The sequence below is a fragment of the Brevibacillus ruminantium genome (assembly GCF_023746555.1).
Lineage (GTDB): Bacteria > Bacillota > Bacilli > Brevibacillales > Brevibacillaceae > Brevibacillus > Brevibacillus ruminantium.
This window is the reverse complement of sequence record NZ_CP098755.1, coordinates 3,480,172-3,537,842: the sequence shown is the minus strand read 5'-3', so window position 1 is coordinate 3,537,842 and position 57,671 is coordinate 3,480,172. Positions and strand designations below refer to the sequence as shown.

Annotated in this window: 55 protein-coding genes, 1 tRNA gene and 1 other annotated feature (1 of these 57 running past the window's edge); of the genes, 39 read left to right on the top strand and 17 right to left on the bottom strand. The window is 50.9% G+C overall.

The genetic code is table 11. The features are described from left to right. Window positions 1–309: 309 nt before the first annotated feature. From NDK47_RS17500 to NDK47_RS17485, 4 genes are all read right to left on the bottom strand, one after another. Entirely contained in the window at window positions 310–753 is a 444-nt protein-coding gene (locus tag NDK47_RS17500; protein ID WP_251871032.1) for a GreA/GreB family elongation factor, read from the bottom strand. Window positions 754–1,027: 274 nt separating this feature from the next. Beyond that, window positions 1,028–1,834: a FixH family protein gene (locus tag NDK47_RS17495; RefSeq protein WP_251871031.1), complete on the bottom strand. Its 807-nt coding sequence runs from the start codon at window positions 1,832–1,834 to the stop codon at window positions 1,028–1,030. 195 nt (window positions 1,835–2,029) lie between these two features. Next, window positions 2,030–2,497 carry a thioredoxin family protein gene (locus tag NDK47_RS17490; RefSeq protein WP_251871030.1) on the bottom strand — a complete coding sequence of 156 codons (468 nt, stop codon included), beginning with the start codon at window positions 2,495–2,497 and terminating at the stop codon, window positions 2,030–2,032. A gap of 3 nt (window positions 2,498–2,500) precedes the next feature. Continuing rightward, window positions 2,501–2,929 carry a disulfide oxidoreductase gene (locus NDK47_RS17485; RefSeq protein ID WP_251871029.1) on the bottom strand — a complete coding sequence of 143 codons (429 nt, stop codon included), beginning with the start codon at window positions 2,927–2,929 and terminating at the stop codon, window positions 2,501–2,503. A gap of 220 nt (window positions 2,930–3,149) precedes the next feature. Between NDK47_RS17485 and NDK47_RS17480 the strand changes: the two genes are divergently transcribed. Continuing rightward, window positions 3,150–4,208, top strand: coding sequence for a DUF4198 domain-containing protein (locus NDK47_RS17480; protein ID WP_251871028.1), 1,059 nt, complete (start codon window positions 3,150–3,152; stop codon window positions 4,206–4,208). A 129-nt stretch (window positions 4,209–4,337) separates the two neighbouring features. Then, window positions 4,338–6,131, top strand: coding sequence for a copper resistance protein CopC (locus tag NDK47_RS17475; RefSeq protein WP_251871027.1), 1,794 nt, complete (start codon window positions 4,338–4,340; stop codon window positions 6,129–6,131). Here the strand turns inward: NDK47_RS17475 and NDK47_RS17470 are convergent. Then, window positions 6,128–6,916 carry a metallophosphoesterase family protein gene (locus NDK47_RS17470; RefSeq protein WP_251871026.1) on the bottom strand — a complete coding sequence of 263 codons (789 nt, stop codon included), beginning with the start codon at window positions 6,914–6,916 and terminating at the stop codon, window positions 6,128–6,130. The genes NDK47_RS17475 and NDK47_RS17470 overlap by 4 nt on opposite strands. Window positions 6,917–7,001: 85 nt before the next feature. Here NDK47_RS17470 and NDK47_RS17465 point away from each other — a divergent pair, with 85 nt between their 5' ends. Then, window positions 7,002–7,727, top strand: coding sequence for an NAD-dependent deacylase (locus NDK47_RS17465; protein ID WP_251871024.1), 726 nt, complete (start codon window positions 7,002–7,004; stop codon window positions 7,725–7,727). A gap of 93 nt (window positions 7,728–7,820) precedes the next feature. Next, window positions 7,821–7,891 (top strand) — tRNA-Thr (locus NDK47_RS17460). Window positions 7,892–8,083: 192 nt separating this feature from the next. Here the strand turns inward: NDK47_RS17460 and NDK47_RS17455 are convergent. Then, window positions 8,084–9,616, bottom strand: a complete 1,533-nt coding sequence (locus NDK47_RS17455) for a hypothetical protein (RefSeq protein ID WP_251871023.1) — start codon at window positions 9,614–9,616, stop codon at window positions 8,084–8,086. Window positions 9,617–10,008: 392 nt separating this feature from the next. Here NDK47_RS17455 and NDK47_RS17450 point away from each other — a divergent pair, with 392 nt between their 5' ends. Together NDK47_RS17450 and NDK47_RS17445 are read left to right on the top strand one after the other, a co-directional pair. Next, window positions 10,009–10,722, top strand: a complete 714-nt coding sequence (locus tag NDK47_RS17450; RefSeq protein ID WP_251871022.1) for a FadR/GntR family transcriptional regulator — start codon at window positions 10,009–10,011, stop codon at window positions 10,720–10,722. Then, window positions 10,715–11,941, top strand: a complete 1,227-nt coding sequence (locus NDK47_RS17445; protein WP_251871021.1) for a CynX/NimT family MFS transporter — start codon at window positions 10,715–10,717, stop codon at window positions 11,939–11,941. Before NDK47_RS17450 ends, NDK47_RS17445 begins: the two co-directional genes overlap by 8 nt. Before the next feature lie 193 nt (window positions 11,942–12,134). Here NDK47_RS17445 and NDK47_RS17440 read toward each other — a convergent pair whose 3' ends face one another. From NDK47_RS17440 to NDK47_RS17430, 3 genes are all read right to left on the bottom strand, one after another. Beyond that, complete coding sequence (locus NDK47_RS17440) at window positions 12,135–12,659, bottom strand: Gmad2 immunoglobulin-like domain-containing protein (RefSeq protein WP_251871020.1); 525 nt, start codon at window positions 12,657–12,659, stop codon at window positions 12,135–12,137. A 260-nt stretch (window positions 12,660–12,919) separates the two neighbouring features. Beyond that, on the bottom strand, window positions 12,920–13,078 hold the full coding sequence (locus NDK47_RS17435; protein WP_251871019.1) for a hypothetical protein: 159 nt from the start codon (window positions 13,076–13,078) through the stop codon (window positions 12,920–12,922). Between the two features lie 224 nt (window positions 13,079–13,302). Next, window positions 13,303–13,524: a hypothetical protein gene (locus NDK47_RS17430; protein WP_251876227.1), complete on the bottom strand. Its 222-nt coding sequence runs from the start codon at window positions 13,522–13,524 to the stop codon at window positions 13,303–13,305. Window positions 13,525–13,639: 115 nt separating this feature from the next. On the opposite strand from NDK47_RS17430, the gene NDK47_RS17425 reads away from it, so the two are divergent. The 3 genes from NDK47_RS17425 (at window position 13,640) to NDK47_RS17415 (ending at window position 16,575) form a co-directional block, all read left to right on the top strand. After that, on the top strand, window positions 13,640–14,398 hold the full coding sequence (locus NDK47_RS17425) for a DUF4931 domain-containing protein (protein WP_251871018.1): 759 nt from the start codon (window positions 13,640–13,642) through the stop codon (window positions 14,396–14,398). 20 nt (window positions 14,399–14,418) lie between these two features. Beyond that, the gene (locus tag NDK47_RS17420) at window positions 14,419–15,366 is read left to right on the top strand and encodes a GNAT family N-acetyltransferase (protein WP_251871016.1); all 948 of its coding nucleotides are present in this window, start codon (window positions 14,419–14,421) and stop codon (window positions 15,364–15,366) included. Window positions 15,367–15,441: 75 nt separating this feature from the next. Then, window positions 15,442–16,575 carry a virulence factor gene (locus NDK47_RS17415; RefSeq protein ID WP_251871015.1) on the top strand — a complete coding sequence of 378 codons (1,134 nt, stop codon included), beginning with the start codon at window positions 15,442–15,444 and terminating at the stop codon, window positions 16,573–16,575. Window positions 16,576–16,644: 69 nt separating this feature from the next. Here the strand turns inward: NDK47_RS17415 and NDK47_RS17410 are convergent, their stop codons facing one another. Together NDK47_RS17410 and NDK47_RS17405 are read right to left on the bottom strand one after the other, a co-directional pair. Continuing rightward, window positions 16,645–17,547, bottom strand: a complete 903-nt coding sequence (locus NDK47_RS17410; RefSeq protein WP_251871013.1) for an ABC transporter ATP-binding protein — start codon at window positions 17,545–17,547, stop codon at window positions 16,645–16,647. Then, window positions 17,547–18,257: an ABC transporter permease gene (locus tag NDK47_RS17405; protein WP_251871012.1), complete on the bottom strand. Its 711-nt coding sequence runs from the start codon at window positions 18,255–18,257 to the stop codon at window positions 17,547–17,549. Before NDK47_RS17405 ends, NDK47_RS17410 begins: the two co-directional genes overlap by 1 nt. A 269-nt stretch (window positions 18,258–18,526) precedes the next feature. Between NDK47_RS17405 and NDK47_RS17400 the strand changes: the two genes are divergently transcribed. Further along, window positions 18,527–19,819, top strand: a complete 1,293-nt coding sequence (locus NDK47_RS17400; RefSeq protein ID WP_251871011.1) for a phytoene desaturase family protein — start codon at window positions 18,527–18,529, stop codon at window positions 19,817–19,819. Between the two features lie 129 nt (window positions 19,820–19,948). On the opposite strand, the gene NDK47_RS17395 is transcribed toward NDK47_RS17400, so the two are convergent. Continuing rightward, window positions 19,949–20,755, bottom strand: a complete 807-nt coding sequence (locus tag NDK47_RS17395; protein WP_251871010.1) for a serine hydrolase — start codon at window positions 20,753–20,755, stop codon at window positions 19,949–19,951. 111 nt (window positions 20,756–20,866) lie between these two features. Here NDK47_RS17395 and NDK47_RS17390 point away from each other — a divergent pair, with 111 nt between their 5' ends. The 15 genes from NDK47_RS17390 to leuS all read left to right on the top strand — a co-directional run bounded on the left by NDK47_RS17390 (window position 20,867) and on the right by leuS (window position 33,744). Further along, window positions 20,867–22,513 carry a peptide ABC transporter substrate-binding protein gene (locus tag NDK47_RS17390; protein ID WP_251871009.1) on the top strand — a complete coding sequence of 549 codons (1,647 nt, stop codon included), beginning with the start codon at window positions 20,867–20,869 and terminating at the stop codon, window positions 22,511–22,513. A gap of 19 nt (window positions 22,514–22,532) precedes the next feature. Next, window positions 22,533–23,267, top strand: a complete 735-nt coding sequence (locus tag NDK47_RS17385; RefSeq protein WP_251871008.1) for a gamma-glutamyl-gamma-aminobutyrate hydrolase family protein — start codon at window positions 22,533–22,535, stop codon at window positions 23,265–23,267. 205 nt (window positions 23,268–23,472) lie between these two features. Then, window positions 23,473–23,919, top strand: coding sequence for a peroxiredoxin (locus NDK47_RS17380; RefSeq protein WP_251871007.1), 447 nt, complete (start codon window positions 23,473–23,475; stop codon window positions 23,917–23,919). An 80-nt stretch (window positions 23,920–23,999) separates the two neighbouring features. Continuing rightward, the gene (dinB, locus tag NDK47_RS17375) at window positions 24,000–25,052 is read left to right on the top strand and encodes a DNA polymerase IV (protein ID WP_251871006.1); all 1,053 of its coding nucleotides are present in this window, start codon (window positions 24,000–24,002) and stop codon (window positions 25,050–25,052) included. Between the two features lie 20 nt (window positions 25,053–25,072). Beyond that, window positions 25,073–25,264 (top strand): hypothetical protein, encoded by a 192-nt coding sequence (locus NDK47_RS17370; RefSeq protein ID WP_251871005.1) that lies wholly within the window; start codon window positions 25,073–25,075, stop codon window positions 25,262–25,264. A gap of 103 nt (window positions 25,265–25,367) precedes the next feature. Then, complete coding sequence (locus NDK47_RS17365; RefSeq protein ID WP_251871004.1) at window positions 25,368–25,523, top strand: hypothetical protein; 156 nt, start codon at window positions 25,368–25,370, stop codon at window positions 25,521–25,523. Between the two features lie 131 nt (window positions 25,524–25,654). Continuing rightward, complete coding sequence (locus tag NDK47_RS17360) at window positions 25,655–26,179, top strand: YqeG family HAD IIIA-type phosphatase (RefSeq protein WP_251871003.1); 525 nt, start codon at window positions 25,655–25,657, stop codon at window positions 26,177–26,179. Continuing rightward, window positions 26,176–27,294 (top strand): ribosome biogenesis GTPase YqeH, encoded by a 1,119-nt coding sequence (gene yqeH, locus NDK47_RS17355; protein WP_251876225.1) that lies wholly within the window; start codon window positions 26,176–26,178, stop codon window positions 27,292–27,294. Before NDK47_RS17360 ends, yqeH begins: the two co-directional genes overlap by 4 nt. 60 nt (window positions 27,295–27,354) lie before the next feature. Next, entirely contained in the window at window positions 27,355–28,200 is an 846-nt protein-coding gene (locus NDK47_RS17350) for a shikimate dehydrogenase (RefSeq protein ID WP_251871002.1), read from the top strand. Window positions 28,201–28,338: 138 nt separating this feature from the next. Further along, complete coding sequence (yhbY, locus tag NDK47_RS17345) at window positions 28,339–28,629, top strand: ribosome assembly RNA-binding protein YhbY (protein WP_251871001.1); 291 nt, start codon at window positions 28,339–28,341, stop codon at window positions 28,627–28,629. Between the two features lie 3 nt (window positions 28,630–28,632). Further along, entirely contained in the window at window positions 28,633–29,229 is a 597-nt protein-coding gene (locus NDK47_RS17340) for a nicotinate-nucleotide adenylyltransferase (protein WP_251871000.1), read from the top strand. After that, the gene (gene yqeK, locus NDK47_RS17335) at window positions 29,213–29,791 is read left to right on the top strand and encodes a bis(5'-nucleosyl)-tetraphosphatase (symmetrical) YqeK (protein WP_251870999.1); all 579 of its coding nucleotides are present in this window, start codon (window positions 29,213–29,215) and stop codon (window positions 29,789–29,791) included. The genes NDK47_RS17340 and yqeK overlap by 17 nt, the downstream gene beginning before the upstream one ends. Window positions 29,792–29,802: 11 nt before the next feature. Continuing rightward, a complete protein-coding gene (rsfS, locus tag NDK47_RS17330) occupies window positions 29,803–30,159 on the top strand; it encodes a ribosome silencing factor (RefSeq protein ID WP_251870998.1) in 357 nt (118 codons plus the stop codon). Between the two features lie 5 nt (window positions 30,160–30,164). Further along, window positions 30,165–30,902: a class I SAM-dependent DNA methyltransferase gene (locus NDK47_RS17325; protein WP_251870996.1), complete on the top strand. Its 738-nt coding sequence runs from the start codon at window positions 30,165–30,167 to the stop codon at window positions 30,900–30,902. A 51-nt stretch (window positions 30,903–30,953) separates the two neighbouring features. Further along, window positions 30,954–31,253, top strand: a binding site (T-box leader). 73 nt (window positions 31,254–31,326) lie between these two features. Then, window positions 31,327–33,744, top strand: coding sequence for a leucine--tRNA ligase (gene leuS / locus NDK47_RS17320; protein WP_251870995.1), 2,418 nt, complete (start codon window positions 31,327–31,329; stop codon window positions 33,742–33,744). A gap of 121 nt (window positions 33,745–33,865) precedes the next feature. Here leuS and comER read toward each other — a convergent pair whose 3' ends face one another. The 3 genes from comER to asnB all read right to left on the bottom strand — a co-directional run bounded on the left by comER (window position 33,866) and on the right by asnB (window position 37,784). Beyond that, a complete protein-coding gene (gene comER / locus NDK47_RS17315) occupies window positions 33,866–34,723 on the bottom strand; it encodes a late competence protein ComER (protein ID WP_251870994.1) in 858 nt (285 codons plus the stop codon). 64 nt (window positions 34,724–34,787) lie between these two features. Then, entirely contained in the window at window positions 34,788–35,567 is a 780-nt protein-coding gene (locus NDK47_RS17310) for a ComEA family DNA-binding protein (RefSeq protein WP_251870993.1), read from the bottom strand. Between the two features lie 291 nt (window positions 35,568–35,858). Next, a complete protein-coding gene (asnB, locus tag NDK47_RS17305) occupies window positions 35,859–37,784 on the bottom strand; it encodes an asparagine synthase (glutamine-hydrolyzing) (RefSeq protein WP_251870992.1) in 1,926 nt (641 codons plus the stop codon). Window positions 37,785–38,000: 216 nt separating this feature from the next. On the opposite strand from asnB, the gene NDK47_RS17300 reads away from it, so the two are divergent. The 4 genes from NDK47_RS17300 (at window position 38,001) to holA (ending at window position 43,241) form a co-directional block, all read left to right on the top strand. Next, window positions 38,001–40,385, top strand: coding sequence for a DNA internalization-related competence protein ComEC/Rec2 (locus tag NDK47_RS17300; protein WP_251870990.1), 2,385 nt, complete (start codon window positions 38,001–38,003; stop codon window positions 40,383–40,385). 52 nt (window positions 40,386–40,437) lie between these two features. Next, window positions 40,438–40,983 carry an RNA polymerase sigma factor gene (locus tag NDK47_RS17295; RefSeq protein ID WP_251870989.1) on the top strand — a complete coding sequence of 182 codons (546 nt, stop codon included), beginning with the start codon at window positions 40,438–40,440 and terminating at the stop codon, window positions 40,981–40,983. Then, window positions 40,984–41,904 carry an anti-sigma factor gene (locus tag NDK47_RS17290; protein WP_251870988.1) on the top strand — a complete coding sequence of 307 codons (921 nt, stop codon included), beginning with the start codon at window positions 40,984–40,986 and terminating at the stop codon, window positions 41,902–41,904. A gap of 290 nt (window positions 41,905–42,194) precedes the next feature. Further along, window positions 42,195–43,241, top strand: a complete 1,047-nt coding sequence (gene holA / locus NDK47_RS17285; RefSeq protein WP_251870987.1) for a DNA polymerase III subunit delta — start codon at window positions 42,195–42,197, stop codon at window positions 43,239–43,241. 58 nt (window positions 43,242–43,299) lie between these two features. Here holA and rpsT read toward each other — a convergent pair whose 3' ends face one another. Beyond that, window positions 43,300–43,575, bottom strand: coding sequence for a 30S ribosomal protein S20 (gene rpsT / locus NDK47_RS17280; RefSeq protein ID WP_251870986.1), 276 nt, complete (start codon window positions 43,573–43,575; stop codon window positions 43,300–43,302). Between the two features lie 159 nt (window positions 43,576–43,734). Here rpsT and gpr point away from each other — a divergent pair, with 159 nt between their 5' ends. The 9 genes from gpr to nikC all read left to right on the top strand — a co-directional run bounded on the left by gpr (window position 43,735) and on the right by nikC (window position 54,330). Next, window positions 43,735–44,841 (top strand): GPR endopeptidase, encoded by a 1,107-nt coding sequence (gpr, locus tag NDK47_RS17275; RefSeq protein WP_251876223.1) that lies wholly within the window; start codon window positions 43,735–43,737, stop codon window positions 44,839–44,841. Between the two features lie 136 nt (window positions 44,842–44,977). After that, window positions 44,978–46,171, top strand: coding sequence for a stage II sporulation protein P (gene spoIIP, locus NDK47_RS17270; protein WP_251870985.1), 1,194 nt, complete (start codon window positions 44,978–44,980; stop codon window positions 46,169–46,171). Window positions 46,172–46,177: 6 nt separating this feature from the next. Beyond that, window positions 46,178–46,486, top strand: a complete 309-nt coding sequence (locus NDK47_RS17265) for a DUF3679 domain-containing protein (RefSeq protein WP_251870984.1) — start codon at window positions 46,178–46,180, stop codon at window positions 46,484–46,486. A gap of 180 nt (window positions 46,487–46,666) precedes the next feature. Then, window positions 46,667–48,436 carry an IS1182 family transposase gene (locus tag NDK47_RS17260; RefSeq protein ID WP_251870983.1) on the top strand — a complete coding sequence of 590 codons (1,770 nt, stop codon included), beginning with the start codon at window positions 46,667–46,669 and terminating at the stop codon, window positions 48,434–48,436. Window positions 48,437–48,615: 179 nt separating this feature from the next. Beyond that, window positions 48,616–49,581 (top strand): ABC transporter ATP-binding protein, encoded by a 966-nt coding sequence (locus tag NDK47_RS17255; RefSeq protein ID WP_251870982.1) that lies wholly within the window; start codon window positions 48,616–48,618, stop codon window positions 49,579–49,581. 24 nt (window positions 49,582–49,605) lie between these two features. Further along, complete coding sequence (locus NDK47_RS17250; protein WP_305883340.1) at window positions 49,606–50,577, top strand: ABC transporter ATP-binding protein; 972 nt, start codon at window positions 49,606–49,608, stop codon at window positions 50,575–50,577. Between the two features lie 103 nt (window positions 50,578–50,680). Continuing rightward, a complete protein-coding gene (locus NDK47_RS17245) occupies window positions 50,681–52,330 on the top strand; it encodes an ABC transporter substrate-binding protein (RefSeq protein WP_251870979.1) in 1,650 nt (549 codons plus the stop codon). Between the two features lie 82 nt (window positions 52,331–52,412). Continuing rightward, window positions 52,413–53,423 (top strand): ABC transporter permease, encoded by a 1,011-nt coding sequence (locus tag NDK47_RS17240; protein ID WP_251870977.1) that lies wholly within the window; start codon window positions 52,413–52,415, stop codon window positions 53,421–53,423. A 13-nt stretch (window positions 53,424–53,436) separates the two neighbouring features. Further along, window positions 53,437–54,330: a nickel transporter permease gene (gene nikC, locus NDK47_RS17235; protein WP_251870976.1), complete on the top strand. Its 894-nt coding sequence runs from the start codon at window positions 53,437–53,439 to the stop codon at window positions 54,328–54,330. Window positions 54,331–54,430: 100 nt separating this feature from the next. Here the strand turns inward: nikC and NDK47_RS17230 are convergent, their stop codons facing one another. After that, window positions 54,431–54,565: an FDLD family class I lanthipeptide gene (locus NDK47_RS17230; protein WP_251870975.1), complete on the bottom strand. Its 135-nt coding sequence runs from the start codon at window positions 54,563–54,565 to the stop codon at window positions 54,431–54,433. A 116-nt stretch (window positions 54,566–54,681) separates the two neighbouring features. Between NDK47_RS17230 and NDK47_RS17225 the strand changes: the two genes are divergently transcribed. Next, on the top strand, window positions 54,682–57,671 hold the 5' portion of the coding sequence (locus tag NDK47_RS17225) for a lantibiotic dehydratase (protein WP_251870974.1). It continues 241 nt past the right edge of the window; only the first 2,990 of its 3,231 coding nucleotides appear in the window; it begins with the start codon at window positions 54,682–54,684; its stop codon lies off the right edge, out of view.

Sequence of the window (57,671 nt, the reverse complement as noted above, 5' to 3'; positions counted from 1 at the left end):
GATTCAGCTGGCAATATTACGGAATGGATCTAAACAGAATCGCGTATTTTACCTGCTGATGGAGAAGGCCGCCTACGCGGCCTTTTTTGTACTTTCAGAAAGTATAATTTCGCTAACGCGAAAGAGGGTGAAAGTATAAGTGCAACTAAGGCCACGCCAAAAGCTTGGCGTAGCCAAGTTTTCTAATATGGCACAAAGCGCTCCAAATAAAAAACCGCACCCACATAATCTCGGTGTGGCCACGGTTTCTTTGTGACGTGTATTGTAAATGCAATCGACTGCGTCCAGGGATTGCTGTTGTTTTCCACGTTACCAGTCGACAAAACGAATCGAACGAACAACCACTTCTTGAGCTCCCATCGGCATTTCCAGACGAATGGGCTCATTAATGGAATTCATGAGCAACTGCCGACCTATTGGGGAAAGGAAGGAGATGCGGCCCAAATCAGGGTCAGTCTGTTCTGGGAAGCATATCGTCAGGCTTTCTTCCAGTCCATCATCTACATATTGCAGGTTAACTTCACATCCGATCACCACTTTCGGCAGAACCGATGTATCGGAGGCGGAAGTTTCTTTGAGCAGGGATTCTACCGTGCTCACATACTGGTCCAGCCATTGATTGGCTTTTTGGCGTTCATTAGGCTGCTTGCCGGCGAAATGAAGATCGAGAAAGGGAATGCGCTGTTCATCAAAATAAACTAATTGCTCCACCAAACGGCGGTGCATAGAATTCGGCAAAGTATTACGGTTCACCGTAATCAACTCCTGTTCGTATTGGAATGAACCACCGGTCAGCAAAATCTGCGAGTCGCCATGGAGTTCGCCTCATTTTCATGTAAATATGCCCCCCGAATAAAAGAATGTGGCCCCTTGCTCCAGTATGCAGGGGACCATACTACCATTTTACCTAAATCCTAGAAAAAAACAATATCATTTCCAATAGGCACACATACCCTGTGCGTGCTGAAAGGAAAAAGCCCCAGTATCTTTGCGGGATACCGAGGCTTTGGGAACAGGTGCAGATATTCTATTTCACATCTACGGTGAACACATTGTGGTCGTGGATTTCACCTTTTTCTACGTGAACCTTGACGGAATACGAGCCAGCGGCGGGGAAGGTAGCGTTTGTGGACGTGTATTCGCCTGGCTTTGCTTCGGCTGTGTCGATAAAGGCATGCTTTTCTTCACCCTCGCGCCAGATTTCGAATCGGACAGTAGCTTCCGTCAGCGCTTGGTTTTCTTGAAGCAGATGGACGGTCAAGGTAGTAGCCTGGTTTGGCTGAATGGAATCAGCCGGCTGGAAATGCATTTCAACACCCTGTCCGTGCTCGTGCTCGCCGCCTTCATGCGTGCTGCCGTCCCCATGGGCCGTGCTTTGGCCATCCGGCTGAGTAGCATGCTCATGTGAATGATTCTCTTCGTGAGCGCCGTCCGCTTGTTCGCCGGCAGCCTTCACGGTAAAGGTGTGCTTCTGCATATTGTGAAAATCGCGTGCGGTGACATGGTACATCACGTTGTACGTACCCGGTTCAGCAAACGATTTTTGCGCCGTGTAAACACCGTCACTCTGATGAGCGGCCGAAATCTTCTCGTGCTGCTCCTGACCCTCTTTCCAGATTTCAAAATCGGTTTCCTTGGCGTCGTCCACAGCCGCACCGTCCTGTGTAACTTTGATGGAGAAAGTGGCCGCCTCATTGACCAGAACCTCCTGCGGCTCAATCGTCAAGGCCACTTCAATCGGGGCCCCGGAAGAAAGAGCTGCCTGCTGTTGGCTGCAGCCAGCGCCGAGGAGCAGGGCCAAGGAACCCAATACTGTCAACATATATCTTTTCACTGATTCTACCTACCTTCGTTTCGGGATTCATTGCATTTACTTCCTTGCTTCCTTCAACATTATAGGCAAAAAGACGGGGAAAATGATGACTCAAACGGGCTATTTCTTTGACCAGACCAGCCCAAGTTCACATAACTGCCACCTTTATTGGCTGAAAAAAGGAAAGCCTCCCAATCAGGAGGCTGGCCTAACGTTTTATTTTTTCTGTTCCTCAAACCACTTCTTCAAGGCTGCTGCATCCTGCTCGCCTACCAAGCGGGATACCTCTTGTCCGTCTTTGTAGTGCACCAGAGTCGGAGTATACTCGATGTGGTACTCGTCCCAACTCGGAGAAAACTCAAGCAAATTGTGCTTTTTTACATCCACTTGGAACTCGTCTGCGACAGGCACCAGAACCGGAGTGGTCCGCTGGCAATGCTCGCAGGTTGGACTGTAGAAGTAGATAAACAGTTCTTCTTTTGTTTCCATCTTGGCCTTCAGGTCTGCGGGAAGAATCTGATTGCCGTAGTTGGGATCGCTGAGCTGCTCAATCGTGGCTGGGTGTAGAGTAGATTTGCCAAACGGGTTGCCCGCGGCTGCTTCCTTGTTCGCCATGTCGGAATAGACGACAGCTCCAATTAAGAAAACAGCGGCAATAATCGAGAGGATAATGATTTTTTTCATCTTTTATTTCTCCTTCCCAGTAGAACGAATGAAAATCAGCAATACGGTAATCAACACGAACGCGATCAATGCGAGAAAGGGAATCGTGATAAAGCCCAGCCAGTTGATATAATCCGTATTGCAAGGAACGATCCCACACGCGTTGCCCAGCTCATGCAGAGAGGGAACCTTTTGAATGGCGTAGTGATAAAGAGAAATCATCCCTCCGATGACAGAGAGAGGCAAGGTATAGCGTATAATCCCGTAATCTTTTTTGGCTGAGGCAATTCCAAGCAAAATAACCAGCGGGTACATGAAGATTCGTTGATACCAGCATAATTCGCAAGGAATATACTTCAGTACTTCCGAGAAGAACAGACTGCCCCCGGTAGCGATCAGCGCGATCACCCAGGATGCAAACAGTGCCTGCTCCGCAACACGTTCTCGTTTCATATCAACACCTCGTCCACTATCTTATCACAATAACAATATGCAAGTAACTTATTTTTAGTAACAACTTGTGAACGTTTTCCATTGTTCATTCTGTTCACATAACGTTCAATACCCGATTGGAAAGATAGCCCTGTTGAGTCATACTCATTTGACCGGACGGGCCATATACTGAGACTGGATATCAACCGTATGAAAGAAATGGAAGCGGAGGAAACGAACCATGAAAAAAGGCCTGACACTGATTCCTGCACTTGCTCTGGCCTGCCTGTTGGCAGTACCTGCATCGGCCCATGACGGCTGGTCGCAAACCAATATGCCGATTATCTCATCCGGAGAGGTATCTTACGTAGAACTTCTGCTCGGAAACCACTCCAATAACCATGCGAGCTACCGTATCGACGGGACATGGAGCAAGGATACAACCAAAGTATACGTTACCCAGCCGAGCGGAAGCAAAGCAGATATTTCTGCGACCCTGTTTTACACCGGAGAAGAAAAAGACGTAACCGACCCTGGGAAAAATAACTATTATGTCGCTTCCTTCTCTTCCTCAGCTCCAGGCGCCTATATTATTTCGGTCGAAGGGGACAGCATCTTCAAAAACGGAGATGTCGCCAGCCGTACGTTGCGCAGCGCCAAATCCTTCGTGGCCATCAGTGACATCCCGACGATGCAGCGTGTAAAAGATCTGCAGGGCTTTTCCCAGCCGGTCAGTGCAGATCGGGCGGAGTTGGTTCCACTGTTCAACCCTGCTGCTGTGACTCCTGACCAGGAAGTAAAGGTTCAGCTGCTGCTGAAAGGCAAACCGTTGAAGGATACGGAGATTAGCGTAATTCGCCGCAGCAACAGCGATGCGGCCAACTACAAGACGGATGCCAATGGCGTGATCACGTTCACCACAGGAGCGGCAGACTACTACCTTCTTCGCGCGAAGCCAGCTACGGATGAAAAGCTGGCAGGAGAATACGATGCGACCAACTACGAAGCGACCATGACATTTACGGTGCAAAACGGCAAGGCGGCCATTCCTGCTGCAGTTTCCAGCCAAGCCCAGCCGCTTGTCTACCTCAACGGAAAGCTGACTGAAGTGGCAGGATTGCAGGTAAAAGACGGGAAAACAACCGTGCCCGCTGCATTTGTGAAATCTGCCCTGAATCCGGCGTATCAAGGAACCGGTCAAGTCGATTTGACACAGGCGGCCAAAGAAGCGGGAGCATCACTTGAAGTTCTGGCACCAATCGGGGCCATGCCGGAAGCGTTTGTCATCACGAAAAAATAAGCCCTCGGGGAAGTGAGATCCAGCAAAGGCCGTCGAATTTTTTTCGGCGGCTTTCTTTGGTCGGCTGCACCCGTGTAAACATCATAAGCCAACAACACCGAAGGCATGTTGCCAGAAAGGAGAATACGGATGAAAAGATGGCTTATCCTCTTCTGCCTGTGTCTCGTGGCAGCATCATCCCTGCCGTCTTTCGCAAGTGCTCACGCTTACGTGGATCGCGCTTCGCCCCAGCAGGAGGCCGAGCTGCAGGAGTCGCCAAAAGAGATACGCCTCACCTTTACCGAGGAGATCAACGGCAAGGTAAGTTCACTCGTCTTAAAGACAGAAGCAGGCAAGAGCATCCCGGGCACACTGCGTGCTGAGGACAACAGGACACTGGTGCTGCCGGTTGAATCCCTGCAAAAGGGCATTTATCGGGTAGAATGGCAGGTATTGTCCGTAGATACGCATGTGACCGAAGGCTCCTATCGGTTCGCGGTCGGCGTTCCTTTACCCAAAATTCGTCCGGCAGAGACGGTCTCGCTGGATGATGACGACCCGTCTGTGGCGGATAACGGACCCTTTGGAGCAGTCCCGGACCAGGGGCAAAGCGAAGCGCAAGGAAACAAACAAGCCGAATCATCACCCAATTCCATCGTTGGGGGGGTGGGCAGTACAGAGAAGAAGCAGTCCCCGACCACGGGAGCGAATCAAGCTCTGCCAACCAACCCTTCGGAATCATCCACAGATGGAAAGTCGCAGTCCCAAGAAAGCGCAGCGGCAGAGCAAACAAAGCCTGAGCAGGGGACGGGAGAGGCTGTCGCGAGGGAAGGATCAGCTTCTTTGGAAAAAGCAGACGATCCCGCGAAGAGCGCAAATGAATCTGCTGAAGGCGAAGATGATGCTGCCGCAGGAGAAGGGAGCCCCAATGAAACCCTTTTGCAAGCTGGCGAAAATGTTGCGACACCGTCGTTTGCAGGAGATGCTGAGGTAGAAATCGTGGCCGAATCCTTTCTCCCATCCGCTGTCCATGACCACGAGCGCCATGAGATGTGGAACAGATGGCTTCGCATGATCGATGTCCTGGTAGCAGCGATCATTGGCTCCCTTGTCTTCCTCAAAGCATGGGGACGCTTCGTCGACGCGTATCGTGTAACCCAGCGCCTACGCTCCGGCATCAAATGGTTTTTCTGGGGGTGTTTCGTATACTTCTCGCTAAGCGGAGCTGCGCGGATCTATTTGCTTGCCGACATGCTTAGGTTGCCGGGAGGGAACGGGGAGAGCATGCTGTTGCTCTATTTAAACACCATGACCGGTGCGATGGGCATATTGCGCCCCTTGCTGTGCATCCTGCTCTTGGTAGCGCTCACGACGAAAAAATCTCGACTCGGAAGTATTGTGTTAACACTCGGTCTGTTTATCACGTATCCGCTGACCGGACACGCCATGGCGGGACAGGAAAGATTCGCGTCTTTTCTCTCTGACATTTTGCATATGACAGCAGCCGTCGTATGGCTTGGGGGCTTGTCCGGCCTGACCCTGCTAGCTTTTCGTCAGAGGGCAACTCCGGACGGGCTGCTCCGCTTGCATCATCTGATGGGGCAGTTTGCCCAACTGGCGTTGTATGCGGTCAGCCTGATCTCGGGAACGGGTTTGGTACTGGGATTGCTCCGTTTCTCTCAGTTGCTGGAACTGATCTCGACCTCCTATGGTCTGATTCTCCTCGTAAAGCTCGGGGCTTTTGCAGTCGCCTTGATTGTCGCCGGTTTTCACCGTTCGAAAGTGATGCCCAGATTGGTCGTTCTCTCCGTTTTACAGGAGAGGGATGCCATCCGTTTGGTAAAGAAATTGTCCTGGACGCTGCGCTCCGAGCTGCTAATCGTGCTTGCCGCCTTGCTGCTGGCTGGCCTGCTGTCGGCCACCCCACCCCCCATCATCCGCTAGTTGACGCGAATCCGGGGAGCAGAGCGAATGTCTCGAATCGGAACGTAGGTGAACTGCAGGGAAGGTACATTTACGAGAAGAATCCCGCCTTGAGAGGATGCTGCACCGCCGTCAATGCCGATTAGATTGCCGCGCTGCCAGGGGCCTTGGCCTGCGTACTGAGGAAGACGGGTAACCGGCGTATGGCCGAAGAAAATCGTGGTCTCCCCTTGGTAATGATCGTAGAAGGGTTCCCTGATCCAGAGCAGATCGAATGGGCGTTGCTCGGCGAGCGGAACACCCGGAACAATACCGGCATGGACCAATAAGGCCGGATTGCCGGAAGGGGAGGCACTGGCAGGAAGCTCCATGGTCAGTGGCAGCGCCTCAAGAGCGGGCAGCAAGTAGGGATGGCGTGATACTATCTCCTGGCGTGCTGCATCCTGTGCCTCGGGGGAGGGAACCTGCCCGAGAAAAGCACGTCGCAAGGCTTGGCGCCCCAAGAAAGAACGAACCGTCGCATCGCCGCCGTTTAAACGCAGATACAAATCAGGATCAATCGCGCTGTTCAGCCAATCCTGAAACATTTGCTCGTGGTTTCCTTTTAGCAAAAAGATTTGGCTTGGGTGCCTGCTTTGCAGTTGGAACAGGTATTCCAAAACCTCTTTGGACTCTGGGCCGCGATCAACCATGTCCCCGATGACGTACAGACGATCTTGATTCTGGGGGGAAAAGGAAACACGGTTCAAAGCGGTTCGCAAGGCCTGATATTGCCCATGAATATCGGAAACCAAATAAGTGTTCATCTTGTTTTCTCCTCCCCGTTTCTCATTTGCATCCATTCCTATAAAATATGAGGAAAGAAGATGATGCGTGAGAGGAAGGTAAGCGGTGGATCAACTATGTACATGGCTGAAAGCGTCAAAATTCACAGTCGTTTTTACAGGAGCAGGTATGTCAACGGAGAGCGGGCTGCCCGATTTCCGCTCGGCTCAAGCAGGGCTTTGGCGAAGCAAAGATCCTGCACGCCTGGCCAGCACCCACGCGTTGCAGCATAATCGCGAGGAGTTTCTGGACTTTTACCGGATGAGAATTGAAGCGCTTCTCTCCTGCAAGCCGCACGCGGGGCATGTTCTTTTGGCTGAGTGGGAGCGGCGCGGTCTAATCCAGGGGATCATTACGCAAAACGTCGATGGCTATCATCAGCAAGCAGGAAGCCAGCACATCGCAGAGCTGCACGGTTCACTGACGACGCTGAGCTGTCTTGTCTGCGAGAAAACCTACACGGCTGCCCGTTATCAGGAAGAGAACGGGTGGGTATGTCCTTGCGGAGGCTTCTTGCGCCCAGACGTAGTCTTGTTTGGAGAAGCACTTCCTGCCTCGGCCTTTGAGCAAGCACTGAATTGGACAGAGCAGGCCGACTTGTTTCTTGTGTTGGGTTCTTCCTTGTCTGTGAGTCCGGCAAACTGGTTCCCGCAGCAGGCGAAGGAGAGGGGAGCCAGACTGGTTATTGTCAACCGGGAGCCGACAATCCTGGACGATTTGGCAGATGCAGTGATTCATGAGCGATCCATCGGGGAAGTGCTAAAAGAAATGGACTTGGCCATGAAAAAATAAAAAATTACCTCTTGATTTCAAGTGGATTTTTTACTAGAATATTTTCTGTGAACGGGCCGGTACACGAACTGGCCCTATCCATTCCTTATACACGCCCCTATAGTTAAACGGTATAACAGATCACTCGTAATGATCAGTTCGTGGTTCGATTCCGCGTGGGGGCATACCTTGAAAACCTTGAGAAATCAAGGTTTTTTCTTTTGCATCAAAAAGGGCGGTCCGATGCCGAGGAATCACTCCATTTCCAGATTTTTATATTTCACTACCATATGACGTACAACAATTGGAAAAGTTACCAAAAAATAAAAATAAAAAACCCCACGAACGAATATCCCGTGGGGTTCACTGCCATGTCCTTATTTCTTCCCAACTTTGCCCGTCACGGCATCTACATACCAACCGTCTGTGAAATAAGAAGGCTCATACATCAGTTTGGGGACGAGCGACAATCGCCCGGATTCGGGCACATAGACGTAATAGAGATCAACCTGCAGTGACTCAAGCAGCGACTTTTTGGCATCCTCCTGGGTGATGATTTTACCAACTGTCGTTTCTTCCCTTTTTAACGCTATCGCTTCCATTTCTGCAATGGTCCCTTGACTCAGGTCGATCCAGACACGCATGACAGGGTCTTTGAAAGGAACCTGATCCTGCAAGGGATGGATGCTCAACTGCTCATACGCGGCCCGATCCACTTTTTCCATCCAAGCGGGAAGGTCGCCCAAAATGGTTCGGATTTTTACAAGATACTCCCCGGATGGAAGGCCCAGTTCATTTTGGATAAATTGCAATCCGAGCTCTTTCCCTTTATCACTCGTGATCTTAAGATGATTGGTGACTTTGTCAGACTTTAACTTCAGGATGCTGCCCGTTTCTTTGTCGGTGGTGATTTCAATCTCTCCGTCGGCATCATCTGTCAGGGTGTAAACCGTTTTAGGTGTTTCACCAGGATGAACCTCCTGATGCTGCCGTGCTGCTGCTGTTTTGGGGTTCAGGCCAAAATACTCAATCCCCATTTGCTTGAAATGATCAGGGGTGGATGTTACCGATGATTTGTCAGAGCCTGCATGGACCAGCTTCTCGTTGTTCGTGAGATAGGGCCACTTGACGGGATCGCCTTTATAGGCATCGAAATAGCCGAGGGGACTTGGTACATAGACAAACTGTTTGAGCTTGGCGTCATAGACGAGCTCAACCTCCAGTTCCTTTTCGACGAACGGCTTGATCTTTTCTGCGGTCAGGATTTTATTCGGATCGGGAAGATCACTCTTGCTGACTTTTTCGCGATTGGTTTCCATTTTGAGGATTTTCCCATTGCTGTCGAGATAGATGTAGAAGGCAGGGAGCTTTACGGGAATGTGATTAATGATGGGGTAAAAAGGGACGATCACATCTGTGGTACGAATTTGTACCAGTTCATCCGCTCTGGTATAGCTGCCCGAGACTACCTGATCAACAAAATCATCCGCTGCGTGAAGAGCGGTCGTTTCTGACGGTGCTCGATTGGAGGAAGTTCGATGGCCGCTGATCGTGAGGTAGACCAGCTTTCCATCTGCCTCAGAGACATGCATGCTCAGCACCACTTGATCCGCTTTCGAGGTTTTGGGATCATCCTCCACACTGCGAAGTGTAATTTCCCAAAAATATCCATCCCCGTTACTTCGTTTCGCATGGAGAACTTCGTAGGTTTCGAGATCGAAATACGCGGCAGCGTTTTGTACGGCTTTGGCCACCTTCTGCGGGACTTCGGAGGGAAGCTGAGTAGAAGCCTTGATCGCTGTATCAGCGGAAGGTTTTGGCCCAGCTTCTGCCGCATTGGCAACAGTGGATGTGAGAGCCAGTGCGGAAGTAAGCAGCAGAGCCTTTGCCACCGGTGACAACATCTTCATGTGCGCCAATCCTTTCTATAAATATAATGGCCAGAGTATCATACACTGTCGATCATCTGGTCAGTATCATTAATAGCACAAAACTATCAAAAAAGGAAATATTCCCAGAAAACACAGAAAAAAACCCGACCATATCAGCGGTCAGGTGAAAAATGAATGAACGTCTATTTCTGATATCGACATTTTTGTAGGTCTTTTTTACTCTTTTTTTAAAACGATTTTTAGAAAAGATAGACAAAATGTAATGGTTGGTATGATCAAAGGGACTAATTTCCTGCTTTGGGTGAGGAGAGTGTGCGGAAACTCTTTTCTTTTCGTAAACCCTTTAACAAGGAGCGATTCTATGGTAAAATTCCATTCATCCAATCATCCTACGTTTGGAGGGAAAAAGGATGAAGCTAAGACAGACTGCTCGGCTGACACTGGTTGAACAGGTCGTCGGTCAGATAGACGGATTGATACGGTCAGGTGCATGGCCAGTAGGGACACGAATTCCACCTGAGCCGGAGCTGGTTCAACAATTAGGGGTCAGCCGCAATACGATTCGGGAAGCGGTACGAGCTCTTGTCCACTCGGGTATGCTGGAGACGAGGCAGGGGGACGGCACTTATGTCAACTCTTCGAGTGATTTAGGAGCCGCCTTGCAACGCAGATGCCGTCGTTCCAATACCGTGGAGATCCTGGAGGTGCGTTCTGCGTTGGAGCAGGAGGCTGCTCGGCTGGCCGCGATTCGCAGGACAGATGAAGATGTGGAAGAGATGAAGCGCTGGTTGTCTGTCAGTGCAGCCGCACAGACGATAGAGACGTACATCGAAGCCGATATGAAATTGCACCAAGCCATTGTGAAAGCGGCCTATAACAGTATGCTGGCTGAGCTTTATGAACACATGACAGACGCGATATACGAATCGATCGGAGAGTCTGTGCAGCACTTGATCTTCTCTCCGGATTCCCAGCGCTTTGCAGAACATAAGCAAATGCATAAACAGATGGTTGAAAACATCATTGCACGTGAGCCGGAGGCTTCTATGCTGGCAGTGCGGGCCCATATTGAGGCCTCACAGCAGGCATTACAAATCAGGGAGCGGGGGGAAAGTGATGAGTGAGGATAAAGCCGTATTGCATGGAGCAACACGTGGAAAGCTGTGGCTGCTTGTTTTCGGGATTCTGTTGCTTGCCGCCAATCTGCGCGCACCGCTGACAGCCGTCGGTCCAATTGTCGGCCAGATACGCGACGAGACGGGGATTACGAACACTATCGCCGGGATGCTCACGACTCTTCCCCTGCTCGCCTTTGCCTTGCTTTCGCCGGTTGCGCCCAAAATCTCGAGGCGATATGGTGTGGAAAAAACCCTTTTTTTCAGTACCTTCCTGTTGTTCGTCGGCGTATTGATTCGGGCTTTTCACTCCGTCTGGACATTGTTCATCGGTACCGCGTTGCTCGGCTTTGCCATTGCTCTGGGCAATGTGTTGATCCCCAGCCTGATCAAGCGTGATTTTCCTCAGCGGGTAGGGGTGATGACAGGCATGTACTCCATGTCGATGAATCTCTGGGCAGCGATCGCCTCTGGCGTCAGTATTCCTATCTCGCAAAGCACTCCGCTCGGTTGGAGGGGCTCGCTGATGTGCTGGGCTGCCTTGGCCCTGCTCGCCTTGATCATCTGGTTTCCGCAACTGAAAAACAAGCAGCACGGCACGACTGCTGCCAATGCGGGGGCAAAAGGGATAAAGAGCGGTTATTTGTGGAAATCGCCTTTAGCCTGGAAAGTGACCATGTTTATGGGGCTGCAGTCCCTTGTCTTTTACGTGGGAATTGCCTGGGTTCCGCAAATCCTGCAGAGTACCGTAAGCGCGTCTGCATCGGGGTGGCTGCTCTTTTTGATGCAAATCTTCAGCGTTCCTGCGAGTTTTCTGGCACCAGTCCTGGCCGGCCGATCCAGCGATCAGCGGGGACTTGTGATTGCGACCTGCGGACTGCTGTTCCTGGGCTATGCGGGCCTCCTGACAGGATCAAGTCTGCTTTTGCCTCTATGCATGATTTTCATCGGTATTGCCGTGGGCAGTGCGTTTTCACTCGCCGTCATGTTCTTTGCGCTTCGAACCCGCAGCATGAATGACGCTGCTGAATTGTCCGGGATGTCGCAATCCATCGGATATTTACTGGCAGCTTTCGGGCCGACCCTGTTCGGTTTTATGTACGATCTGACGCAAGGCTGGACGATTCCCATCCTGATGGTCCTGGTTGTCTCTCTCTGCCTGCTGTTTGTGGGACTGCAAACAGGGAGAAACGTACAGATATCGCCAGCTGATGAAAAAGCAGCCTGAGAAACCACAAACATAGATGAATCCGAGTGTAGATGGGCAAAAATCAAAATCCTATCAAAATAGCATGGTCCTGCTGAAGGAACGGACGCTAGCCAATGTGGCGCAAAAGGTCAGTTCATCAGGGGACCATGCTTTTTTTAGTGAAAAGCGAACGTCAAGATGTTTTTTATAAAATTGAATGTAACTGCTTTGTTTATTTTTCTGGCAGAGCGATGGGCAACTCCATTCTTCTGCTTCCATCTTTGGCACTCGCTTCGAACAAGACAAGTGTGAGTGTAGAGTTAGGTTGATCTTTTTTTACTTTCACCGTAAATTGAAAATCTCCCCACTCGGGTGCAGCGACCGAGGATTGGACGGTTCCTTTGGTCAATTCATTATGTCCGTCCTCTACAACGTACTGAAATGTAGCTTCAAACACACGAGCCTTCCCTTTTACGGTATAGGTATCTGCGGCTTCCTTCGCCACGGTTACATCTTGAAAAATATCATTGCTGTACGCAGAACTGTCGCCTTTTTTGTCTTCGCCCGTCGGCTGAGCCGGCTCGGAGGACTGTGGTGGCGTCTCGGGCTTGATGGTATCTGGCGGCGATTGCTGTGCGGGCTGCTCGCTGCCAGGTGGCAGGCTCGGCTGTGTCTGGGAGGATGGTGTATTTTGGGAAGACACACAGCCTTGAAGAAGCAAGATGGTCAAAAGAAAAATCGACAGTAGTTTCTTCATCTTTACCCTCCAAGTTTGTGATTTTGATCAATCTGTTGGTACTATAAAGACGATGCATTCCTCTGTCATGTTACAATGCTGAACGGAATCAAGTGGCTGGAGTTTACACCCTGCTGACCACCAGAAAACGAAAGAGAAGGATCGAAAAAAATAGCTCCCTGCTTAGGGAGCTTAAAAACTTCGCCAAAGCCATTATAGCATAGCTCATAGCAGGGGGAAATCAGACAGACAAGCATGTTGTGGTAGAATATATGCTCATTCTAGTCATCGGGAGTGCGGTCCAGAAAGAGGCGGGTTACGCTGGTGAAATCGCCTTCCTTGATTTCCTCAGGGGCAGCCTTCTCTTCAATCGGATCATGCATATTCATGCCGGGGGCGACAGATGGCTCCTCGTGCTTCTGGGATTTATCTTTTTGCAAGGTTACTCCCTCCTATTTCTGTGGAAAAAACTTGGGGTTTTCCATAAAATGGGTATATACGCACGTCGACATCCATGCGCTCTTGACCGTTTTGTTTAGAATGACAAGAATAATGGAAGATTATTCAGGGGAAAGAGGGAATATGGCAACTTGAGTACGCATGGAATGCTTGCCGTGTGATTTGGTTTAATGAAAATGAGGACCTTTGGTATGTTGAGTGATAATCAGATGTCCGGGTACCGTTTTCCGTCACTAAAAAACAGCGTCCTTACCCAGACGTAAAGACGTAAAGGGACAGAGGGGAAAACGATGGCAAGCTTCCCTTCTTCCAAACCGGGCAGATCCAGAGGTGACTGTATGATATATGGAATTCCCTCCTGGTCCAGTTGGTCTTTATACTGCTGGGCATCTAGCCAGCTCACTGCATAATAAAATGACTTTTCCATGTATTCCGCCCTTATCATGAACGCTCAACCCCTTTGTGAACATCACTTCCATGTAGTGTAGCGGAGCGAATTGAGATAAAAAAAGCTGGATGCCTGTGAGGAGGACTAAGATTGTATGTCGCAGACACATTTGCATTTTGATATGTACATCGGCCGACAAAAGCCGGAAAGCATCAACAACCGGGAAGCTGCCTGTCCTTTTTGCAACCGGGCGGAGCTGACGGATATTTTGGATGAGAGAGGAGAGATCATCTGGCTGAAAAACAAATATCCTGTCCTGCAGGATGCGTCACAGACAGTCCTAATTGAAACTGACCAATGTGACAGCGATCTATCTGAGTATTCCAAAGAGCATCTCTATGCATTATTTTCCTTTGGCATGGAAAAATGGTTGGAGATGGCAGCAAGCGGTTCGTATCGCTCCGTTCTCTTTTTTAAAAATCACGGCCCATACTCTGGCGGAAGCATCCGTCACCCACATATGCAGATCGTGGGCCTGGATCATTTTGATTATTTGCAAGATGTAAAAAGGGAGGATTTTGAAGGGATCGTGATCGATCGGGCAGAAGGGGTAGAGTGCAACCTGTCAACCAAGCCTCGCGTTGGTTTTTTCGAATACAATGTCATCCTGTCCGAGAATGGCAGCTTACATCGATTCGCGGATTATACGCAAATCTTGACGCATTGGATCTTGCATCATGTCAATCGACGCTGCCAAAGCTACAATCTGTTCTTCTACCAGTGGGAAGGGCGGGTGATCGTCAAAGTCGTTCCGCGGTTTGTTGCCTCTCCACTCTATATCGGCTATGGAATCCCGCAGGTTGGAAACAATCTGGAGGATGTTGTGCGAGAGCTTCGCCGTCACTATTTCTGAAAGAAGCGAGGAGATGCCCTGTGAATTCGTATACGTTTACTGCCAAATCAAAGCTGACCGAGCAAGAGCTGCGGGAAATTCAGGAATTGTCCGAAGTATGCAATCATTTTGATAAGATTACGCTGAAGCTCAACGAAGATATGCTGGCTGACCGGCCGGGGACGGGCACCAATGATTTCCTTTGCTATGATCAGGGCAAATTGGTTGGCTACGGCGCCCTGTTCGTTTTTCATCAGGGCGAGGCTGAGGTGAGCGGGATGGTACATCCTGATTACCGCGGGCAAGGAATCTTCCGCAAGCTCCAGTCCATGATGGAGCAAGAGTGCCAGCACCGACAGATCCCAGCGCTCTTATTTATCGTTCAGCGCGGGTCATCGTCCGGGAAGGCTTATATGGAGCGTGCCGGTGCGGCCTACAGCGTTTCCGAATACTGGATGGAGTGGGAAGCGGCAGGTAAAGAAGGAACAACAGTGAAGGAGCGGGAGGGAGCACTGGCGGTTGGTTCCGTATCAGGGAAACAGTCGGCAAATGCGAACATGGCTGTGCGGTTAAGGCCGTCCACGCCAGAGGATATGGAACGGCTGATTCAGTTGAACGTCCTGGGCTTTCAGATGGACGAAGAGCGGGCCCGGGAAATGTCTGCAAAGCTGGAACATGACCCCAAACGCTTGACGTACATCATCGAGCATGAATCTGCCGGATCGGTTGGCAAAATAAGCGTATCGAAGCAAGCCGATCACGCGTTTATCTATGGCTTTGTCGTTGATCCGGCCCAGCAGGGAAAAGGCATCGGCAAAAAAGCGCTGATGCAATCGATCGATATGCTTCGCAAAGAGGGCTTTGAGAAAATCATATTGGAGGTTGCCACTGAAAACAGCACGGCGTTAACGCTTTATGAAGCATGCGGCTTTGAGGTCAAAGCGGCGAATGATTACTATCAGTACCCGCTGCAAGCGCCAGAACTGTAGCGGAGAATGGCGAGGGCCGCATGTGCGTGGTACCATAGCAGTATGAGCGGGAAGGTCTGAAAGGAGTGAATCAGCATGAAACTGTTGTCGATCGAACCAACGCCCAGTCCGAACGTCATGAAGCTGAATGTGGACGAGCGCTTGCCGGACGGCATGCAGCGTGTATACAACAAGCAGTCGGGAACGCAGATGCCAGAGCTCATCAAGCAGCTTTTGGCCATTGAGGGCGTCACCTCGATTTTTCATACGGCTGATTTTTATGCTTTAGAACGAAAATCACAAGCAGATTGGCAGCAAATCCTGACCCGGGCCACAGAGGTTTTTGGTGCAGGCGCCGATACGTCAATGCCGTCAACAACTGAGGCTGGCCCTGATGAAGCTTTTGGAGAGGCAGAGGTCTTTCTGCAGATGTTCCGCGGTATCCCCATGCAGGTAAAGGTGACGATGGGAATGGAGCAGATTCGCGCAGCTTTGCCCGAGCGTTTTGGCGCAGCGGCAGTAAAAGCGGGTTCTGCCTCCCCCAATGTCATCATGGAACGAAAATGGGTAGAGCAGGGCGTGCGTTATGGTGATCTGAAAGAGATTGGCGAAGAAGTAGCCAGCGAGGTGGATGCGGCTTACCCGCCATCTCGGTTGGAGGAACTGCTCCAGCAGGCGCTGCAAATGCAGGTAGGGGAAGAACCAGTGGTGGCCGAGCGGATGGCAAAAAAGGTGACCCTGGACATGCTGGACGACCCTGATTGGCAAAAACGATACGCTGCTTTGGATCGAATGGAACCAACTGCAGACGATCTGCCTGTTTTGCAAAAAGCGCTGCGGGATCAGAAGGGGTCTATACGCCGTTTGGCAGTCGTATATCTGGGAATGGTTGGCGGTGATGATGTTTTTCCACTGCTATTCGAAGCCTTGCGCGATTCCTCTGTATCGGTTCGGCGGACAGCGGGCGACACACTGTCTGATCTGGGGGCCCCCCGAGCGATCGGCGCGATGTGCGAGGCTTTGCAGGATCCAAACAAGCTGGTACGCTGGCGTGCGGCCCGTTTTCTCTACGAGGTAGGAGATGAATCCGCGTTGGATGCACTTCGCCAAGCCCAGGATGATCCCGAATTTGAAGTGCGCCTGCAAATTCAAATGGCAGTCGAGAGAATTGAGCGCGGGGAAGCAGCGAGCGGGACCGTGTGGCAGCAGATGACGAGAAGAAATGAATAGCTGCCGGGTGGAAACGGACGGATAGAGGTGAGACCTCTATCCGTTTCTTTTTCCGCTTGATCACAGCCATTATGCCAGAAAAATGTTTTCTAATGATGCTTCTTCCACATTCACGCAATAAATATCGACTCGTAACTCCACCACGGCACGGATGAGTGCGGCCACTTTCTGTTCACTGTCCACCTGCAGGGAGAAGCGGTTGTCCCCCCACTCCAGTTTGCGCCCGATCCGCTTCAAAAAGGAGTGAAAGGTTTGCTGCTCCCCGGTGGCGATCGATGAATGACGAACAGAGACAGTACGCCAAAGCTGGTACTCTGCCCTTAGCGCATCCAGACTGCCAATGGAAGCAATCCTGCCTGCTTTCATGATGGCAATGCGCGTGCAGATTTTTTCTACCTCATGGAGATTGTGGGAGGTAAAGAAAATGGTTTTTCCCTGCTGCTGGAGTTGGCGGAGCAACTGTTGAATCTGGAATGCCGATTCGATATCCACGCCGGAAGTAGGCTCATCGAGAAAAAGCATGTCCGGATTCCCGAGCATCGCTTGGGCGATTCCCAGCTTTTTTTTCATCCCGAACGAAAACGTGCGGACGTTTCTTGCTCGATGCTCGTCCAGCTCTACTTGTTTGAGGAGGGAGAGGATGGTTTGGTGATCCACGTGAACCCCTTTCACACGGGCAAAGTAGCGCAAATGCTCGGCAGCGGTAAGGGAATCGTAAAACGTGGAGTAGTCTGGCAATACGCCGGTTCTCCGCTTCCAATCGTCGAGACGGCCCTCACCTTCAAACATCCTGATTCGCCCGGATGTGGGGCGGATAATTCCCGTCAGCATGTTGATAAAGGTGGATTTGCCTGCTCCATTTCGACCCAAAAAACCAAACATTTCCCCACCGTTCACCGACAGCGAAACGTCATCGACGACCGTCCGGTTCCCATACCGTTTACAGAGATTTGTGGCTTCCAAAATGGACATCAGCAGTCCCTCCTTTGGAATAAGAAAAGGGAAGCAAGAAGAAACAGCCCCGCGTACAGCCAGAGAATGCCCGTCCATGCGCTGCCCTTTTCGATAAATACATACGGAAGCAGATAGGTGAGCCATTTGGCTGTCGGATGTTCAGAGAAAACACTCCATAGGCCGAGGAAGGGCATTCCCAGCGACAGGACAACACCAAGAAACATGGTGTATCTGGGAAGCGGGATCAGGATGGAGAGCAGAAGTGTCAGAGCGACGAAGTAGAGCAGGAAGCTCAGACATTGCCAAAAGGCCTTTCCATCAAAGCTGTGCGCAGTGATGAGAACCACTCCAAAAGAAAGAAGGAGGCATACCAGCCAAAACAGGGCAACACCCAAAAACTTGCCCATGACGATCTGGTGCCGAGAGATACGTGTGACCAAAAAGCGGATGGTTCTTCCAGCCAGTTCGCGATTCACAACATCGTGAGACAGGGAGAAAACAAACAGCGGACCGAGCAAAAGAAGGAAGCCAAACACTCCCAGCGCAGGCCCCCGCGCAAATTCTGCTTCGGAAAACATACTGGCAGCCTGTCGGAGTGCATCGGAGATCCAGTAGGATACGCCAGTGATAAAAGCAATGGTAATGAGTGATTTTACGCTTTTAAACAGACGGAAAAATTCGTGTTGGCAAATCGCCCACATAGTCAATCGCTCTCCTTTCTCCTTCATGGTACAAAGGCCACCTTACCACCAACGAAACGAGACCTTATCATTTCCTTAACAGGGAGAAAAACTGAGCACTTGTAAGCAAGAGGGCGGCAAATCCGGGGCAGACTACATCTGTTAGCAGATAGCAAGAAACACCAGAAAATGGTAGTATGGGTATAAAAATAGACACAGTTCATTTATAGTTGACTTCTACCTTGTACATCCCTTATTCTATAGGATGATTGAGGGTTTACAGATAGTACACAACGTAGTTTATAAGGGAGATTGTTATGACAACGAACCACTTTGACGTCGTCATCGTCGGCGGAGGGCTGGCTGGTTTGTCTGCCGCAGCCTATCTGTCTTCCAAGGGTAAAAAGGTAGCGCTCCTGGAGCGTGGAGCTCTCGGCGGCCGTGCCGTCACACTGAAGATCAAGGGCTTTAATTTCAATTTTGGTGCGCACGCCATTTACGGACGCGACACATCGATTCTCAAGACATTTGAAAAGGAATTGGGCTTGCAAATTGACTGGCAGGATTTTAATCCGAACAAAGCCCGCTATGATTTAGGGGATGATCTCACGGCTGTTCCCGCAAACGTACAAGGGTTGTTCCGCACGAAACTGGTCAAAGGGTTTGACAAAGTGCTGTTCACCTTTGAAATACTGAAAACCATGCTGAAAATGGAAACCGGGCATCCGCACCTGTCCATTCAAAAGTGGATGGAGAAACAGCATGTGAGTGAAGAAGTGAAAGAAATGATGCTGACGCTTGCTTCTTCCAACTTTTTCACGCGTGAGCCGGAGCGCATCCCATCCGATGTATTTTTTTCCTACTATCGTCGCATTTTTACGACCAACAAGCCGGTAGCCTACATCGGTGGAGGCTGGCAAGCCCTGATCGATGAATTCGTACGTGTCATCGAAGCTCATCATGGAACCATTCTGACCAAGACCAAGGTCGAGGCGTTCCGAGTAGAAAATGACAAGGTCGTCGCAGCCGTAACACCGGAAGCGGAGTTTACCGCAGATGAGTTCATCAGCTGCATTCCGCCGAAAGAAATGGCCAAGGTCTTTAAAGATACCAAGCTGGAGCACGCCATCGAACAATACGCCACATATGATCCGACAGTGGTTGTGGTTTATGACGTTGGTTTGAAGCAGCGGCTGGATGTCCCGTACACGTATATCTACGACAAGCAAAACAACATCTTTATTACGGATATCTCGTATTACGACAAAAATTGTGTGCCTGAGGGAGGGCAATTGCTGCAAGCAACTGCTTATCTGCGCCAATCGGAAGTGGGGGACAAGGCGATCATCGACCAGCGCAAGCTGGAGATTGAACAGCTCTACGACAAGCACTTTCCGGGCTGGCGTGAGGAACTGGTGGTACCGCGGGTTTCTACGAGGGCGATTGTTCAGGAAATCAAATGGACCATGAACCAGGAGCCGCTGCCAATCAGTCTGCCGGATTATCGAAATCTCTTCTTTGCAGGCGACTGGTGTGCAGGGCAGGGGCAGCTCTCAGAGCTCTCTTTCTCGAGCGCGTACGATGTGAGCAACCTGATCCTTTCCAAATAAATACGGGGAACGATGAAGAAAAGGCGTTTTTCCTGCAAGGGAAAAGACGCCTCTTTCTTTTTCTTTGAGTTAGTCGAAGAAGGCCAGGTGTCAGGAAACCAAAGCAGACCCATTGTTACAGGGGACGAATCATAGAGCGTACAGCTCGTAAACCATTCGGCCGATTTTGGCCATCACCTGATTTGCTTTGACGATGTCAACATCACGGGACAGAAGGCAGATCGTGATGGCACGATCCCCGACGTAAAAGATCCCGATATCATGAGCCGTGCCGGTAACCGTGCCGGTTTTGTTAGCCAGCTCCCATTTTGGCAGCATGCCGATCCACTCTCCATCCGGATCAGGCAGCAGGTACGGAATACGATCGCGATGCTGCTGCTGTTTGAGGATTTGGATCATTTGCAGGCAGCTGTTGTAGGAGATAAATTTGCCCGTGGCCAGAGAGCGGAGGTGATTGCCCAGGTCAGCGGCAGTGATCTCATTATAGCCCTCCAGCTCTGCCGGAATAATCATCAGCTTGTTGTAAAATTGACTGTTTTTCATGCCCGTTTTGCTGATCGCCGATTGAATTGCTTCTGTGCCGACTAGATCGATGAGCAGGTTGGTCGCCGTGTTGTCGCTTTGTATGATCATCAACGTAACCAGATCATAGATGCTCCAGGAGGTGCCAGGCGTCATATGCTGCAGGATGCCAGCCCCACCGACCTGGTCTTCCTTGCGCAGGGTGATTTTATCCTCAAGCGCAAATTTTCCTGCGTAGCTCTCCGCAAAAACGGCTGCCATGATCGGTACCTTGATCAAGCTTGCGGCATAGAAGCGTTCATCCTGGTGCAATCCCCACACTTCGTTTGACTGTAAATCTTCCAGGTAAATCCCCCATTGTCCCCCACACTCGGTAATTAAGTCATGAATCGATTTTTCTAATGTGGCAAGCACAAGAACACATCCTTTCGCACCAGTGTTATAGTAGACAAAATTTTCTCAAGATAATATTATTTAATCATGCAACCTAGAATCAAGAAAAAAAGTTTCAAGAGGGGGGTTTTTATGAAAGCGCTTCAAAAGTTGTCACTCAGTTTTGTTTTACTGAGCAGCTTAACCCTGGCAGCCTGTGGCGGCCAACAGGCTGTTCAGCAGCCATCTGAGCAAAAACCTGCAGAGACACCGGCAGCGCCACAGGAACAAGCGACCGCCGGGAACCAAGAAATGCGTGTAAACCTTAACTCAAGTGACCCAAGCACACTGGACCCGGGTTTGGCGGAGGATATTCCTTCCATGTCCATTGCCCGAGCTGCCTTTGACGGTTTACTCCGCCTCGACGTAGACGGCACCATCAAAGAATCAGTTGCAGAGAAATATGAGGTATCCCCTGATGGCCTGACCTACACCTTCCACCTGCGCGATACCAAATGGTCCAACGGTGACCCTGTGACGGCAGGAGACTTCGAGTACGCCTGGAAGCGCGTACTGAACCCGGAGACCGCTTCGGGCTACGCCTATCAGCTGTACTTCCTGAAAAACGGGGAAGCATACAACGGCGGAAAAGCTTCCGCTGATGAAGTGGGCGTAAAGGCAACGGATGAGAAGACACTGGTGGTTACGCTGGAAAATCCGGCACCGTTTTTCCCGCAGCTGGTTTCCACCGTCACCTATTTTCCCGTAAACAAAAAAGTAGTGGAATCCAACAAGGATTGGGCGAAGAGTCCGGAAGCATACGTGGGCAACGGTCCCTTTGTCCTCAAGAAATGGGATCACAAGTCCGTTATCGAGCTGGAGAAAAACGATACGTACTGGGATAAAGACCGCGTAAAACTGTCCAAACTGATCGTCAACATGATTGAAGATGCCAACACGGAGCTGTCCATGTTTGAAAAGGGTGATCTGGATTGGGCAGGCTCGCCGCTTGGCGATTTGCCGCTGGATGCACTCGACTCCCTGAAGGATTCGGGCAAAATGCAATCGAAAGCGACGGCTGGAACGTACTGGTACATCTTTAATACAAAACAGCCGCCATTTACCAACAAACATATTCGTCAGGCTTTTGCCTATGCAGTGAATCGCCAGGAAATCACGGAAAGCGTAGTCCCATACAAGAGTACCGCTGCGCTGGGTATTCTGCCGCCAACCATGGCACTGAACCCGGACGGATATTTCAAGGACAACGATGTGGAGAAAGCAAAAGAGCTGCTTGCCCTGGGGATGAAAGAACTGGGCATTACCAAGCTGCCTGAGCTGACTCTCGCTTACAATTCCAGTGAAACAAACCAGCGTGTCGCGACGGTCATCCAGGACCAATGGAGAAAAGCGTTTGGTATCGAAGTCAAGCTTGTCAACAAAGAAAACAAAGTACACCGTGAACAGATGAAGGCGGGCAACTTTGAAATCGGCCGTGCCAGCTGGATTGGTGACTTCAACGACCCGATCAACTTCCTGGAAGTCTTCAAAGGCGGTCTGAACACTTCCAAATGGGAGAATAAAGAGTTCCTCGATTTGTTGGCATTGTCCTCCAAAGAAGGAGATGTAGCCAAGCGAAACGAAATTTTGAAGAGAGCAGATTCGATCGTGATGGATGAAATGCCGGCATTGCCGATCTACTACTTTACCTATACATGGGTAAAACAGGACAGCGTCAAGGATGTCGTGATCGATGCCCTCGGTTTTATTGACTTCAAGTACGCATCCAATGAAAAGTAATGAGCAGGGAGTGACTTACGTGCGTCCAATTATTGGCGTAGCCAGCACCAAGATGTTCTTTCCGGGCAATTCGCTTGACCAATTTTTCTATGTCGGTTCCGGATATGTAGACGGGCTTGCCCGCACTGGCGGTATCCCGTACATTTTGCCGCTTTTGACGGTAAAAGGGGCTCCTTTTCGGGAAATGATCGAATCTCTGGACGGCATTATCCTGACCGGCGGCGATGATCCGGCCCCGCATCTGTACGGGGAAGAGCCGCTGCAGGGTCTGGGCGAGGTTGAGTTCGAAAGAGATCTGGCTGAATTGGAAGTAATCAAGCATGCGCTGGAACTGAAAAAGCCTATCCTGGGCATCTGCCGCGGAATGCAAATTCTCAATGTGGCCGCTGGGGGAACCTTGATACAGGATATTCCTAGCCAGGTTCCTGGGGCGTTCCAGCACGCGCAGAAGGGCTCACGCCAATACGGAGCGCATAAGGTGAAGCTGCAGCCTGGCGTGGTGGCAGAAGCGCTCGGCAAAACAGAAATACTTGTCAACACTTCTCACCACCAGGCAGTAAAAGACGTGGCACCCGGTTACCAGGTGACGGGCGTTGCTGCTGACGGAGTGATTGAGGCGATCGAGAGCCTCGACGGGCGAAATATCGGACTGCAGTGGCACCCGGAGCGGATGTGGGCACATGACGACAATATGTTGAAAATCGCAGAAATGTTCGTTGAAAAGTGCAGACAGGCAAAGCTTTCATCACTGTAAGCCATAGACATGCTTGTTTTGACAGGCAAAAAAAGGGTCATGGGAAATGACTGCAGGACTGCTCTCTATCTGGGGGCAGTCTTTTTTCGTACTGGTCCACGTACAGGAGTTCACAGCAGGAAGAATACAGGAGCCGTGCAGAAATGAAAGGACGAATACAGATCGAAATTCGGATCAGGTATACTGGAGAAAAGGGGGATGGCATATGCTGACAGTCGGAACGAAAGCACCTGTTTTTACAGCCGAAAGCACGAAAGGGCCCTTTGCGATTCAAGATGTGCTCGGAAGCAAGTGCGTTATTCTTATTTTTTATCCTGGGGATGATACACCGATCTGTACCAAGCAGCTTTGTGCGATCCGCGACGGGTACAGTGAGCTGGAAGCAAATGACGCAGTCGTACTTGGTGTAAATCCGGCAGGTTTATCCAGTCATCAGGCCTTTTCAGGCAAGTTTGGCTATGATTTTCCCTTGGTCGTCGATCGGGATGAGTCGATTCGAAAGGCGTATGACGTGGGAAAGATTCTCGGATTTTTCGCCCAGCAGCGGATCGTGTACATCATTGGAAAAGACGGCAAAATCATCTATGCCAAAAAGGGAAATCCCCCGGTGGCGGATTTGCTGCAGGTTTTGAAGAGATCAAGCAAAGAATGAATAGATGACATCACCCTTGCGTCCGGATGAGGAAAAAGCGATAATAAAACCATGAGAATGTATGTTTGGTGGTCGTGTCGATGAAAAAGATCCTTCATGTTGATATCGATGCGTTTTATGCCAGTGTGGAACAGCTTGACAGGCCGGAATATCGAGGAAAGCCAGTGATTGTTGGCGGCAGCAGCAATCGAGGGGTTGTGTCTACCTGCAGCTACGAAGCGAGAAAATTCGGGGTTCGTTCAGCGATGCCGGTCGCCTTGGCGAAAAAGAAATGTCCGCACGGAATCTTTCTTCCTCCCCGTTTTGACCGCTACGTGGAAAAGTCAAAAGAAATCCGCCGGGTATTCTCCGCCTATACGGAACGCTACCAGACCGTCGGTTTGGACGAAGCCTATTTGGACATGTCCCATTATGAGAACGCCATGCCGGCAGCACGGGAGATCAAGCGTCGGATTCGCCGGGAAACTGGTCTTACCTGCAGCGTCGGCCTCTCCTACAACATGTCACTTGCGAAAATCGCCAGTGATTTGAAGAAGCCGGACGCCTTTGTCGTGATACGTCCAGAGCAAGCATTGGAGGTCTTGCGGGAGCTGCCGATCGGTACTCTCCACGGGGTTGGCAAAAAAACACAAGAGTTTTTGGTGAAAAAGGATATTCATACCATCGAAGATTTTTGGCGCCTCTCGTTGGATGAGGCTGTACAGATGCTGGGAAAGATGGGGCATGCCCTGTATTTCCGGGCGCGAGGCGAGGATGACCGTGAAATCGTCACAGAGCGGGCCCCCAAGTCATCCAGTCGGGAAACGACACTCTCCTTTGACTTGTACACGCGAGAGACGATTGCCCCGATTGCATACTCGCTGCTTCAGGAAGTGCAGCAGGATATTCGCGACGAAGGTGTCATTCCCCAGACTATTACGCTGAAAATCAAATATGCCGATTTCACGATCAGAAGCAAACAGCGAAAACGAGAGTATGGAGCCACGTGGGATGAACTCTTGGAGGATCTTCTGGATGCTTTTGATTACAGTCCCGGCGTTCGTCTGGTGGGTGTCGGTTTTTCCAATTTCGCATCACCTGATGAGGAGAGATACGAACAACTCAGCCTTTTTTCCTGGAACAGCTTCCGCTAAAGGAAAGGGCAGAGGAGAGGATGCCTGTGAATCACGAAGCGAGGTTTCATTGTTGTGCCACCTGTATCCATTTTCGCGTGGAAAAGGGGGCGAATGGCGTAGCTTACCGCTGTTCAAGGCTCGGATATATGACGAAGCCCTCCTATCAATTTCGATGCTGGGTACCGAAAGAACAGGTGCAAAGGCTGATGGAACAGAAACATAAACCATGAAACCGAAAAATATGCGAAGAACATGGGAAAAGAGCGGAGTCCAGTTTTACCTACAGGTAATAGAATGTACCATCTACACGGTACAGGAGGGAATGGAAACGGCATGTTGCATAAAAATCATCCGTTCATGCAGGCGCACAAAGACAAGAGTGTCATCATGATTCATCAAGGCGTAAGCGTCCCGTCCCGATCCGGTGACGCGGGTGGCTCTGCTCAGCCGGTCACAAATGCAAAGAAATCCAAACGTAGCGCTCGTTAAGGGGGAGCCAATGCTCCCTCTTTTTCTGTGAAAAACGGTCATGATCGTTTTGTTTTGCAAGGGGATGGCTGATTATGGTATAGTAGGTGCCGAAATCGCGGTTCTTGCTAGATGTGCATGGGGGTGCCTGAGTGTTTCTCGAGAAACTGATGCCAGATCAGTACGTGGAGTCTATCCACCATATCGATATAGATGCATTGCGGGAAAGAAAGATCAAGGCGGTCATTACCGACCTCGACAACACGTTGGTTGAATGGGACAGGCCTTGTGCAACGCCAGAGGTAGAGGAATGGATTAAACGTTTGCAGGAGGCAGGCATTCAGGTGACCGTTGTATCCAATAATAACCGGGACAGGGTGGACAAGTTTTGTACGCCGCTGGGTGTCCGGTTTATTTCCGCTGCCCGAAAACCGGGCAATCGCGCTTTTCTGCAGGCGGTTGCCGAGATGGATGTGACGATTCCGGAGACGGTTGTGGTTGGGGATCAGCTGTTTACCGATGTGCTTGGCGGCAAGCGGCTCGGCTTTCATACCATTTTAGTCGTGCCGGTTGCGCAGACGGATGGCTTCTGGACCCGTTTTAACCGCAGGATGGAGCGTATGGCATTTTATTGGATGCGCAAGAAAGGAATGATTTCGTGGAAAACAAAGGGATAGCGGAACAGCAAAACGGTACCTGTGCAGGGTGCGGGATCGCCATCCAGACAGAGGATGTAAAACGGCCAGGCTATGCGCCTGCCTCGGCTTTGAAAAGAGAGACCTTGATTTGTCAGCGTTGTTTCCGGATCAGGCACTACAACGAAGTAGCGCCGGTAGGCATGGGCGATGACGATTTTCTGCGGATTCTCGATGGCATCGGTTCTACCGAAAGCCTCGTCGTGATGGTCGTGGATATCTTTGACTTCCATGGTTCCTGGCTGCGGGGATTGCCGCGCTTTGTCGGCAACAACCCGATTCTTTTGGTGGGCAATAAAGTAGACCTGCTCCCCCAGAATATCAATCTGAATCGCGTTCGCAACTGGATGCAGCACGAGGCCAAGGAGCGCGGCTTGCGACCGGCCGATGTCGTCTTGGTCAGTGCGCAAAAGGGGCTGCACATCGATGAGCTGCTCTCTCGCATCGGACAGCTGCGAAAAGGGCGGGATGTCTATATCGTCGGGGTCACCAATGTCGGGAAGTCGACACTGATCAATCGTATCCTCCATGATTACGGGTCCAATGAGATGGAGATCACGACATCTCCGTTCCCGGGGACGACCCTGGATAAAATTGAAATTCCGCTGGAAGGCGGCCGTTCCATTTATGACACTCCTGGTATAATCAACCGTGATCAAATTGGACATATGATCACACCGCAAGACTTGCGGAAAATAACGCCAACCTCTAGAATCAATCCAAAAGTGTATCAATTAAATGACGGACAATCGCTGTTTCTGGGCGGTCTGGCTCGGATTGACTTTGTTCGTGGGCCGCGTCAACCGCTTGTGGTCTATATCAAAAATGATCTCTACATCCACAGAACGAAGCTGGAAAACGCGGATGAAGTGTTTCAGAAGCACCATGGCGAGCTCCTCGCGCCGCCAACCGGTCGCGAGGCTGCAGAGCAGTTGCCTGCCTTTATCAAACACTCTTTTAAAATTCGACCTTCAGACACGACTGATCTGGTCATCTCGGGACTGGGCTGGGTAAGCCTTACAGGCAAGGAGGAGGCCCATGTAGTCGTGCATGCGCCAAAGGGCGTTAGTGTGGGCATGCGAAAAGGCCTGATCTAAAGTCAGCTCCGCTTGAGGTTCCATATGCTAGATAGAGAGAGCAGAGGGGAAGGAAAGCTTATGATAACAAGCAAAACACAATTGGTTGGTTTGTTGGGGCATCCCGTTTCTCACTCGCAATCACCGCTGATGCAGAATGCGGCATTTGTTGAAAAAGGCTTGAACTACGCTTATGTAGCGTTTGATGTTGACCCGGAGCGTCTGCCCGAGGCTGTAGCTGGTATCCGCTCGCTCGGCATCCAAGGGGTAAATGTGACAATTCCCCACAAGGTAGCAATCATGCCGCTGCTCGATGAGATCGACCCGCTGGCTACGCGTATCGGTGCGGTTAATACCGTCGTGAACCGGAATGGTTATTTGATCGGCTACAATACGGATGGACTCGGTTATGTGCGTTCACTGGAAGAACAGACGGGAATCACGTTGGAACAGCAAACGGTGACCATGCTGGGAGCCGGAGGTGCTGCCCGGGCTGTCGCCTTTACCTTGGCAGAGCGTGGTGTGCGGGAGATCCGCATTATCAACCGTTCCCGCGAAAGAGCAGCCTTGTTGGCCGATCATGTCGGAACCATCGTGCCGACCAAGGTCATCGACCCGCAAGATGGGCAGGGAGCCATCGCAGATTCCAGCTTGCTGATCAATACCACATCGATTGGCATGTTTCCCCATATGGATGAAATACCTGTCCAGGAAGAGTGGCTCCATTCCGGTTTGATCGTCAGCGATTTGATCTACAATCCGCTGGAGACGCGTTTGCTCAAGGCCGCTGCTGCTCGGGGCGCGCAGGTTCACTCGGGAGTGGGCATGTTTGTCAACCAGGGTGCGCTTGCTTTCGAGCTGTGGACAGGTGAAGAAGCACCTGCCGAGACGATGCGGCAAGTCGTGCTGCAGCAGTTGGGCCCATAGCCTGGAAGTCAAACAAGCGCGATGGAAACATGTGCTGTGCAACTTAAAGGGATACAGGATACCGGAATAAAGGTACAATGTAAGAAATGAGATTGACCGAAGATTTGATGGTCCACGTGTATAAAAGGAGATATGTTCATGCTGACAGGCAAGCAAAAACGTTTTTTACGGGCAGAAGCCCATCACCTCACCCCCATTTTTCAGGTGGGAAAAGGCGGCGTCAATGACAACATGATTACGCAAATCAAAGAGGCGCTGGAAGTTCGTGAACTGATCAAGGTATCCATTTTGCAAAACAATCTGGACGACAAAACAGAGGTAGCGGAGGCTCTTGCGGCGGGGGCAGAAGCGGAGCTGGTACAGTTGATTGGTCATACGGTCGTGCTGTACAAGGAGTCCAGGGAGAATAAAAAAATCACCCTGCCGTAGATGATGGATAACAAGAAGAAGCAGATCGGCATTATGGGAGGGACCTTTGATCCGATCCATCTGGGGCACCTGCTTGCCGCGGAACAAGCAAGAGAGCAGGCTGGTCTGGATGAAGTCTGGTTTATGCCGACACATATTCCGCCGCATAAGTGGCGTGTAGAATTGACGGAAGCGAGCCAGCGACTGCGCATGGTAGAGTTGTCCGTAGCGGACCATCCTGCTTTTCGGGCGCATGATCTGGAGCTGCATCGCGAAGGGCCATCGTATACCTACGATACCGTACGTACCCTTTTGCAAACCCATCCAGACTGCCAGTTTTCATTTATCATCGGCGGTGACATGGTACAGATTCTGCCACAGTGGCATCGGATCGATGAGCTCGTCCAGATGGTACGCTTCATCGGTTTGGCTCGCCCTGGGACCAAGCTGGAAAACAGTTCGTACGCAGGACTGGTTACGTTTGTCGAGATGCCTGCTTGGGATCTGTCTTCTACCTTGATCCGGGAAAAGGTCGCACAAGGCAAAAGCATCCGTTACCTGGTGCACCCGGAAGTGGATCGGTATATAAAGGAGAGAGGACTTTATGGACTGGCTACGTGATCGGAACGCACTACTCGAGCGGGTACGGGCACAGATGCATGAAAAGCGCTATCAGCATACGCTGGGCGTGGCTGCGTCGGCCCGAGAGCTGGCGCTTCGGTTTGGAGGAGATCCAGATAAAGCCGAACTGGCGGGTTTCCTGCATGACTATTGCAAATGCTGGCCTGTTGATCAGCAGCGGGATATCCTCGTCCGCCATGATTTGCCAGACGAATTGTTAAACGGGGACAAGGAGCTGTGGCATGCGTTTGCCGGAGCCATTGTCATCCAGTCGGAGATGAATGTCACAGACCCGGCAGTGATTCAGGCAGTCCGCTATCATACGACAGGACGGCCCGGTATGACCTTGTTAGAAAAAATTGTTTGTGTGGCAGACTATATAGAACCGGGGCGGGATTTTTCCGGTGTGGACAAAATCCGGGAATTGGCCCAGAAAGATCTGGACAGGGCTTTGGCGACTGCCTTTGGCGGCACCATCAAGTTCTTGATCAAGAAGCAAAAAACAGTGTTTCCTTTGACGCTGTTGGCATACAACGATCTCGTATCCCGGCTGGATACATGAGGAGGAGTCAGATGGTAAAAACAGTGGAGGCCCTGGCGCGTCTGGTGGCAAAAGCAGCAGAAGAGAAAAAGGCAGAAAATCTCGTGATTATGGATATCAGCAAGCTGTCTGTGATTGCCGATTATTTCATGATTTGTCACGGCAACAATGAACGCCAGGTACAGGCGATCGTTACAGAAATTCGTGATCGGGCACATAAAAACGGCTACAACGTACGGGGGATTGAAGGCGCTGACGAAGGCCGCTGGGTATTGGTTGATCTGGGGGACGTGGTCATTCACGTATTCCATCGGGAAGATCGGGAGTTTTACAACCTCGAGCGTCTCTGGGCGGAAGCGCCGCTCGTCACCTTTGGAGAGGAAGGCTGAGAGCGATGGCATACGGTCAGATGGCAACCGTCTATGACCGGTTGATGGCCGATTCCCCCTATCCGCAGTGGCTCGATTGGGCGGAGGGAGTATGGGTCAAAAAAGGGAAGCCGCAGCGTATAATGGACCTTGGCTGTGGAACGGGCAGTATCGCCATTCCACTGGCCAAGCGAGGGTATCGGGTGACAGGTGTTGATCTGTCTGCCGAGATGCTGGCGGTCGCCTACGACAAGATGAGACGGGAGCAGGTGAGTGTCACCTGGGTCGAGCAGGATATGCGCGAACTGGAACTGCCTCAGGCTGACAGCATTATCTCCTTCTGTGATTCGCTCAGTTATCTGACGGAGGAGGACGATGTGCAGCAAACCTTTTCCCGCGTCTTTGCCCATCTTCAGCCTGGCGGCACCTTTCTGTTTGATGTCCACAGTCCATACAAAGTTCTGCACAGCTTTGGCGATCAGACGTTTACCTTGACGGAGGACGAGATTTCGTACATTTGGCAATGTTTTTGCGATCCGCTTCGCATGGAGGTTACGCATGAACTCACCTTTTTTCTGGAGCTGGAAAGCGGGTTGTACCAGCGTGTGGAAGAGGTGCATGAGCAGCGTGCCTACCAACCCTATGAGATTGTCAAATGGCTGAGAGAGGCAGGATTTGTCGACGTGGAGCTGACGGCAGATTTTACGGATCTGCCTCCCCACGAGACGAGCGAGCGTTTGTTTTTTCTTGCACGTCGTCCATAACGTTGACATGATTGGCATGGATTGTCTATAATCGGATTAAAATCGTATATCGACAATGCGTCGAAGAGGAGTAGTACGAAAGTGAAACGGTCCAAGAGAGTTGACGGCCGGTGAAAGTCAATCCGTCCCTTTCCGAACTCGCCTCGAAGCACTGTTCCTGAAGACCGTCTTCTTGACTGGTTGTGTAAGGAGGAGCGTCTGATCCACGATACGGAAATGTAAGCGGGTGAGCTAGATCTCAGACAACAGGATTGATCCCTTTTGTTCATACAAGTGGACGATCGATTGTCTGCCAATGTTCACCAACCTGGGTGGTACCGCGGGAGAATAAATGATCCTCTCGTCCCTTTTCGGATCTCGATTGGGGCGGGAGGTTTTTACATTTTTTGGCATTTTTATGAATCAATGATAGGAGTGCGTATCAATGGCTTACAATCATCATGAAGTTGAGAAGAAGTGGCAGCAGTACTGGGAGCAAAATAAAACCTTCAAGACACTGGAGGATTCGGGCAAGAAAAAGTTCTACGCCCTTGACATGTTTCCTTATCCTTCTGGTGCAGGGCTGCACGTCGGTCACCCGGAAGGCTACACCGCTACGGATATTCTGTCCCGGATGAAGCGTATGCAGGGCTACAACGTTCTGCATCCGATGGGCTGGGATGCATTTGGATTGCCTGCAGAGCAATATGCGCTGGATACTGGAAATGACCCGGCTGAATTCACCGAGCGCAATATCAATACATTCCGCCGCCAGATTAAATCGCTGGGCTTTTCCTATGACTGGGATCGCGAAATCAACACAACCGACCCTCACTACTACAAATGGACGCAATGGATCTTTACCAAGCTGTATGAGCATGGCTTGGCCTATATCGACGAGGTAGCGGTAAACTGGTGCCCTGCTCTGGGAACCGTGCTTGCCAATGAAGAAGTCATCGACGGAAAAAGTGAACGCGGTGGACACCCGGTAGAACGCCGTCCAATGAAGCAGTGGGTGCTGCGGATCACCAAGTACGCAGATCGTCTGCTGGAAGATCTGGAGGAGCTGGACTGGCCGGAGAGCATCAAGGAAATGCAGCGCAACTGGATCGGCCGTTCTGAAGGGGCGGAGGTCGTGTTCTCCATCGAGGGACATGATGATACCTTCACCGTCTTCACAACCCGTCCGGATACCCTGTACGGTGCGACGTTTGCCGTGCTGGCACCTGAACACAAGCTGGTAGAGAAAATTACCACGCCAGAACAAAAGCAGGCAGTGGAGGACTATCTGGAGCAAGCCAAACACAAAAGTGATCTGGAGCGTACCGATCTGGCGAAGGACAAAACCGGAGTGTTTACCGGGGCGTACGCCATCAACCCGGTCAATGGAGAAAAACTGCCGATCTGGGTTGCCGATTACGTCCTGATCAGCTATGGTACTGGTTCCGTAATGGCAGTACCGGCTCATGACGAGCGTGACTACGAGTTTGCACAAAAGTTCAACCTGCCGATCAAGGAAGTCATCCGCGGCGGCGATGTGTCCAAGGAAGCGTATGACGGTGACGGTGAGCATATCAATTCCGGCATTTTGGACGGACTGAACAAAGAGCAGGCCATCAGCAAAATGATTGAGTGGCTGGAAGCAAACAACAAAGGAAAGCGGAAAGTAACCTTCCGCCTGCGCGACTGGCTGTTCAGCCGCCAGCGATATTGGGGAGAGCCGATTCCGATCATCCATCTCGAAGACGGGACGATGAAAGTGGTTCCGGAAGAAGAACTGCCGGTAATTCTGCCAAAAACGAAGGAAATCAAGCCATCCGGTACGGGTGAATCACCGCTTGCCAACATTGCGGATTGGGTCAATATCATCGATCCGGAAACCGGCATGAAGGCCCGCCGCGAAACCAATACCATGCCACAATGGGCGGGAAGCTGCTGGTACTTCCTGCGTTTTATCGATCCGCATAACGACAAGGCGTTTGCCGATCCGGACAAATTGAAGGAATGGCTGCCGATCGATATCTATATCGGCGGTGCAGAACACGCAGTTCTCCACCTGCTTTACGCTCGTTTCTGGCATAAGTTCCTCTATGACATCGGGGTCGTTCCGACGAAGGAACCGTTCCAGAAGCTGTTCAACCAAGGCATGATCCTCGGTGAGAACAACGAAAAGATGAGCAAATCCAAGGGCAATGTAGTGAACCCGGATGAAATCATCAACAGTCACGGTGCCGACACGCTGCGCCTGTACGAAATGTTTATGGGGCCGCTGGATGCCTCTATTGCCTGGTCGACAAAAGGATTGGACGGCGCACGCCGCTTCCTCGACCGCGTATGGAGACTGTTCGTGGATGACAATGGTGCGCTGAACACCAAAATCTCTGCAAAAGCTGATGTGAAGGCATTGGAGCGCGTCTACCACCAGACCGTGAAAAAGGTGACGGAGGACTACGAGGGTCTTCGTTTCAACACAGGAATTTCCCAGCTCATGGTCTTCGTCAACGAAGCATACCGCGCAGACGCTCTGCCCAAATCCTACATGGAAGGCTTCGTGAAGATGCTGTCTCCGATTGCACCGCATCTGGGTGAAGAGCTGTGGGAAAAACTGGGCCATAGCAATACGCTGTCGTATGAGCCATGGCCACAGTACGATGAGTCGAAGCTGGTGGACGATGAGGTAGAGATCGTTCTGCAAATCAACGGGAAGAACCGTGAAAAGCTGCTGATTGCGGCTGACGCGACGAAAGAACAAATGGAAGAGATGGCTTCCCGCAATGAGACGATCAAAGAACTTATTGAAGGAAAACAAATCGTGAAGGTCATTGCTGTACCAGGCAAGCTCGTCAATATCGTCGTAAAGTAATAGAGAAGTGTGAGCGCACTAACATTTGCGCCTATCATACGAAATGGAGCCATCATTAGGTGGCTCCATTCTTTTTTACCTGACATGAGACACAAAAAACAAAACGACTGCTACCTGAACATCAGCTCCTGTTCGGTGAAAGCTCGAAGGGTGGCACATGCTGCAACTGGAGTTTCACAACCTCAATATCTTCCGCAAATTTGCGGTGGGTGCGCTGGTATACCTGACGAAACAGACCGGGCACGGATTGTTGCAAGGCGATCAACCCTTCACCGGTGACACCGCCTGGTACACAAACCCTTTGTTCCAAAGTGGACAACGAAAACCTCTCTTTTTTGAGCAGCTCGGCCATTCCGATCACCATTTGCATGGCCAGATAGGAAGCGGCTTCGGTGGAAATGCCAGTCTCCTCGACAGCATCGTCAATCATGTTTCTCAGGATATAGCTGAGAAAAGCAGGACCGCAGCTGCTGATGTCGGAGGAGATCCGTAAAAACTGTTCCGGGACCTCAATCGGCTGACTGAAAGCAGAAAAAAGTGAGAGAATTTTCTCGCGCAACTCCGGTGTGATACGTGTCCCAAACTCACACAAGCAGACACCGCTTGCCGCCGCATTGGTAATGCTGGGCACCACTCTTGCCACAGCGCAGGACACGAGCTCTTCCAAACGCTCCAACTGGACGGGACTTGTGATGGTAATCAACAGATGATGGGGAGTCAGTTCCTCTTGAAGCTCAAGCAGAATGCTGCTGTATTCCAACGGTTTGACGCATAACAAGAGCATGCGGGCTTCCCTGGCCACCTGTGTATTGTTCGTCGCCACAGTTACGCCCGGATGACGCTCCGCAACGGCTTCTGCTTTGACGGGAGTGCGATTGGTTACGATCAACTGGCTGGGAGACAGGGCTTTGGACGCAATCAGTGCATCAGCCAACATGCTGCCCATGCTGCCCGTGCCGATTATGCCGATCCTTTCCATTATCATTTTCCTCCCTACACTCATTCTCATCCCATTCTATGAGTGGTCCTGAATGTTCATACCCTTACTTTACGCGGACTTGGTCCTTCATCCGATCGTACATCTTATCCCCAATCCCGCTGATTTTTTTGAGTTCATCAGAAGAGCGAAAACCGCCTTTTTCATTCCGGTACTGTAGAATTGCTTTCGCCCGGGCTTCACCTACGCCCGGCAGCGTCATCAGCTCTTCTAGCGAAGCAGTATTCAGATTGACGCCCTTCGTCTCACCAGAGGCTGATGGGCCGTTCGCTGTAATGGGCGAGGCTGGAGCAGTCAAGGCTGAATGAACCTCCTGCTGCTCGCAAGCTGATCGAGCTCCCCGCTCCGGAATGATGACTGCACTCCCGTCTGTCAAAAGCTCTGCAAGGTTGATGCGTTCTACATCACCCTCGGGCAAAACGCCGCCTGCCTTGGTCACGGCATCCGCTACGCGGGCACCCTGCGGAAAGGTGTACAGCCCAGGCTGCTTTACCTTTCCTTTTACGTCTACATAGAGCAGGGGAGGTGGGGAAGGCGTGTCAGAAGGAGGTAGAGGAGGTAGATCCGGTCCTGCAGTTGCAGGCAGGATGTTACTGCCTGAAGCGTTCCCTTCGTCGCGCAAAGCAGGGGAACCGTCAGCGCTTTTTCTGCCGGGATTATCATCTGTGCTGTCCGCTTCAGCAGCCCATGCCGCTTCAGCGAGAGGAATCCCTGCGTGTGCAGTCTTGCCTCCTGCGTAGTAGATCCAAAAGCTGATTCCGACAAAGAGAATGGCAACAGTAGAGAGAATCCATTTCCGATAACGTTCCCACAAGTCAAACAACATGCCTGGGCACCCCCGCAGCTTACTTTGATCTTATGGGCATCCTACAAAATGATAGAGGGAGTCGGCAAATTTATTTTCATAGAAAACAAGAAAGTCATGTCCGTTTCGTTGATCGCATGCGGTCACATCTAAATACTATAAAAATATCAAGAGGGTTTTCACAAAAAAAGCCCCGCTTGTCTTTCGACGCAGCGAAGCCTATTTCAATAGGTTTATGAAGTTTGCGGTAATTTCCCCTACATTTGCAGCAGTTCATCCATTCAGCTTGATGCCAATCCAGTCATCCATCTGTTAGCCGATCTGCTGCAGGGAATCCTTTTTTCGGCGAACCTCCACGTTGGGACTTACATACGGACCGAACTGATGCTTTTGTTCAATGAAAATCTGATGCCACAGCATGAAGACGAGAATCGTCCAGATTTTCCGGCTGTAGTCAGCCATGCCCTCGCGGTGTTCATCGAGCATGTATAGGACATAGGCCTTATTGATCAGGTGATCGACATTGGATTCAAAGATCAGTTCTTTGGCCCATTTGTAAAACTCATTTTTCAGCCAGTAACGGGTAGGAACCGGGAAGCCCAGTTTCTTTCTGGTTTTGATCTCCGGCGGAAGCAGATCCTTCATCGCTTCACGCAGAACATGCTTGGTTGTGCCGGCTGCGATTTTGTATTTCGTCGGGATCGTAGCGGCGAATTCAAAGACCTTGGTATCAATGAAGGGGACGCGCAGCTCCAGCGAATTGGCCATGGTCATTTTGTCTGCCTTCATCAAAATGTTGCCGCGCAGCCAAGTGTGAATATCGAGGTACTGCATTTTTGTCACGTCATCGTATGCCTGTGCCCGCTTGTAAATCTCTTCGGTGACAGACCACGGGGTGCGGTAATGCTCCGAGTGGAAAATATCCTCGGTCACAACCTTCGATTTCATCTCTTCGCTGAAGATCAATGCATTTCCAAAAAAGCGCTCTTCCACCGTTTTGGAGCCGCGAATCAGGAAGTTTTTCCCTTTTACCTGATCAGGCAAACGTTCTGCCAGTGAACGGACTGAGCTTCTCATCCATCCGGGCATGTTGGAAAACATGCGCAGGGAGTGTGGCTCCCGATAGATGTTGTAGCCCCCGAAAAATTCATCCGCGCCTTCACCGGAGAGAACCACCGTGACGTGCTCGCTGGCCATTTGTGCCACAAAGTAGAGCAGGATCGCCGATGGATCGGCAACAGGTTCATCTTGGTGCCAAATCAGTCTCGGCAACTCGTCCATGTAGCGTTGAGCGTTGACGACCAGTTCATGGTGTTCGCTCCCCAGATAGGCTGCTGTTCTGCGAGCGTAGTCCAGTTCGCTGTAGCCAGGGATATCGGAGCCGACGGAAAAGGTTTTGACATTCTCGAAGGTCCGCAACATCGCAACGATGCTGCTGGAGTCGACGCCACTGGATAAAAACGCTCCACGGGGCACTTCACTGATGCGATGCTTGTCTACGGATTCCAGCATGATGCTGCGTGTGCCCTCCACGAAATAGGAGAAAGGCTTGCTCTCATCCGGATTGAATTCCACGTCCCAATAGCGTTCCAGGTGAATCTGATCGTTCTGAACGATAAAGAAATGGGCCGGCGGAATTCGGGAAATGCCCTGATACATAGTGTCAGGATCAGGTACGTATTGGAATGTCAAATAATGGTAAAAAGAAGTGGGATTCACTTCCCGTTTGACGCCAGGCAGCTCCAGCAGGCTCTTGATCTCACTGGCGATACCGATGGAGTCATTCGTTTCTACATAATAGAGGGGTTTGATCCCGAAATGATCCCGGGCCCCAAACAAGCGCTTGTTGCGTGAATCGTAAATAGTAAAACCAAACATGCCCCGCAGATGCTTGGGTGCGTCTGTACCAACCTCTTCGTACAGATGCAGAATCGTTTCGATATCGGAATCTGTATGGAATACGTGTCCGCACTCCTTCAACCACTGCTGCAGTTCTTTGTAGTTGTAAATTTCTCCGTTACCGATGATCCACATGTCGCGGGTTTCGTTGCATAACGGCTGATGGCCGCCTTCCACGTCAATAATGCTCAGACGGCGAAAGCCCAGGGCGATATTGTCTTCCACATGAAATCCGTCATCGTCCGGACCGCGGTGCAGGATAACACGAGTCATGGCGCCAATCGTCTCCTGTTGGACGGGCGCTTGACGTTTGTTGTAGAGTGATACGATTCCACACATATGAAATGACTCTTCCTCTCACTCAGATTGCTCTTGCTAACTCTATCACGGATTGGCAGTCAAATCAATCTTTCCAATTGCCCAACAAGGTCTTGGGGAGCAGGAGGCGGAGTTTTTTCTGCATATATTTGACGAGCAGGTTGCTCTGCTAGTTTTGTCCCCAGCTCAGCATGTACACTGTAGCTTCAAATAAGCAAATGGCGGGAGGAGATGATTATGACAGCTTTTCGGGCAAGCCTTGCACTGCTCTCAGGTGTGTTAGCTGGTGCCTACTTGCATATCGCCTGGCTGTTTTTGAGCTTGGGGCTGCTGGCAGCAAGCTGTCTGCTGCTTCCCGAGAAAGGGAAAAAACAGCGAATCGGGGCAGCCCTGATTCTAATACTGGCGGGATTCTACTTCCATGCATACGATGCCGCCCACCGCTCCAGTCTGCTTGCGGTAGCGGCGGAGGAGCGCAGCGTGCTGGCGATCGGTACCATCGATTCTTCCGTTAAGCGGGATGGCGATTCAGCTCGCTTTTTCCTCCGGGTACAGCTTGTTGGAGAAACGAAGGATACAATGCAGGAGCTTCTGCGATCAGAACGGATTGCCTTGCGGGTCAAGCTCTCAGATGAGACAGAAGCTGTCGCCGTAGAAACATGGCTGGCAGGTGATCAGCTCATGGGCCGTCTCCATCTGGGATTGCCCAGTGGTCCTCGCAATCCACACGCGTTCGACTACGCACAGTATTTGCGGTGGCAGGGTGTAGCCGTAACAGCCGAGGCAGCGTTTGGAGAGCTGGAACAGGAGGTGGGGAAGGGTGGCATGTTCAGCCTGTTTCAAAAGTGGCAGAGCCAGGCAGCCAAACGGGTAGAGCGCGTGTTTGGCGATTCGGAAGTAGCCGGATACATGAACTCCCTCCTGCTGGGTGTTACGGACCGAGTCACTCCAGAAACAAGGGAGCTGTATACAGATCTGGGACTGAGTCATGTGTTGGCCATATCCGGCTTGCATGTCACGCTTGTAAGCGGGATGTTTCTATGGGCGATTGAGCGGATAGGTGTTCCAAGAAAGATGGCCCTCTTTTGCACGATTGCCATGCTTGCAGGTTACGTACTGATCGTCGGGGCTAGCGCTTCCGCTGTTCGTGCAGGAATGATGGGAGGACTTGGCCTTTTCTTGCAAACGATGGCCCGCAAACTGGACGGAAAAGACCTATGGGGATGGGCCTTGATGGTCATGCTGATCGCCAATCCCTATCAGCTGTGGCATATCGGTTTCCAACTATCCTTTGCCGTTACACTGGGTTTGCTGCTCTTTGTGCCGATCATACAGCAATGGATTCCATACGGTCCTGGATGGCTGCGTGCCAGCTTGAGTGTTACCATCGCCGCAGAGGGCGTATCATTTCCTTTTCTTGTCTACCACTTTCATCAATCCTCATCCGTGTCCTGGCTGGTCAATCTGCTCGCAGTGCCGATCCTCTCTCTTGTTGTGCTGCCAGCAGGGTACATCGCGCTGCTGCTTAGTCTAATTCATCCGGCTTTGTCCATCCTCCCGGCCAGCACAGTGGCGTGGACTTTGGAAAACCTTCATGCCCCCTTGTTTCGGTTGCAGGCGGCACATGTGCCTTTTTCCTACTGGCCGCATCCGCCGTGGTGGTGGATGAGCCTCTATGCTGGCTTTTTGTCGCTATTGCCCATCTTGTGGAAAGTAGGCTATCATCGGAGCAGGGATAAGCGGATGTATGTACTCACCCTGATAGGCTTGCTGGTGCTGGCCAGACAGCCTTTCACCGGAGCTGATGAAGTCCGGATTACCTTTCTTGATGTGGGGCAAGGGGATTCTATCGTTGTCGAGATTGGTAAAAGAAAGGTATACTTAATTGATGCGGGTGGGACGCCCGCATATCCGAACAGGGAATTGTGGAGGGAAAAACGCGATCCGTTTGAAGTAGGAAAAGATGTCGTGGCTCCGTTTCTGCGAGCACGAGGCATTGAACGGATCGACTATGTGGTGATGACACACGGGGATCACGACCACATTGGCGGAGTAGAGGCTTTGATCCCGCGCTTTGCGATTGGCGCCGCAATGGTCAATGGCTCACCGCCCCGTGACAAAGAAAAAGAAATTTTCGCCCATTTTGATGAAAGGCAGATTCCAATTTTGACAGGCAGGCCTGGGCATTCATGGTCGGATGCACCAGATGTGGAGTGGAGATGGCTTCATCCCGACGGAAGTTCGGCGCACACAGGCAACGATGCTTCGATAGTGCTAGCCCTTACTGCGTATGGAAAAACTGTTCTTTTCACCGGTGATCTGGAGGAGAGCGGAGAGAATCATCTGCTTTCAGGGGAACTCCTGGCATCGGTTGATGTGTTGAAAGTGGCCCATCACGGCAGTAAAACCTCCAGCACGGAAGGTTTTCTCGCTGCGATCGAGCCGAAATGTGCCGTCATTTCTGTCGGCCAAAAAAACCGCTACGGGCATCCCTCGCTTGCGGTACTCACAAGATTACAGGAAACGGGCGCAGAGATTTATCGAACCGATCTTCAGGGAGCTGTAACACTGGTAATCCGTAAAGACTCGTTTCAGTGGAAAACACAGATACACAATCTATAAATTTATGCAACCTTTTTGAAAAGCGCCCCGTCTGTAGGAGGGAGAGGAGAATATGGAAGAAGCAGAGTTGATCAGGAAAGCGCAAGCCGGGGATCATGAAGCGCTTGTTGAGCTCCTTCGAACAATTGAGAACTCTGTTTACCGTAGCGCCTTTTACATCCTTGGCAATGAACAGGATGCTCTCGATGCCGCCCAAGAAGCGCTAATCAGAATTTATCGCAAATTAAACACTTATCAGGAAAAGGCAAAATTTTCCACTTGGGTGCAGCGCATCGTAAGCAATGTTTGTATGGATAAATTTCGCGCGAAAAAAGAAACTGTCTCGATTGATGAGCATGAGCTGGTCATACCTGATCGAAACAACGTGGAAGACGAAATCCTACTCAGCAGTTTGTCAGAGGATATAAAGACAGCCATCGACAAGCTGCCTAAGCAGTACCGCATGGTGGTCGTTTTACGATATCTGGAAGACTTCTCCTATCAGGAGATCGCGGAAATACTGGAGCTTCCGTTAAACACGGTCAAGTCGTATTTGTTTCGGGCCAGGCAGCAGCTGCAGGAGCTGTTGTACGACTACCAGAAAGGGGGTATAGGGTAGATGACCGACCAAGAGATATGGGAGTACATGCAGCGGGATCTGGACGGAGACCTCTCACTGGCTGAAAAACAGCAGCTTCACGACATCCTCCTGAAAGATCCGGGCATGCAGTTAATGTACAACCGCATGAAAAACGTTTCCGCACAGTTAGCGCAGCTTCCCCCTGTAACACCACGGTTCAGCATTGTCGACTCCATTCTTCCTCAGTTGGAAGCGGAGAAGGTGAAGCCGGCTGCCGCCATCAGCGGACAGCAGCACATCTTGCCAAAGCTGGAGCCGAAACAATCGACAGAAAAAATCATCTCTTTCGATGAGCAGCCAAAATGGAAGCGTATTGCGCTATGGACGGCAAGGATTGGGAGCGGTATAGTCGCAGCCAGTTTGCTGATTGGCGTTATGTTTATCGGCGGGCACTTGAAGCCGCAGCCAGACGAAGACAATTACCAGCATGGAGCTGTCATCGAACCTCCTGAAGAGGATACGCCATCATTGGTAGGGCCACCACCTCCTCCACCAAGCAATCATTCATCTGAATCCGTAGAACCAGTTGTGGAGAAAGATCCGCCAAAACGGCAGACAAAGCAGCCGATAAAGCAGCAGAAGAACCAAACACCCGATACGAAAACGCCGTCGCCGCCGCCCAATCAGGCGACTCCCGAACCGCCGAAGCCGGACCCGAATCTACCGAAGCCTCCTGTGAAGCCTGTTATGCCAGTGCAAGAGCACACGCCGTCTTTCCCGGTTGGCGTGGAAGTCCTCGATAAAGATGCGAAGAAAGAGCAGAAGGAAAAGGAAAAAGAGCAGAAGGATCAGGAGAAGAAGCAGGAAAAGGCAGAGAAGGAAAAACAGAAGGACGAAGAAAAAACGAAAAAAGAACAAGAGAAAGAGAAAGAGAAAGATCAGCAGCAGGACAACGATTGAGTACAAAATTCATCCTGAGTTGTTATTCATGACAATCGTACTGGCACCGATCAGGTAGAGGGTGCGTATAGTAAATTATCAAGCACCCCCTGCTTACCGTTTTGGGAGGAGGAATCCCGGGGCTTCTCCCAAACGTTTACATAGAGGTGCCAACGGATGAAAACCGCGACCAACACAGGTTGCGGTTTTTTCGTTATACATTCGGAAATGACGATAAGCCAAGTTTTTCTAATGAAGGAGGACGGGGCTGTGCTATAATTACTCGGGAACAGGAAAGAGGAGGGAAAAAGATGCCGCTGCTTTCGGCTATTCGGGAGATCAGACAAAAACAATTTGCTCCTGTCTATGTACTGTACGGGCCCGAGTCTTTTCTCTCGGGGGAGTTTATGGCGCTGGCCAAAAAAGAGATGATCGATCCCGCTTATGCTGATCTCAACCTGAGTGTCTACGATTGTACGGAAACCCCGCTCGCTGAGATCTTGCAGGACACCGAAACGCTGCCGTTTTTGGGAGAGCATCGGCTGGTGATTGCCAGACAAGCTTATTTTTTGACGGGAAGCAAACCGCAAACCAAAGTGGAGAGCGGAGATCCAAATATCCTGATCACGTATCTGGAGGAACCGCCCTCCTTTACTACACTGATACTGCACACCGATGCAGATAAGCTGGACGAGCGCAAAAAACTGGTCAAAAGCCTGCAGCAAAAAGCGCGAGTGATTCAGTTTCAGCCGTTAAAGGACGCGGAGTTATATGCGTGGATCGAACGGCAAGCGGAGAGGTATCAGGCCAGCATCCAGCGACCTCAGGCAGCCAAGCTGGTCGAGAGGGTCGGTGGAGAACTGCGTCTGTTGGATAAAGAACTGGAAAAGCTGGCCTTGTTTGTCGCAGGCCAGGGCGGAGTAATCACCGATGAAGTTATCGAGAAGCTGGCATCACGGACGCTGGAACAGGACGTGTTTGCATTGATTGAAAACATCACTTCGGGAAGGCTGGACCGGGCGCTGCGGATGCTCTATGATTGCCTGCAGACGGGCGAGGAGCCGATTCGGCTGCTGGCTCTGATGGCCAGACAGTTCCGTATGCTGCTGCATGTCAAGCAATGGGCGCCGCGGGGATACTCGCAACAGCAGCTTGCCGGAATGCTGAAGGTGCACCCCTATGCGGTGAAAAAGGCCGGGGACCAGGCCCGCCACTTTTCGGTAGAGGGGCTGAAGAAACTTCTCGCCATCCTGGCAGAGGAGGACTTCCGGATGAAGTCCGGACAGGTGGACAAGCGCCTGGCGCTGGAGCTGTTCATGTCTCGCGTTTTTGAGGAAAGAATGAAAACAAGCCGTTAGGGAGACAGAAAAAAACCCGTGAACGAAATGTTCGCGGGTTTTTATTTGTCAACGTTTCTTACGCTACTGGAGCAGACAGTACGTTGAGCTTTTTCATCAAGCGAGACTTTTGACGGTTTGCTGCGTTTTTATGAATGAGACCTTTCGTAGCGGCCTTGTCCAGCTTTTTCACAGCCACCAGAAGAGTGGATTTCGCCAAATCTACATCTTGAGCGGCAACCGCTTTCTCGAAGTTCTTCACTGCTGTACGCAGATCAGATTTTTGAGAAGAACGTTGCGCGCGGCGCTTTTCGATTTGCTTGGTGCGTTTAATCGCGGATTTAATGTTTGGCATGTGTGTCACCTCCTTAGACGACCATGGGCGTGCAATACATACAACAAAACATATTCTAGCATGCGATTAACCCATTTGCAAGAAAGGATTCAGAATAAAAATTGCAGTTTCAAGCAACCTAGTAGCAGGAACAAAATGGAGAAAGGAGCAGTGGTGGAAGTGGAACATGATATTGATTTATCCCAGTACGCCATACGGACCGATCTCGCCCTGGAAGCGCATGAGTTGGTGCAGGAGCAGCAGACTGCGGCTGACCAGCTTTCTGGTGTGCAGCTGGAGCAGGATGACAAGGAACCGGGAATCAAAGTCACTCGCTTGCGGGTAGAGACGGAAGAAGCCGGACGCAGCATCGGAAAATTGCCAGGGCGTTATATCACGATTGAGGTGCCCAAGCTCCGAGATAATGACACCGCGATCGAGGACCAGGTTGCGCGCCGTTTTACCAGAGAGTTCGCTGCTTTACTGAGTGAATTGGGGATCACGGAGGACAAAAAGGCATTGGTCGTCGGGCTGGGAAACTGGAACGTAACACCTGATGCCCTGGGTCCGATGGTTGTGGAAAATCTTCTGGTGACTCGCCATTTGTTCACATTGGCTCCGGAGTCGGTCGAAGAAGGGTATCGGGAAGTCAGTGCGATATCCCCAGGTGTCTTGGGCATCACGGGCATTGAAACCAGTGAAATCGTTTTGGGTGTCGTGCAGAACAGTAAACCGGATTTTGTCATCTGTATCGATGCTTTGGCTTCCCGCGCTCTGCACAGGGTCAACACAACCATCCAGATTTCAGATACAGGCATCCATCCCGGATCAGGGATTGGAAACAAACGCAAGGCACTCGATGAGAAAACGCTTGGGGTACCGGTCATCGCGATCGGCGTGCCTACCGTCGTTTTTGCCTCCACCATCGTCAACGATGCCATCACCTATCTTCTCGGCCATTTTGGGCAATCCATGAAGGAGAGCAGCCGCGCATTCAATAAGTTGTCGGTGAGCACTCTGCCTGAGCGGAAAGAGCCTTACACAGAAGAAGATCTTCCTGATATAGAGTCGCGGAAGACGTTCATGGGTCTGGTCGGCTCCCTACCCGAACAGGAAAAACAACAACTGATCCACGAGGTGCTTCGCCCGCTGGGACAAGATTTGGTCGTCACCCCCAAAGAGGTGGATGACTTTATGGAGGGCATCTCCAATGTGATCGCCTCCGGGTTGAACCGGGCACTGCACAAGACGGTGGATGAGAAAAACAGCGGGGCTTACACACATTAGCGAAGCAAAAAACTGTTTTGAGAGAATCGCTAGGAAGGGGTTCTATCGTCTCTAGCACGCTCATAAGCTAAAGCATAGACAAGCGGCTGATTCACTTTGTCGCTCGACTAAAAGCCGCAGCATGAGGAGGAGACAGATGGCACCCCTGATTCAGCGTCAATTCATCATACTGTCATTCATAACCGCCTTGCTCTTCGTAGGTACCGGGTTTTTGGCCATGAGTGGCAATCGTGTCATGATTGCCTCCTCTGCGGTCCAGCGGGCAGCTTCTCATGTGTCCAGTCTGGTTATGCTGAAATGGATGGGGCAGGAAATACCGGCATTGACCAATACCGTACAAGCTTCCTCGGACAAAGGAGCGAACAGCGTTACGGGATTTATTTTTCAGTTAGCGACCAGCATTCACCCTGGCGATCTCCGCAGCTTGCTGGGCAGAGAGCTACCAGGTCTGATGACAGAAGAGGATGCCCGTTACGTCGTTGCTGGCAAAGGATCAACACTGGCTGACCTGTATGTTGAATATCCTCGTCTTCATGGGTCGTCAGGAGATGAAGCACCGCCAGCTGCCAGTGAAGAGCCGGTTGTAGAAGTTTTGAGTCCGCAGGTAACCGAAGAGGGCAAGGATAACAAAGAGAAGCCGGCCCCCACCCCGACGACCGGGGATAGAAAAGTGGTATACGTCTATCAAAGCCATAATCGCGAGTCCTGGCTGAGCGAAACAAAACCGGTGGGTACCTCGGTTGATCATCCAGAGCGCAATATCTCTATGGTCGGAAAACACTTTGGAGAAAAACTGAACGATCTCGGAATCGGAACGGAGATCAACCAGGAAGACATTTACCAGCGGCTTTTGGATAAAGGCAAATCATACCCGCTTTCGTATGCCGAATCCCTCCTTTCCGTAAAAGCAGCAAAAGAGAGCAATCGGGAGCTTCACTATTTTTTTGACCTTCATCGCGATACCGCCCCTCGCAGCGAGACGACCATTACGATCAAGGGGAAAACCTACGCAAGAATCTTGTTCGTAGTCGGCAAACGCAACAAAAACTATGAGAAAAACGAAGCGTTTGCCAAGGAGTTTCATCAACTTCTGGAACAAAAGTATCCCGGTTTGTCTCGCGGTGTGATGGAAAAAGGCGATAAAACTGATCATGGCGAGTATAATCAGTCCATCTCACCGGGCAGTCTGTTAATAGAAGTAGGTTCCAAATACAACACACTGCAAGAGTCGCTTTTGACGGCAGAAGCAATGGCAGAAGTATTTGCGGAGTACTACTGGCAGGCAGAAAAGGTTGCAAAACCGGTCGGGGAACAGCCCGCAAAGAGGTGAGAACGAATGAATGTGACGATCAGGCTGACAGGACTGTTGGTCATCCTGCTTATCGGCGTGGTGCTCGGGCTGCAAACGGCGGAGCGAGGCATCTACAAAGTGAGCGGATTGCCCGAACAGCAGACGCAGACCTTTTCCATCAAAAAAATAGATAATGGTCAAATGGAAATCGCGGTCATGGGCAAACAGGTGCAGGCAAGAGCTCCCGGTCAGATGGTCAACTACATGAGCAGTGCAGGTCAATCAATCGGTCAGGTGGTCAAAGCAGGGACCAAAATAACGGTAGAGTGGATTGCTAGTATTTTTGAACCATAGGAGTAGTTTACGGACAAACAGAATAGACCAAACGTTGTTGAGTTCGTGAAGGGGGCTGTCCAGAAAGTCGGTTTTAACTGACTTCCTGGGGCCCCTTTTTTTCAAAAATAAGCACAAAAAAATCGTCTCTTCTTGTAAAATGAAAGTTCCCACACCAACATTTTAGGAAGGACGATTTTTATGTGTAATCTTTCGATTACTCCCCCATATTATACCACGCAATTAACTCTTCCCCTAGAGGGAACAGTAGAAAATATTGTTTCCAAGAGACAATGCGCTCCTACATTCAAATCATATAATAACCGTCAGGTTCAAGTTATCTTCGATATCGAGGAACTTATTCCCGTGCACCATGTCGCACGTGTGGTAGATGAAATGGTTGAGGCCATTCCTGATGATAAGTTATTTTCTCATTATCCAGGCGGTGGCAGACCTTCGTTCCACCCTAAGATGATGCTAAAGGTCATCCTGTTTGGCTACTCCCAGAAGGTGTACTCTTGCCGTGGTATCGAACAGCTTACCCGTGAAAATATTCCCACCATGTGGCTGGCAGCGATGCAACAACCAGACTACCGTACCATCAACGAATTTCGTGGCAGACGGATGAAATCGATGATGAATGAACTTTACGAAACCATGATCTTGAAGCTCATCGAGGCCAACTATATCACCATGGAAAATTACTTTCTGGATGGGACAAAAATCGAAGCAAATGCCAACAAGTATTCTTTCGTATGGAAAAAATCAACGATCCGATTCGAGGAAAAACTGAAGGAGAAGATCCGAGAAACCTTGCGGCTCATTGAGGAGACAGCCAAGGAGGAAGAATTGGAAATCCTTGCGGATAACCTGATGGATACAGTGGAAGACCCCTCCAAATTGGAAGAGATTGCTGTTGGCTTGGAAACCCACATAGCCGTTTTATCAGATGAGATGGAAAATGAGACAAATACAGAAGTCCGTAAGGAAAAGCGAAAAAGACAGAGTACATGGAAGAAATCCCTTAAGCTGATCCGTAAAGATTTCCTACCAAGGCTTGCCAAATACAAAGCTCAAAACGAAACTTTTGGTGACCGCAATAGTTATTCCAAGACAGATAGTGACGCAACATTCATGCGGATGAAAGAAGATCATATGAAAAACGGTCAACTTAAGCCTGGCTATAACGTACAGATGGCAACGGAGAATCAATTTATCCTATTTTACACCATTCATCAACGTCCAACGGATACACGCTGCTTCATCCCCCATCTAGAGAAGCTGGCTTCTTCCTGGCTGCCCATGCCCAAAAATGTCATCGCGGATGCGGGGTATGGGAGCGAAGAAAACTATCTGTATGCGGTGGGGGAGGAAAAAGAACCACGGTTTGATTTCCTCATTCCTTACGGAACCTATTTGAAGGAAAAAACCCGAAAAGCCAAAAGGGACATCAAAAGTGTAATAAACTGGGTCTATGTTGAAAAGGATGATTGTTTTATCTGCCCAAATGGAATGAAAGTTACGTTTAAGAAATACCAGAACAAGAAGAACGCCTCTGGTCATGAACAAAGTTACAAAATTTATGAATGTGAGGATTGTTCAGGGTGTCCATTCAAATCGCAATGTACCAAAGGTAAAGGGAACCGTCAGGTTCATTGGAATACGATCTTTGAAGAAATGAAAGCAAAGGCAAAAGCAGCCCTTGAATGTGAAGACAAAGCAGCTATCTATGCCCGACGTAAAGTCGAGGTCGAAAGCGTGTTCGGTCACATCAAGGGCAATCGGTCGTTCCGCCGATTTTCTCTTCGTGGGCTCGACAAAGTGCATGTCGAGTTCGGAATTGTGGCACTAGCACATAACTTGTTGAAAGTGGCGGGCATCCGCCTGGCCACATTCCTCAAACCAATAAGGGCAAAAAAAGAAGCTGGGGGAAAAACGAAACGGTTTTCCCCCAGCTTCTTTACTTTTTAGGGACTTTTTAGACAGCCCCTTTCTTTCTTATCTTTCCATCATAAATATTTTTTTGGTGTATAGTGAAGTTGTAATTTTCTAAATTTAATACATTGCCAAAAAAATGGATCAATGGCATAATGTTCACAACTAGTCATCTTGTACCAAGGAATATATCGGTCAGAGAGAGGTGCACCTGCGTGTCACAGCCCTTACTAGAAATTGAAAACCTGCAAACGCACTTTTTTACAGATCGCGGACAAATTCCGGCAGTCGATGGAGTCACGATTCATGTAAAAAAAGGGGAGGTACTCGGGATCGTGGGTGAATCCGGGTGCGGCAAAAGCGTCACTTCACTCTCCGTTATGCAGCTCGTTCCACACCCACCCGGGAAAATTGTTGGCGGTTCGATCAGATTCAAAGGCGAGGATTTGGTCCAAGCGAGTGAAAAACGGATGAGAGAAATACGAGGCAACGAGATCGCGATGATCTTCCAGGAGCCGATGACCTCTCTCAACCCTGTCTACACCATAGGAGACCAGATTGGCGAAGCGATTCGCTTACATACGAAAGTAAACAAAAAAGAGGCGCTCAGGCGCGCGGTTGAGATGCTGAAAAAGGTGGGGATTCCTCGCGCCGATGCCATCGTGCACGAATATCCGCACCAGCTTTCAGGAGGGATGCGTCAGCGTGTCATGATCGCGATGGCGATGGCTTGCAATCCTGAGCTTTTGATCGCAGACGAACCCACGACCGCGCTTGACGTGACGATCCAGGCCCAGATCCTCGATTTGATGAGACATGTGAATGAAGAGTTTGGAACGGCCATACTCCTGATTACGCATGACCTGGGCGTGGTCGCGGAGATGTGCCATCGCGTCGTAGTCATGTACGCAGGCAATGTGGTGGAAGAAGGCGATGTTCGGTCGATCCTGAAAGAGCCAAAGCATCCTTACACCATCGGCCTACTGAACTCCTTGCCCAAACTGGAGGTTTCGCAGGAACGACTTTATTCCATCCCCGGAAATGTGCCGCTCCCCGGCTCATTAAAGGTGGGATGCAGGTTTTCCCCGAGATGCGAACAGGCGGACGACAAGTGCCGTACGCAGATGCCGGAGCTAAAGACAGTGGGAGCCAATCATCGCGCTCGCTGCTGGATGACGTAAATAAATCCCGAAAGGAGCATGCAGGTGGCTGAAGATCTACTCATCGTCAAGAACCTGAAGAAATACTACCCGATCACAGGCGGCGTATTCGGGAAAGAGGTGGGTGTCGTCAAAGCAGTCGATGACGTCTCGTTTACCGTCAAGAAAGGGGAGACGTTCGGGCTGGTCGGAGAGAGCGGATGCGGGAAATCGACGACAGGCCGTTCCCTTTTGCGTCTAATCGAGCCTACCTCCGGAGAAGTGGTGTTTGACGGCACCGACGTAATCGGCCTACAGGGAGAAGCGCTGCGCAAGATGCGGCGCAATATGCAGATCGTCTTCCAGGACCCGTTTGCCTCTCTCAACCCTCGTCATAATATTGGCAAGATTCTGGAAGAACCTTTGCTTGTCCACGGAATCGGATCGTCGTCCGAGCGAAAACAGCGTGTCAGGGAGCTGCTTGAAGTGGTTGGTCTCTCCGGCTACCACGCGACGCGATATCCCCACCAGTTCAGCGGTGGTCAGCGCCAGCGCATCGGCATCGCCCGGGCACTGATGCTCAATCCCAAGCTGATCGTGGCTGACGAGCCCGTTTCCGCCCTGGATGTCTCGATTCAGTCGCAGGTGCTCAATCTCATGCAGGATTTACAGAGAGACCTGGGGCTGACCTATTTGTTTATCGCTCATGACCTTAGTGTCGTCCGGCATATCAGTGACCGTGTCGGAGTCATGTATTTGGGCAGGCTTGTGGAGCTGACCAGGAGCGAGGAGCTTTACCGCAATCCGCTGCATCCTTATACGCGTTCGCTCCTTTCAGCGGTCCCTTCTCCTGATCCAGATGCGGTGCGGGAGCGTATCATCCTGCAGGGAGATGTGCCGAGTCCGGCCAACCCACCGACAGGGTGCACGTTCCATACGCGCTGCCCGCATGTGACAGACGAATGCCAACAGGTTCGTCCGGAATTTCGGGACGTCGGCGGGGGCCACTTCGTAGCGTGCCATTTGTACAACGCCTGACGCTGCCTAGCCGAATTCCTTGCAAAGGGGGGATGCAAGACAACGTTGAGTGAGAAAAACAGAGAAGAAATGCGCGGAAAAATGGAAAAGGGGGAATTCATCCATGAAGAAGAAGGTTCTTACCGCAGCGATGACGAGCCTGCTCGCACTCTCCATGGTACTTGCAGGGTGCTCGAGCTCGCAGCCGGCTCAACAGCAGACCAACCCGGGACAAGCGCAGCAGCAGACGCCGCCGACTGAGCCCGCCAAAAACGAGCCGAAGCAGCTGATTATTGGACGTGGTGCGGATACGAAAAGTCTTGATCCGATCCGGGAAACGGACGGAGAGACTTTCAAAGTCACGGAGAACATTTATGAAACACTGGTGAGCTATGAGGATACAAACACGACGGTTATCCCCGGACTGGCAGAGAGCTGGGAGATTTCCGAGGACGGTCTGACCTATACCTTCAAGCTGCGCCAGGGCGTGAAGTTCCATGATGGTACAGATTTTAATGCCGAAGCTGTCAAGTTCAACTTCGACCGCTGGATGGACAAGAGCAACAAATACCACAATCCTGAGGGTTTCCCTTACTATACCGACATGTTCGGCGGATACAAGGGAGATCCTGATCACGCAATCAAAGAAGTTAAGGTAGTCGACTCCAACACGGTTCAATTTATTTTGAACCGGACACAAGCGCCATTCTTGGCGAACCTCGGAATGTCGCCTTTTGCGATCGCTTCGCCAAAAGCGATTGAAGGAGGCAAGCTGGGGGATGAACCTGTCGGTACGGGACCGTTCAAGTTTGCCGGCTGGAAGCGCAATGACATCATCACGCTGGAGAAAAACCCGGACTACTGGAATAAAGAATATCCGAAGCTGGACAAAGTCGTCTTCAAGGTCATTCCGGAAAATACAGCCCGTCTGACGGCGCTTACATCCGGAGAGATCGATTTGATGGATGGCCTGAATCCGGACGATGCGGACGCGGTGAAAGAGAACAAAGACCTGCAGCTGATCCTGCGTCCATCGATGAACGTCGGTTACCTCGCGTTCAACACGGAGAAAAAACCGTTTGACAATCCGAAGGTGCGTCAAGCGATCGGTCACGCGATCAATAAGCCGGAGATGGTAAAAGCATTTTACAGCGGTCTTGGCGAACCGGCAACAAACCCGATGCCGCCAAGCCTCTGGGGTTACAATGATCAGATCAAAGACCGCGATTACAACCTCGAGGAAGCGAAAAAGCTGTTAGCGGAAGCCGGATTCCCGAATGGCTTCAAGGTGCAGTTCCTGGCCATGCCAGTGCCTCGTCCGTATATCCCGGACGGCAAAAAGATGGCGGAAGCGATTCAGCAGGATTTGAAAAAGATCGGTATCGAAGCGGAAATTGCCACGATGGAGTGGGCGACGTATCTCGAGAAGACGAGACAGGGCGAATACGAGATGTGTCTGCTCGGCTGGACGGGCGACAACGGAGACCCGGACAACTTCCTTTACACACTGCTCGACAAGAATACCATTAACGGAAACAATATCCCTCGCTACTCCAACGAAGAGGTTCATCAGCTGCTCTTGAAAGCACAGAGCGCCTCCGACCAGAAAGAGCGTGAAACTCTGTACAAAAAGGCGCAAGAGCTGATCTTTAACGACGCACCACTCGTTCCGATCGCTCACTCTACACCACCGATTGCCGCCAAAGCGGGTGTTACTGGCTATCAGCCACATCCAAAAGGCAGCGAGAGCGTAGAAAAAGTAGATATTCAGTAAGTGTGGCAAGGGTAAGAAGAACCCTTTCTTCTTGCCCTTCTCTTTTATGTTCAACGATGGACGACGCTAGGAAAGCGAGGAGATGGCATTGCTGGCCTACACCGCTAGAAGATTGTTCATGCTGATTCCAGTGTTACTAGGAATGTCGCTAATTGTATTTGCTATTATTCACGCCATCCCGGGGGATCCGGCACTGACGATTTTGGGAGAAAAGGCAAGCCCGCAGGCACTTGCAGAATTGCGGGAACAGCTTGGGCTGAACAACCCTTGGTATACGCAATACTTTCATTACTTGGGAAATCTTCTAAAAGGGGATTTGGGAGTCTCCTTGCACTCCAAAGCACCGATTACAGTTGAGATGGGACCATATTTGGCGGCGACGATTGAGCTGACTTTGGTAAGCATGCTGTTCGCAGTCTTTATCGGAGTGAATGCAGGAATCATTTCTGCCTGGAAGCAAAACTCGTGGTTTGACTATATCTGTATGTTGATCGCTTTGATTGGGGTCTCTATGCCGGTATTTTGGCTAGGCTTGATGGAACAATGGGTATTCGCTCAGGAATTAAAGTGGCTGCCTTCTATTGGACGTGACAATCCGCGTGATCCAGTAGTTGAGATTACGCATTTTTATATAATTGATACGATTCTTGCCGGTCGTTGGGATCATTTTCGAGATGTCGTTGAACACTTGATTCTTCCAGGAGTAGCACTCGGAACGATTCCGATGGCGATTATTGCCCGGATTACTCGTTCCAGTATGCTTGAGGTCATGCGGTCCGATTATATCCGGACTGCAAGGGCAAAAGGGTTGGGGCAGTTCTTTGTCGTGTACAAGCACGCCTTGAAAAACGCGCTGATCCCCGTGCTGACGATTGTAGGGGTACAAGTAGGTCTCCTGATCGGTGGTGCAGTTTTAACTGAAACGATATTCGGGTGGCCGGGTGTGGGGAGATACATCTATACGGCGATCGGAAACCGGGATTATCCCGTCATTCAATCGGGGATTTTGGTTATCGCAACGATTTTTGTCTTGATAAACCTGGTGGTCGACCTCCTGTATGCTTACGTCGATCCGCGTATCAAATATCGCTGAGGAGGCTGTTTAGATGGCAGAAACCCATGTGCAACCGGTACTAGTCAAGCAGATAAATGAGCCGCTCTCCTCTCCGTGGCGCGATGCTTGGAGGATCCTGCTCAAAAACAAGATGGCAATTCTCGGATTCTGCATCATTCTCTTCTTCGTCTTGCTCGCGATCCTGGCTCCGTTTATCACCCCGTACGATTACGACAAAGGAGAACTGGTCGATAAAAATTTGCCTCCCTCTGCTGAGCACTGGTTTGGCACGGACTACAACGGTCGAGACGTCTTTACCCGCGTGATTTACGGCGCACAGATTTCTCTTAGGGTAGGGCTGCTTGCCGTGATCGGTTCCGTGGTGGCAGGGACCTTCCTTGGACTGTTGGCAGGCTATTTCGGCCGATGGGTCGACACGCTCATCTCCCGGCTGTTTGACATTATGCTGGCGTTTCCCAGCATCCTGCTGGCCATCGCAATTGTAGCAATCCTCGGACCTTCACTTGAAAATGCTTTGCTTGCGATTGCCATCGTGAATGTGCCCACTTACGGCCGACTTGTTCGATCACGAGTGCTGAGTCTGAAGGAAGAAGAATACGTAATGGCTGCCAGGGCGATCGGGTCAAAGCATTCGCATATCATCATGCAGCATATTCTTCCTAACAGTCTGGCTCCGATCATCGTGACGGGGACGCTTGGGATAGCGACAGCCATCATTGAAGCGGCAGCCCTGGGCTTTCTCGGTTTGGGGGCTCAGCCGCCACAGCCGGAGTGGGGGTTGATGCTCTCCGACTCTCGCCAGTATATTCAAAAAGCGCCGTGGACAGTCTTTTTCCCAGGCTTGTCCATCATGCTGACTGTTCTTGGCTTTAACTTGATCGGTGACGGACTCCGCGATGCACTCGATCCACGGATGAAAAATTGAGAAGAGCAGAAAACCCCGAAATCAAGAAGACTTGATTCGGGGTTTTTCCTATCGTAGATGCTGACACACAAGATGGATAAGCGATGGTTCGGCGGAAGAATCAGCTGCAGAGGATGCAATCGGTGTAGGAATTGCAGTTGTAGGTATGGCAGGTAAACGTCGCTGCCTCCTCGCTGGAAGAAGAACAGTTTACTTCTGCTACTTGCAGATCCAGGTCAAACATGTCTTTGCTCATTGAATTTTCATCCTCTCTACCATATAATTACACTGCATACATATCATACTATTTAGACTATTCAAAAATCAATAGAAAAAGTATTTTTTGGAAAAATTTGTGGACAGGGGGATACGATGAGTAGATTTCTCCAACATCCAGCTGTAATGGAAGACGTGACGAAGAACCACGAATCCTTATCCGTTTACAGGCCGCTCCCGTTCTTCATGCTGCGGACGCCGTTGTTGCCCGCCGAATGGTATGGACATCTTTTTTCTGCAAGCGATGACGCTTCTGAAGCTCAGTACGCGGCGGCCATCGCCAAGCTTGAGACACTATCTCGCCATCCGGTGGTACGAGAAGCGATTGCAGTTGCCTCGCCAACCTTATTTGAAGCCTTACACAGCCTTGCGCATACGGGAGAGTCTCGGAAGCGGGACCAGACTGTCCGCAGCTTTATGCGTTACGTGATCCGCATGATCACCCGTCCGACCCCATTTGGGCTGTGCTCCGGCGTAGCTTGCGGAAAGTGGGGAGAAGAAAGTCGAGGCCGGATCGCGCTTCACTCTTTTACCGATCACAAGAAGCGCACGCGGCCTGACATGGAATGGCTGATGGAACTCATCCGCACACTGGAGAGTATGCCTGATGTGGTTGAGCAGCTACAGGTGCGTACGAATTCGATTGTGTACCTGACAGGTTCACGAGCCAAGCTGTCGTATCTGATCAATACTGGACCACAGGAGGGAGGGGGACGGAAGAAAAGCTTGAGCTCGTCCATTCAAGCTTCTCCGGTCGTTCAGATGGTGCTGCATGAAGCAAAAGAGATGATTCCCTATCTCGATTTGCGAAAAAAAGTAGAGGCCGATCATCCTGAAACACCTCCCGAGAAAATTCGCCATTTTTTGTGGCAGCTCTTTCGGCAAGAATACCTGATCAGCGAGCTGAGACCGCCTTTGTCCCATCCCAGTCCATTTGCGTACGTGCTGGAGCGTCTGCAGCCTGTCCAGGGAATAGACGAGTTGAAAAAGGAACTGAAGGATATCGCGACTCTGATCGCTGACTATGATCAGCTTCGGCTGGGGGAAGGGACCGAGAGATATCGGGGACTGTCCAGCAAGATGAGGTCAATCATCCAAACAGATCATCCTTTGCAGGTTGACTTGCAGCTGTCAGCAGAGCAGGTAGAGCTGCCGGCAGAAGTGGCGCAGGAGGCTGCCCGTGCTGCTCAGGCCCTTTGCCGCCTGTCGGCAAATGCAGACCGCTCGTCGTTTCTTCAGGAGCTGCATACTGATTTTATCGAGAGGTACGGAATCCACGGGGAAGTCCCCTTGCTGCTGCTATTGGACGAGGACCTTGGATTAGGCAGTTTGGAAGAGTATGAGCTCAGGGCAGAAAACAAATCGGCAAGGGGAAAAACCACCAAACGGAGCTCCCTTTTGCTGGAACTGCTTCTGTCCGCACAAATGGAAGGAAAACAGGAAGTCGAATTGACGGATGAGCACTTGGAAGCAATGGCTCCAGGTGGTTGGGATGAAGGGAAGGCTCCAAAATCTCTCGAGCTGTACGCGACTCTTTCAGCGAAGAACAGAGATGAGCTTGGCCGAGGAGACTTTCGCCTGATTGTCGGAGCAAATCCGGGTTCCAATGGAGCTGGAAAGACGTTTGGCCGTTTCGCCGATCTGTTCGGAGAGTCGTTTTTGGAGCAATTACGTGAAGTCCATGCCGCTGAACAGGCTCTCGACCCGGATGCGGTCCATGCGGAAATCTCGTATCTGCCTGCGCATGATCGATTATCGAATGTTACGCTGTCTCCAAACATTCGCCCATATGAGATCGTTCTCGGGACCAATCCGGGAGAGCAAGCGGAAGAAAAAGCGTTGCCGTTATCCGATCTGTTCGTCGGCGCCACCTTGGACTCCCTGTACATAAGGTCAGCGTCGCTGGGAAAAGAGATTATCCCGACGACAGGACATATGCTCACCCTCAGGAACACTCCGCCCGTCTATCGCTTTTTACGGGAAATCGCTCAGGAACGGCAGGGCAATTGGGGGAGCTTTTCATGGGGAGGCTTGGAACAGTCCCCGCATGTACCGCGAATACGCTATGGGAAGTCGATCCTGTCGTTGGCGAGATGGCGAATTTACAAGCATACGGCTCCTTTTTCCGAGCGGATGTCAAAGGAAGCCTGGATGGATGCTGTAAAAGAATGGCGGGAGAAGTGGAAGCTTCCTCAGCAGGTGTTTCTCACCGAAGGGGACAACCGGATTTTACTTGATCTCATGCATCCGCTGCATGTAGAGATGCTGCACCGCGAGTTTGAACAAATGAAACCAAGCGAATCGCTCGTATTGACTGAGACCCCGATCCTGGATGGAGAGCATCTGGCGCAAACCCCGGACGGGCCGGTCTGGCTGGAGGTAGCCATCCCACTGGTGAAAAGAGGGCAGCGGCAGCCGGTGACGGAGAAACTGCCAAGCACTGTGGCAAGCCGGATACTTGAGGGCCCCGCCCGTTACCATTTGCCGGGAGGACAGTGGCTCTATGCCAAGCTGTATGGCTGTAAAAGCCGGGAAGAGGAGTGTATCGGTTTTCCGATGCGGCAGTTTTGCGCGGAGATGGAGAGAAAAGGACTGGCAGACGCTTGCTTTTTTATGCGGTATAAGGACCCGGAGACACATGTTCGATTGCGATTTCGCGGGGAGCCTTCGCGGCTGACGAGCGAACTGTTGCCAGAGCTTCATGCTTGGGCACGAGGCTTGCAGCAGGCGGGAATGCTGACCAGACTGGTCATCGACACGTATGAGCCGGAAATTGAGCGATATGGCGGACCTGCTCTGATCGCGCTGGCGGAAGACGTCTTCGCAGCGGACAGCCGTGCAGTCAGCGGAATGCTGGCCTTGAAACGCGGCGGAAATCTCGGGATTGCTTTTAGCTTGCTCGGAGTCATAAGCGTACTGGATATCGCGGAGCAATTTGGCATGTCATTTGAGCAGCAATTGGACTGGTTTGAGCGGCGTTATGAAAAGAAAGCGTACCAACAGGAATTTCGGGAAGCCAGGCGACTGTATTTGACGCTTGGAAATGCAGATGGTGAGTGGGCCGGACTCGCTTCGCATCCCGACGG

Excerpts from the sequence above, each read along its gene's own strand:
- NDK47_RS17490 (WP_251871030.1), bottom strand. The coding sequence starts at position 2,497 with ATGAAAAAAATCATTATCCTCTCGATTATTGCCGCTGTTTTCTTAATT.
- NDK47_RS17485 (WP_251871029.1), bottom strand. The coding sequence starts at position 2,929 with ATGAAACGAGAACGTGTTGCGGAGCAGGCACTGTTTGCATCCTGGGTG.
- NDK47_RS17480 (WP_251871028.1), top strand. The coding sequence starts at position 3,150 with ATGAAAAAAGGCCTGACACTGATTCCTGCACTTGCTCTGGCCTGCCTG.
- NDK47_RS17475 (WP_251871027.1), top strand. The coding sequence starts at position 4,338 with ATGAAAAGATGGCTTATCCTCTTCTGCCTGTGTCTCGTGGCAGCATCA.
- NDK47_RS17470 (WP_251871026.1), bottom strand. The coding sequence starts at position 6,916 with ATGAACACTTATTTGGTTTCCGATATTCATGGGCAATATCAGGCCTTG.
- NDK47_RS17455 (WP_251871023.1), bottom strand. The coding sequence starts at position 9,616 with ATGAAGATGTTGTCACCGGTGGCAAAGGCTCTGCTGCTTACTTCCGCA.
- NDK47_RS17450 (WP_251871022.1), top strand. The coding sequence starts at position 10,009 with ATGAAGCTAAGACAGACTGCTCGGCTGACACTGGTTGAACAGGTCGTC.
- NDK47_RS17445 (WP_251871021.1), top strand. The coding sequence starts at position 10,715 with ATGAGTGAGGATAAAGCCGTATTGCATGGAGCAACACGTGGAAAGCTG.
- NDK47_RS17440 (WP_251871020.1), bottom strand. The coding sequence starts at position 12,659 with ATGAAGAAACTACTGTCGATTTTTCTTTTGACCATCTTGCTTCTTCAA.
- NDK47_RS17430 (WP_251876227.1), bottom strand. The coding sequence starts at position 13,524 with ATGGAAAAGTCATTTTATTATGCAGTGAGCTGGCTAGATGCCCAGCAG.
- NDK47_RS17425 (WP_251871018.1), top strand. The coding sequence starts at position 13,640 with ATGTCGCAGACACATTTGCATTTTGATATGTACATCGGCCGACAAAAG.
- NDK47_RS17415 (WP_251871015.1), top strand. The coding sequence starts at position 15,442 with ATGAAACTGTTGTCGATCGAACCAACGCCCAGTCCGAACGTCATGAAG.
- NDK47_RS17410 (WP_251871013.1), bottom strand. The coding sequence starts at position 17,547 with ATGTCCATTTTGGAAGCCACAAATCTCTGTAAACGGTATGGGAACCGG.
- NDK47_RS17405 (WP_251871012.1), bottom strand. The coding sequence starts at position 18,257 with ATGAAGGAGAAAGGAGAGCGATTGACTATGTGGGCGATTTGCCAACAC.
- NDK47_RS17400 (WP_251871011.1), top strand. The coding sequence starts at position 18,527 with ATGACAACGAACCACTTTGACGTCGTCATCGTCGGCGGAGGGCTGGCT.
- NDK47_RS17390 (WP_251871009.1), top strand. The coding sequence starts at position 20,867 with ATGAAAGCGCTTCAAAAGTTGTCACTCAGTTTTGTTTTACTGAGCAGC.
- NDK47_RS17380 (WP_251871007.1), top strand. The coding sequence starts at position 23,473 with ATGCTGACAGTCGGAACGAAAGCACCTGTTTTTACAGCCGAAAGCACG.
- dinB (WP_251871006.1), top strand. The coding sequence starts at position 24,000 with ATGAAAAAGATCCTTCATGTTGATATCGATGCGTTTTATGCCAGTGTG.
- NDK47_RS17370 (WP_251871005.1), top strand. The coding sequence starts at position 25,073 with ATGCCTGTGAATCACGAAGCGAGGTTTCATTGTTGTGCCACCTGTATC.
- NDK47_RS17365 (WP_251871004.1), top strand. The coding sequence starts at position 25,368 with ATGTTGCATAAAAATCATCCGTTCATGCAGGCGCACAAAGACAAGAGT.
- NDK47_RS17350 (WP_251871002.1), top strand. The coding sequence starts at position 27,355 with ATGATAACAAGCAAAACACAATTGGTTGGTTTGTTGGGGCATCCCGTT.
- yhbY (WP_251871001.1), top strand. The coding sequence starts at position 28,339 with ATGCTGACAGGCAAGCAAAAACGTTTTTTACGGGCAGAAGCCCATCAC.
- NDK47_RS17340 (WP_251871000.1), top strand. The coding sequence starts at position 28,633 with ATGGATAACAAGAAGAAGCAGATCGGCATTATGGGAGGGACCTTTGAT.
- yqeK (WP_251870999.1), top strand. The coding sequence starts at position 29,213 with ATGGACTGGCTACGTGATCGGAACGCACTACTCGAGCGGGTACGGGCA.
- rsfS (WP_251870998.1), top strand. The coding sequence starts at position 29,803 with ATGGTAAAAACAGTGGAGGCCCTGGCGCGTCTGGTGGCAAAAGCAGCA.
- NDK47_RS17325 (WP_251870996.1), top strand. The coding sequence starts at position 30,165 with ATGGCATACGGTCAGATGGCAACCGTCTATGACCGGTTGATGGCCGAT.
- leuS (WP_251870995.1), top strand. The coding sequence starts at position 31,327 with ATGGCTTACAATCATCATGAAGTTGAGAAGAAGTGGCAGCAGTACTGG.
- comER (WP_251870994.1), bottom strand. The coding sequence starts at position 34,723 with ATGGAAAGGATCGGCATAATCGGCACGGGCAGCATGGGCAGCATGTTG.
- NDK47_RS17310 (WP_251870993.1), bottom strand. The coding sequence starts at position 35,567 with ATGTTGTTTGACTTGTGGGAACGTTATCGGAAATGGATTCTCTCTACT.
- asnB (WP_251870992.1), bottom strand. The coding sequence starts at position 37,784 with ATGTGTGGAATCGTATCACTCTACAACAAACGTCAAGCGCCCGTCCAA.
- NDK47_RS17300 (WP_251870990.1), top strand. The coding sequence starts at position 38,001 with ATGACAGCTTTTCGGGCAAGCCTTGCACTGCTCTCAGGTGTGTTAGCT.
- NDK47_RS17295 (WP_251870989.1), top strand. The coding sequence starts at position 40,438 with ATGGAAGAAGCAGAGTTGATCAGGAAAGCGCAAGCCGGGGATCATGAA.
- NDK47_RS17290 (WP_251870988.1), top strand. The coding sequence starts at position 40,984 with ATGACCGACCAAGAGATATGGGAGTACATGCAGCGGGATCTGGACGGA.
- holA (WP_251870987.1), top strand. The coding sequence starts at position 42,195 with ATGCCGCTGCTTTCGGCTATTCGGGAGATCAGACAAAAACAATTTGCT.
- rpsT (WP_251870986.1), bottom strand. The coding sequence starts at position 43,575 with ATGCCAAACATTAAATCCGCGATTAAACGCACCAAGCAAATCGAAAAG.
- spoIIP (WP_251870985.1), top strand. The coding sequence starts at position 44,978 with ATGGCACCCCTGATTCAGCGTCAATTCATCATACTGTCATTCATAACC.
- NDK47_RS17265 (WP_251870984.1), top strand. The coding sequence starts at position 46,178 with ATGAATGTGACGATCAGGCTGACAGGACTGTTGGTCATCCTGCTTATC.
- NDK47_RS17260 (WP_251870983.1), top strand. The coding sequence starts at position 46,667 with ATGTGTAATCTTTCGATTACTCCCCCATATTATACCACGCAATTAACT.
- NDK47_RS17245 (WP_251870979.1), top strand. The coding sequence starts at position 50,681 with ATGAAGAAGAAGGTTCTTACCGCAGCGATGACGAGCCTGCTCGCACTC.
- NDK47_RS17240 (WP_251870977.1), top strand. The coding sequence starts at position 52,413 with ATGGCATTGCTGGCCTACACCGCTAGAAGATTGTTCATGCTGATTCCA.
- nikC (WP_251870976.1), top strand. The coding sequence starts at position 53,437 with ATGGCAGAAACCCATGTGCAACCGGTACTAGTCAAGCAGATAAATGAG.
- NDK47_RS17230 (WP_251870975.1), bottom strand. The coding sequence starts at position 54,565 with ATGAGCAAAGACATGTTTGACCTGGATCTGCAAGTAGCAGAAGTAAAC.